40 protein-coding genes, 1 tRNA gene and 1 riboswitch are annotated in these 42,307 nt (G+C 31.9%); of the genes, 21 read left to right on the top strand and 20 right to left on the bottom strand.

Translation table 11 applies throughout. The annotated features are described in order from the left end of the window. Positions 1 to 132: 132 nt before the first annotated feature. Positions 133 to 1,281: an HD domain-containing phosphohydrolase gene (locus ABIN61_06600; GenBank protein MEO0293872.1), complete on the bottom strand. Its 1,149-nt coding sequence runs from the start codon at positions 1,279 to 1,281 to the stop codon at positions 133 to 135. 113 nt (positions 1,282 to 1,394) lie between these two features. On the opposite strand from ABIN61_06600, the gene ABIN61_06595 reads away from it, so the two are divergent. Further along, positions 1,395 to 2,348: a calcium/sodium antiporter gene (locus tag ABIN61_06595; GenBank protein MEO0293871.1), complete on the top strand. Its 954-nt coding sequence runs from the start codon at positions 1,395 to 1,397 to the stop codon at positions 2,346 to 2,348. A 2-nt stretch (positions 2,349 to 2,350) separates the two neighbouring features. Here the strand turns inward: ABIN61_06595 and ABIN61_06590 are convergent, their stop codons facing one another. The 5 genes from ABIN61_06590 to ABIN61_06570 all read right to left on the bottom strand — a co-directional run bounded on the left by ABIN61_06590 (position 2,351) and on the right by ABIN61_06570 (position 8,034). Next, positions 2,351 to 3,520 carry a hypothetical protein gene (locus tag ABIN61_06590; GenBank protein ID MEO0293870.1) on the bottom strand — a complete coding sequence of 390 codons (1,170 nt, stop codon included), beginning with the start codon at positions 3,518 to 3,520 and terminating at the stop codon, positions 2,351 to 2,353. After that, entirely contained in the window at positions 3,517 to 6,279 is a 2,763-nt protein-coding gene (locus ABIN61_06585) for a tetratricopeptide repeat protein (GenBank protein MEO0293869.1), read from the bottom strand. The genes ABIN61_06590 and ABIN61_06585 overlap by 4 nt, the downstream gene beginning before the upstream one ends. Further along, the gene (gene ispF, locus ABIN61_06580; protein ID MEO0293868.1) at positions 6,276 to 6,746 is read right to left on the bottom strand and encodes a 2-C-methyl-D-erythritol 2,4-cyclodiphosphate synthase; all 471 of its coding nucleotides are present in this window, start codon (positions 6,744 to 6,746) and stop codon (positions 6,276 to 6,278) included. Before ispF ends, ABIN61_06585 begins: the two co-directional genes overlap by 4 nt. A 419-nt stretch (positions 6,747 to 7,165) precedes the next feature. Then, positions 7,166 to 7,438, bottom strand: coding sequence for a hypothetical protein (locus tag ABIN61_06575; protein MEO0293867.1), 273 nt, complete (start codon positions 7,436 to 7,438; stop codon positions 7,166 to 7,168). A gap of 44 nt (positions 7,439 to 7,482) precedes the next feature. After that, positions 7,483 to 8,034, bottom strand: a complete 552-nt coding sequence (locus ABIN61_06570; GenBank protein ID MEO0293866.1) for a hypothetical protein — start codon at positions 8,032 to 8,034, stop codon at positions 7,483 to 7,485. Positions 8,035 to 8,140: 106 nt separating this feature from the next. Here ABIN61_06570 and uvrC point away from each other — a divergent pair, with 106 nt between their 5' ends. The 8 genes from uvrC (at position 8,141) to ABIN61_06530 (ending at position 18,803) form a co-directional block, all read left to right on the top strand. Beyond that, on the top strand, positions 8,141 to 9,895 hold the full coding sequence (uvrC, locus tag ABIN61_06565) for an excinuclease ABC subunit UvrC (protein MEO0293865.1): 1,755 nt from the start codon (positions 8,141 to 8,143) through the stop codon (positions 9,893 to 9,895). Positions 9,896 to 9,907: 12 nt separating this feature from the next. Continuing rightward, positions 9,908 to 12,706 (top strand): hypothetical protein, encoded by a 2,799-nt coding sequence (locus tag ABIN61_06560; GenBank protein MEO0293864.1) that lies wholly within the window; start codon positions 9,908 to 9,910, stop codon positions 12,704 to 12,706. A 37-nt stretch (positions 12,707 to 12,743) separates the two neighbouring features. Then, the gene (locus ABIN61_06555) at positions 12,744 to 13,910 is read left to right on the top strand and encodes a putative sugar nucleotidyl transferase (protein ID MEO0293863.1); all 1,167 of its coding nucleotides are present in this window, start codon (positions 12,744 to 12,746) and stop codon (positions 13,908 to 13,910) included. An 81-nt stretch (positions 13,911 to 13,991) separates the two neighbouring features. Next, positions 13,992 to 14,528, top strand: a complete 537-nt coding sequence (locus tag ABIN61_06550; protein MEO0293862.1) for a hypothetical protein — start codon at positions 13,992 to 13,994, stop codon at positions 14,526 to 14,528. Positions 14,529 to 14,643: 115 nt separating this feature from the next. Continuing rightward, the gene (locus tag ABIN61_06545) at positions 14,644 to 15,708 is read left to right on the top strand and encodes a 3-isopropylmalate dehydrogenase (GenBank protein MEO0293861.1); all 1,065 of its coding nucleotides are present in this window, start codon (positions 14,644 to 14,646) and stop codon (positions 15,706 to 15,708) included. A gap of 11 nt (positions 15,709 to 15,719) precedes the next feature. Then, positions 15,720 to 15,914: riboswitch (cobalamin riboswitch) on the top strand. Further along, a complete protein-coding gene (locus ABIN61_06540; protein MEO0293860.1) occupies positions 15,878 to 16,450 on the top strand; it encodes an ECF transporter S component in 573 nt (190 codons plus the stop codon). Its footprint overlaps the riboswitch before it by 37 nt. Further along, complete coding sequence (locus ABIN61_06535) at positions 16,441 to 18,177, top strand: TonB-dependent receptor (protein ID MEO0293859.1); 1,737 nt, start codon at positions 16,441 to 16,443, stop codon at positions 18,175 to 18,177. The genes ABIN61_06540 and ABIN61_06535 overlap by 10 nt, the downstream gene beginning before the upstream one ends. Positions 18,178 to 18,434: 257 nt before the next feature. After that, on the top strand, positions 18,435 to 18,803 hold the full coding sequence (locus ABIN61_06530) for a metallopeptidase family protein (GenBank protein ID MEO0293858.1): 369 nt from the start codon (positions 18,435 to 18,437) through the stop codon (positions 18,801 to 18,803). 1 nt (position 18,804) lies between these two features. Here the strand turns inward: ABIN61_06530 and ABIN61_06525 are convergent, their stop codons facing one another. The 7 genes from ABIN61_06525 to rocD are packed head-to-tail and all read right to left on the bottom strand — an operon-like array spanning position 18,805 to position 23,670. Next, positions 18,805 to 19,404 (bottom strand): rhomboid family intramembrane serine protease, encoded by a 600-nt coding sequence (locus tag ABIN61_06525; protein MEO0293857.1) that lies wholly within the window; start codon positions 19,402 to 19,404, stop codon positions 18,805 to 18,807. A gap of 19 nt (positions 19,405 to 19,423) precedes the next feature. Then, positions 19,424 to 19,693 (bottom strand): DUF4321 domain-containing protein, encoded by a 270-nt coding sequence (locus tag ABIN61_06520; GenBank protein ID MEO0293856.1) that lies wholly within the window; start codon positions 19,691 to 19,693, stop codon positions 19,424 to 19,426. Beyond that, a complete protein-coding gene (locus ABIN61_06515; protein ID MEO0293855.1) occupies positions 19,681 to 20,199 on the bottom strand; it encodes a Gx transporter family protein in 519 nt (172 codons plus the stop codon). The genes ABIN61_06520 and ABIN61_06515 overlap by 13 nt, the downstream gene beginning before the upstream one ends. After that, positions 20,180 to 20,542, bottom strand: a complete 363-nt coding sequence (locus tag ABIN61_06510; GenBank protein ID MEO0293854.1) for a NusG domain II-containing protein — start codon at positions 20,540 to 20,542, stop codon at positions 20,180 to 20,182. The genes ABIN61_06515 and ABIN61_06510 overlap by 20 nt, the downstream gene beginning before the upstream one ends. Beyond that, positions 20,512 to 21,495, bottom strand: coding sequence for an AmmeMemoRadiSam system radical SAM enzyme (gene amrS / locus ABIN61_06505; protein MEO0293853.1), 984 nt, complete (start codon positions 21,493 to 21,495; stop codon positions 20,512 to 20,514). The genes ABIN61_06510 and amrS overlap by 31 nt, the downstream gene beginning before the upstream one ends. Then, entirely contained in the window at positions 21,488 to 22,435 is a 948-nt protein-coding gene (locus ABIN61_06500; protein ID MEO0293852.1) for an FAD:protein FMN transferase, read from the bottom strand. Before ABIN61_06500 ends, amrS begins: the two co-directional genes overlap by 8 nt. 44 nt (positions 22,436 to 22,479) lie before the next feature. Continuing rightward, positions 22,480 to 23,670, bottom strand: a complete 1,191-nt coding sequence (gene rocD / locus ABIN61_06495; GenBank protein MEO0293851.1) for an ornithine--oxo-acid transaminase — start codon at positions 23,668 to 23,670, stop codon at positions 22,480 to 22,482. Between the two features lie 470 nt (positions 23,671 to 24,140). Here rocD and ilvB point away from each other — a divergent pair, with 470 nt between their 5' ends. Genes ilvB through cimA form a run of 4 tightly spaced genes read left to right on the top strand, consistent with a single transcriptional unit; the run spans position 24,141 to position 28,983 of the window. Further along, positions 24,141 to 25,892 carry a biosynthetic-type acetolactate synthase large subunit gene (gene ilvB, locus ABIN61_06490; GenBank protein ID MEO0293850.1) on the top strand — a complete coding sequence of 584 codons (1,752 nt, stop codon included), beginning with the start codon at positions 24,141 to 24,143 and terminating at the stop codon, positions 25,890 to 25,892. Next, entirely contained in the window at positions 25,892 to 26,389 is a 498-nt protein-coding gene (gene ilvN, locus ABIN61_06485) for an acetolactate synthase small subunit (protein MEO0293849.1), read from the top strand. Before ilvB ends, ilvN begins: the two co-directional genes overlap by 1 nt. Further along, positions 26,379 to 27,383, top strand: coding sequence for a ketol-acid reductoisomerase (ilvC, locus tag ABIN61_06480; GenBank protein MEO0293848.1), 1,005 nt, complete (start codon positions 26,379 to 26,381; stop codon positions 27,381 to 27,383). Before ilvN ends, ilvC begins: the two co-directional genes overlap by 11 nt. A 10-nt stretch (positions 27,384 to 27,393) precedes the next feature. Next, positions 27,394 to 28,983, top strand: coding sequence for a citramalate synthase (cimA, locus tag ABIN61_06475; protein MEO0293847.1), 1,590 nt, complete (start codon positions 27,394 to 27,396; stop codon positions 28,981 to 28,983). Positions 28,984 to 29,001: 18 nt separating this feature from the next. Here cimA and trmB read toward each other — a convergent pair whose 3' ends face one another. The 5 genes from trmB to ABIN61_06450 all read right to left on the bottom strand — a co-directional run bounded on the left by trmB (position 29,002) and on the right by ABIN61_06450 (position 33,297). Next, entirely contained in the window at positions 29,002 to 29,919 is a 918-nt protein-coding gene (gene trmB / locus ABIN61_06470; protein ID MEO0293846.1) for a tRNA (guanosine(46)-N7)-methyltransferase TrmB, read from the bottom strand. A gap of 40 nt (positions 29,920 to 29,959) precedes the next feature. Then, complete coding sequence (locus tag ABIN61_06465) at positions 29,960 to 30,226, bottom strand: GlsB/YeaQ/YmgE family stress response membrane protein (protein ID MEO0293845.1); 267 nt, start codon at positions 30,224 to 30,226, stop codon at positions 29,960 to 29,962. 21 nt (positions 30,227 to 30,247) lie between these two features. Then, entirely contained in the window at positions 30,248 to 31,249 is a 1,002-nt protein-coding gene (locus ABIN61_06460; GenBank protein ID MEO0293844.1) for an HD domain-containing phosphohydrolase, read from the bottom strand. A 20-nt stretch (positions 31,250 to 31,269) separates the two neighbouring features. Next, on the bottom strand, positions 31,270 to 32,100 hold the full coding sequence (locus ABIN61_06455; protein MEO0293843.1) for an MBL fold metallo-hydrolase: 831 nt from the start codon (positions 32,098 to 32,100) through the stop codon (positions 31,270 to 31,272). Between the two features lie 144 nt (positions 32,101 to 32,244). Continuing rightward, positions 32,245 to 33,297, bottom strand: coding sequence for a FlgD immunoglobulin-like domain containing protein (locus ABIN61_06450; protein ID MEO0293842.1), 1,053 nt, complete (start codon positions 33,295 to 33,297; stop codon positions 32,245 to 32,247). A gap of 614 nt (positions 33,298 to 33,911) precedes the next feature. On the opposite strand from ABIN61_06450, the gene ABIN61_06445 reads away from it, so the two are divergent. The 8 genes from ABIN61_06445 to ABIN61_06410 all read left to right on the top strand — a co-directional run bounded on the left by ABIN61_06445 (position 33,912) and on the right by ABIN61_06410 (position 41,140). Then, positions 33,912 to 33,985 (top strand) — tRNA-Met (locus tag ABIN61_06445). A 15-nt stretch (positions 33,986 to 34,000) separates the two neighbouring features. Further along, positions 34,001 to 34,759: a class I SAM-dependent methyltransferase gene (locus ABIN61_06440; protein ID MEO0293841.1), complete on the top strand. Its 759-nt coding sequence runs from the start codon at positions 34,001 to 34,003 to the stop codon at positions 34,757 to 34,759. A gap of 34 nt (positions 34,760 to 34,793) precedes the next feature. Beyond that, complete coding sequence (gene tyrS, locus ABIN61_06435; GenBank protein ID MEO0293840.1) at positions 34,794 to 35,999, top strand: tyrosine--tRNA ligase; 1,206 nt, start codon at positions 34,794 to 34,796, stop codon at positions 35,997 to 35,999. Between the two features lie 2 nt (positions 36,000 to 36,001). Then, a complete protein-coding gene (locus ABIN61_06430; GenBank protein ID MEO0293839.1) occupies positions 36,002 to 36,952 on the top strand; it encodes a glycosyltransferase family 2 protein in 951 nt (316 codons plus the stop codon). Further along, entirely contained in the window at positions 36,915 to 37,784 is an 870-nt protein-coding gene (ftsY, locus tag ABIN61_06425; protein MEO0293838.1) for a signal recognition particle-docking protein FtsY, read from the top strand. The genes ABIN61_06430 and ftsY overlap by 38 nt, the downstream gene beginning before the upstream one ends. Continuing rightward, entirely contained in the window at positions 37,781 to 38,890 is a 1,110-nt protein-coding gene (locus tag ABIN61_06420) for an MBL fold metallo-hydrolase (protein ID MEO0293837.1), read from the top strand. Before ftsY ends, ABIN61_06420 begins: the two co-directional genes overlap by 4 nt. Positions 38,891 to 38,903: 13 nt before the next feature. Beyond that, on the top strand, positions 38,904 to 39,455 hold the full coding sequence (locus ABIN61_06415) for a LemA family protein (protein MEO0293836.1): 552 nt from the start codon (positions 38,904 to 38,906) through the stop codon (positions 39,453 to 39,455). A 2-nt stretch (positions 39,456 to 39,457) separates the two neighbouring features. After that, entirely contained in the window at positions 39,458 to 41,140 is a 1,683-nt protein-coding gene (locus ABIN61_06410; GenBank protein MEO0293835.1) for a DUF2207 domain-containing protein, read from the top strand. A gap of 404 nt (positions 41,141 to 41,544) precedes the next feature. Here the strand turns inward: ABIN61_06410 and ABIN61_06405 are convergent, their stop codons facing one another. Then, a complete protein-coding gene (locus ABIN61_06405) occupies positions 41,545 to 41,868 on the bottom strand; it encodes a S8 family serine peptidase (protein MEO0293834.1) in 324 nt (107 codons plus the stop codon). A gap of 35 nt (positions 41,869 to 41,903) precedes the next feature. Continuing rightward, a partial coding sequence (locus ABIN61_06400) for a hypothetical protein (protein MEO0293833.1) occupies positions 41,904 to 42,307 on the bottom strand: 404 nt, incomplete at its 5' end.

The raw sequence follows: 42,307 nt of genomic DNA, 5'->3' as shown, positions 1-42,307 counted from the left end.
TGAACTATTGGTTCACTCAAATCCAGTTCAGACGAGGAGTACGGTTGGAATCCAACGAGAAGACGAAATTTATAAGCCTCTTTCCCGAAATGGAGGTGTCTTTATGAAAAAAATGGGGGGTTGTCAGCAAAATTATGAAATAAGAGAGTTCTTACTGATTTCTTTTATCTTTTTTATACCCTTAAAGAATGCCTCTGTTGTTTCAGGGCAGAAATGCTTTTCTCTTTCCTTCTTAATAATAGAAAGGGTCTCTTCAAAAGAAAATGGTTTTTTTCTATAAGATCGTTTAGAAGTTAAGGCATCAAAGAAATCAGATAAAGCAACAATTCTTCCTGAAATGGGTATCTCTTTACCCTTTAGCCCTCTAGGATACCCTTTTCCGTCCCATCTCTCGTGATGAGTATAAGCAATTTCTGCGGCAGTTTTAATTATGTTAGAAGTAGAGTTTTTAAGTAAATTAAAACCAAAAGTTGTGTGTTGTTTCATTATTTCCCATTCTTCTTTTTTTAATTTTCCGGGTTTTGTAAGTATTTTATCTGGGATTCCTATTTTTCCAATATCATGTAAAGGACTACCTTTGTATATAATCTCAACAACATCCTTATCTAAACCAAGATTTTCCGCAATTACTTTTGTGAAGCTTGCGACTCTCTTAATATGATCTCCAGTTTCTTTGTTTTTATATTCTGCAGCTTCACCCAGTAGATAGATAGTTTCAAGGTGAGCTGCTTTAAGTTCTTCTGTAAGTTGAGCACTTCTTATCGCAACAGCAGCTTGAGAAGATAGAGAATGGGCTATTTTCTCATCAGTTCTTGTAAAATATGTAATTTTATTTCCTTTTGTTTTATTTATTAATTGAAAAACACCTACTAAACTGTTTTCTCTATCAAGAATTGGAACTGTTAACATTGACTTACATTTATAACCAGTCTTTTCCTCAAATTCCGTATTATGAGAATATGGGACATTCTTAAGAGAAGATAAATCTTTTATATTTATTATTTCTTTTATTTCAGCACTCCATCCAGCAATAGATTTATTTGAGATAGGTAAGACGTGAGGAGAAACAAGTTCTAAAAGTTTCTTTCCCAATTTCTTTTCAAGTGTAAAATTGCGAGAAACTTTAAACTCTAAGAAGTTATCATTCTTAAGATAGAAAGTCCCAGCATCTGCTTTGCATATTCTACAAGCACTCTCAAGAATTAAATTAAGCAACCTTTCCAAATCTTTCTCTGCAGATAAATTAATTCCTATTTTTATTAGTGTTTCGTAAAGTTTCATTATAAATTAAGTTAATCAATCTAAGGTGATATGTCAATGATTTTAGATTGCAAAAATTTATTATATTTTATTGACTTTTATATTTTCTTTAATATATTTTAAAAGGTGTTAAAATGCTAACTCTATTCTTATTATTAGTTAGTTTTTTTCCTTTAATATATGGCGCCCATCTTCTTGTAGATAGCGCATCTTCTTTAGCTAAACGATTAAATGTTCCAACTATCGCTATTGGATTAACGGTTATTGCATTCGGCACTTCAACTCCAGAGCTGGTTGTTAATATATTTGCCTCTTTGGGAAAAGTTCCTAAAATCGCCCTTGGAAATATAGTTGGAAGTAATATATTTAATATTTTATGTGTTCTTGGATTCTCATCTATTGTTTATCCACTCACTGTAAAGACAAACACTACTTGGATAGAAATACCTCTTTGTCTTTTATCAGCAATCATCCTTTTATTTTTAGCTAATGACCAAATAATAGATAAAACGGCTTTTTCTTTAATAACAAGAAAAGATGGACTCATTTTATTATTGTTCTTTCTCATTTTTACGATTTATAATGTCCAATTGATGAAATCAGGCTCTTTTACTGAAGAAGTTCCTGTAAAAGATTATTCTTTACAAAAATCAATTTTATTTATTATCCTTGGATTCATTTTACTCATTGGCGGAGGGAAGTTGACTGTTCTATTTGCAAAAAGATTCGCTGAAGAAATAGGATTATCTGAAAGAATTATAGCAATAACAATTGTTTCTATAGGGACTTCTTTACCAGAGTTGGCTACTTCGGTAGTAGCGGCAATGAAAAAAAATGTTGATATTTCAATAGGAAATATTGTGGGGTCCAATATTTTTAACACATTCTTTATTTTAGGAACTTCAGCAATTATTAATCCAATATCATTTGAGAAGATTTCAAATTTAGATATGGTAGTAAATATATTTGCGAGTATTCTTTTATTTATATTTATTTTTACTGGAAAAGGAAGGAGGTTAGATCGTTGGGAAGGAATAATATTTATAATAATTTATATTTTTTATTTTATAGAACTATTTATATTGTGATCTTATATTCCAAAGCTTAAGTAAAAATAAGCTTTTATTCTAAAATTATCTTTTTTATCCCAACCATGGCTAAAGCTTGATTCTATTCCAGTCTTTAAGTTATATCTTAAATTATATCCAAATTGAACATCAAAAAAGTAATTTCCATAGCCTTCTATATAACTGAATAAACTTGTTTCTATTATTTTCAGGATTTTAGTATTTAATCCTTGAATGAAAAGAAAAGAACCAGAATTTAAGGGATATCCAATTTCAAAAGATAATGTCTTATGAGTTCCTTTTATACCCAGAAAGTTTGAAGAATTTTCTAAATAATGAGAGAATATTATAGATATAGGTATTTCAGTAAGTGTCTGACCAAGCTCAAACCTATAGTATGTCTTTTTAGAGGAATATTCAATTAAATATTCTGGAGATGGACAATATAAATAGGCAATTCCTGTTTTGTTGAATAAACCACTTTTTATGTAAAAACCATTTATTGGGAAAAAATAGGTTATTTCAGGATATAATTTTTTAGAAAACCAACAACCACCCACTTGAAATGGGTATTTCTCAAAAAGAGCTTTTATGTTATAATCTATATCCTCCTCAATTTGAATATTAAACCTAAAAGGATTTATGTTAAAATCAGCCTCAAAAACACCTATTAGAGAGTCAGAATACACTCCAAGAAAGCTTAAGTTAGCAATATTATATAAAGTTCCAATGCTAAACCTGTAGATTGAATTATAAAAGTCTCCGTCATAAAAATTAAAAGAAAGATAAAAATTTTTGAACAAAGCTCTTGAAAATAGTTCTGTTAAAGAAGTTTTTTTTATTAAATTCTTCTTCAAATTTATTCCTACTTCTAAGGGAAAGAATTTATCTCTTACATATCCAAGGAGATACCCTTCTAAATGCGTCCCAACCCCAAAAGAAGTATTAATGCCTAAATTTCCTTCTCTCTTTTCTCTTTCCTCTATAACATCGAATTTTGGCAAATCTCTTTTATTTCTTGTAAAGATAGGTTCAAGATATTCCTCTTCGAATGGGAGAAGTTCTTTGCTTATTGCTTTAATTTCTACTTTTCTTTCTCCAAATACTCTAATTTCGGGGATCTCTAAAATCTCAGAATAAAGTTCATTGCTAATAATCAATAAGAGTATTGAAAAAAAGAAATTTCTTTTCATTTATTCAAATCAGAGAGTTTCTCTTTAGCTTTTGTTAACCAGGGTTCTTCTTTTCTTTCAATAATTTCCTTTAAATAAAGAATTGCTTTTTCTTTATCTTTTTTACTAATCATTATTTCAGATATAAGATAAAGAGATGGAGCAATAAACTCACTTTCGGGATGAAGATATCTTAATTTAAGTAAAAATTTCAGTGCTTCTTCCTTCTTATTTGTCTCAAACAAGACTTTCCCGGTAAGATAATAAGCTTCAGCTTCCGTTTTTCGAAAACCAATTGCTTTCTCAAGATTTTTTAAAGCTTCTTCATAATTCTTTTGCTCTATTTGAATTTTCGCAATCTCAAGATAAGCAACCCCTTCAGTTTTATCTCTCAAGATTAGTAATTTTTGAATGGCTTCTTTTTCCTTACCTTCTTTCTTCAAACAAAGAGCATACATTATAGAAGCTTCTGCTAAGGAGGACATAGTAAAATACTCTTTTGCTTTATTTATATTTCCATTATCGAGTTCTATCTTTCCAAGCTCAAAATATGCTTTGTCTTTAAATTCAGGAGTTCTTGCTGATTTTTCTAAAAATTGAATTGCATAATCTTTCTTATTTATTTTGAGGAAAGCAAGTCCTATCTTATAGAAACTTTCTGGATTCTTTGAATGTTCAAGATAACTTATTGCTCTATTATATTCTCCAGAAGAGAATAGAATATCTCCTATAAGTTCATTAATTTTCTCTTCAATCCCTATTTTTCCTTTTAATAGTCTTATAAGCTCTTTTCCTTCTTCTTCCATTTCACGATAGCCTTTTAAATTATTTATTGAAAGTAAAATGCCTCTTGCTGCATATAATAGGGAAAAGGAGTCCTCATCTTTAAGTAATTCTCTTATTAAAGAAAGGCTTTTTGTATAGTATTTGTAAGAAGAATCAAATTTTGCTTGATCAAAGTAATTATCTCCAAGAAGTAAAAAGGACTGTGTTAAGATTTCTATATTTTGAGATTCAGAAATCAGATAGTAAAGTTCCCTGTTTGAAGCAAGAAAATCATTCTTTTTTCTAAGAGAAAGCGCTATATAATAAGAACTTATCTCACTATATTTTGAGAGAGAAAAATTTCTCTTTATATTTAGAAATTCTTCAATTGCTTTATTGTATTCTCTACTTTCAAAGAACATTTTTGCAAGATTAAATAAAGCCTCTGGTTTCTTTTCCCCTTTTACTTGACGATAAGCTCTTTCTGCAGACTTTAAGTCACCCATTGCATAAGCTGCATTCCCAAGTTGGAGATAAACTTCTGCTCTACTACAGAAATCTGGGAATCTTTCAGATAGTTCCTCCAGGGATTTAAATGCTTCCTCATATTTCTTAAGACCCATTAAAGCCCATGCTTTGCCTTCAAGGGCGTAAGGAGTTAGTTCCGGGGATCTTTTTAAATTAACTTTACCATACTCTTCTAAGGATCTTTTATAATCCTTTAAATTTTGATATAAATCACCTTTTAATAGGAGCGCTTCATCAATCTCTTCGCCTTCGGGAAATTGTCTCTCATACGTTTCTAATATACTTAAGGAACCTTCAAAATCATTCATTTTCTTTTTTGCTATTGCAGATTGGAATAAAGCAAGAGAAACATTTCCTTTCTTATTTTCTACTACCTCTTTGAATTTCAAATAAGCTTCATTATATTTCTCTTCTTTTAGTAAAATATTCCCTATTTCAATATTTGCTTCGTCTTCTAATTCACCTTTAACTTTTTCAAAGAATTCTTTTGCTTTGAAATATTCTTTTCTATTTTTATATATTTGAGCTATTTCAAAAAGAGCTTCATTTTTGAGACTTGGACTTTCTTTAACAATTAGAGAAAATAGAGAAATAGCTTCATCAATTTTATTTTGTTTTTGAAAAGTTAAACCTTTCCAATAAGCTCCATCCCAGAAATAAGGATCTCCTTCCTTAATAGAGTCAAAATATTCAAGAGCCGTATCATAATTTCCTCTTTCGTATTCAACTATACCAATTCTATAATAAGAAAACCCAGTAAGAGATGGATCCACACTCGGAATATTTTTAAGATAATTAATTGCTTCTTCAATTTTTCCCTTTGCTTCGCTAAGATCCGCAAGGTAAGAATATGCTCTCCCTTTGTATTTTCCTTTTGGAAAGTTTTCAATATAAGAAAGAAAAGCTTTTTCAGAATTCTTATCGTTTAGAAGAAATAAAGATTTCGCGTAAAGAAAAGAACCTTCTTCTTTATATTCTCCTTTAAGTTTTGAAAAAATCTCTGCTGCTTTTTTGTAGTCTTTTAATTCTAAATAAGTCCATCCAATACTTAATTCACTGTAAGGAAGGTTGGATTTAGAATAATGCTTTATAGCCTGTCTAAATTCTCCTTTTGCATAATAAACTTCTCCGAGATAAAGTTCTCTTTTATCTTTATCCATTATTTGATTTATTACCTTTATTGCAGAATCAAAATTGGAGAGTTTTATCTCTGCTTTACCCCATTCAATAAGGATCTCTTCTTTTTTAGAAGGATATTTAAAAATAAACTCCTTACATTTAACAACTGATTCTTTAAACTTTTCTTGCTTAAATAGAGATTTCAAAAGAAGTAGAGAAGCTTCAGGAGCAAAGACACTATTTGGATAATTATTTAGAAAATCAGTTAATTCTGTCTCTGCAATATCGTAAAATCCATCTTCAAAAAGACCCTTCGCGTATCTAAAATCTTCGGTGGGTGTAAGAGATAAGATTAAAAATAAAATCATTTTTTTATTTCCTCGCAAAGGCAAACACAATAACAAGCAATAGCTTCATTTCTTCCAACAGGACCAAGCCCCTCGTTGGTCTTGGCTTTAATGGAAACAGATGAAACATCAATGCCAAGAGTTTTTGCAATATTTTCCCTCATAGAAGGAATATAAGGGGCCATTTTTGGAGATTCTGCAATTATTGTTGCATCAATATTGAGAACTTTACCTGGAATTTTTTTGATTGTTTCTTTCAATAAATATAAACTAGAAATATTTTTGTAGGTATCGTCCGTATTGGGAAAATGTGTTCCAATATCGTTTAGAGCAAAAGCACCGAGTAGAGAATCAATAATTGAGTGTATGAGCACATCTCCGTCAGAATGTCCGAGAAGACCAAAAGGGCTTTTTATTTTGACTCCCCCAATTACGAGTTTCCGGTTTTTAGCCAATCGATGTAAGTCATATCCAAAACCAATTCGCATGTTTAATTAATATCAAAAATATAAGTTTTTGTCAAGAGAAGGATAAAAAATAACCCTAATATTTTAAAAAGAGAAATAGCTCCGAATAGACACAGATATTCCAAGATTCAAAAGAATTTAAGAAGAAAAAGTATTTTTGAGAATCTTTTAAAATCAGTAGTTAATATAAAAAGCTTTAGAAACAATAACTTAACCCTGTATTTATGTAAGTTTGTCCAATTGGACCATGAGAAAATAAGTGGCTATCCATTAAAGATAAATTAATTTTCAACGAATTGATTTTATAAAATAGACCAAATGTGATAAATAGCTGGTGATAGTTACCTAAACCGAATTCTTCTGAGTTAAATTGTAAGTTCTATAATCCAATTGTGTAAAAAATCCTGTTTTTAAAGTTAGAGCGTCGTTTAAATTATATTCTATTCCGAAATGGATATCTTTTCTATCCACAAGGTTCTCTTCTTCCGAATTTTTAGAATATTTAAAGTCGGAAAAAAAGATATTGAATCAGTTTTAGATTTCATCCCAATTCCTACTTTTAAAGGAAACACATTCGGCTCTAAGGTGTCTCCTTCAATCACAACAGATTTTCTTGCCTCCGGAAGATGAGTAAATCCAAAAGATAGACTTTCTTTAGAGTTTTCTGCCAGAAAACATATAATGCCGAATTTAGGCCTTATTTGATTAAGCATTCCTATAGGCCAATTAAGTTGCTTTAAGTAATGAATCTTCCGTTTCAAGATAAAATTTTAGAATAAAATTTTGTGTAACTTAAATCAATACCAATACTTAATATATTTTTGAAGGTAAAAACAAAAGGGATAGAAAAAGAACTAAATCTGAGATTTCTATAAAACCTTGCTGTGCCAATATCTATATATCCTTCTTCTAGTGTATCGTCTACTATTGTTCCTGTTATTTCTCCATAGTCTGCTTTGAGAGAATTTTCTGTCCGATATGTTATCCCGCTTTGAAAATAATCGTTGATAGGCAAGCTAAAACCCACGGAAAAATTAGGATTTAAGTTTTTGTATTTTATATCCACAATCCATTCTATATCGTCTTTGTAAACATATTCAAAATATAGTTGTTTATTTTCTAAAGATAGGGAAGCTTGATTTATGAAAGTGTTGGATAAATCACCAGTATTTGCTACTCCGCTATAACCCATACCACAGGCTTCTGAAGAAATACGATTATCTGTATAAAATTCCCAGAAAAAATCAAAAGGTTGATAACTTCCTTCCCGAATAAGAGCTTCAGAAAAAAGTAAAATTATTAAACACATAAAAAGCCTCTTTATAAAAAAATTTTTTTATTTGTCAAGAGGAATAAATCCTCAAGACCGAAATAAAAGACTTGAAATTATTTTGCATATTTTTAATTTATATTTAATGATAAATATTTCTTTAAACGAGATTCCTGAACTTCCAGGGGTATATCATTTCAAAGATGATAAAGAAATCCTTTATATTGGCAAGGCAAAAAATTTAAGAAAACGTCTGAAGTCTTATTTTAGCCCTACTGTATCTCTAAAAGAAAAAAGAATTCTTCAAAAGGCTACTTCTTTAGAATTTACTACAACATCAAATGAAATAGAAGCTTTAATATTAGAAGAAAATGAAATAAAAGAGCACCAACCTAAGTATAATATAAGATTAAAAGACGACAAAAGATATCCTTACGTTAAGATCACAATTAAGGATGAATATCCTACAATTTATTACACAAGAAAAATAGAAGAGGATGGTTCTCTTTATTTTGGTCCATATCCAGATGTAAAAGCCATAAAAAAAACTCTTAAGACAATTAGAGCGGTATTCCCTGTAAGATCTTGTAGGGGAAAGAACTTACCTGAAAAACCTTGTCTTCAATATCACATTTATAAATGCTCTGCTCCTTGTATAGGAAAAATCACAAAGGAGGATTATAAAGAGATAATAGAGGAGATTATAGACTTCCTTAGAGGAAAGACAAAAAAACTTGAGGAAATAATTTATGAGAAAATGAAAAAAGCTGCAGAAAATTTAAATTTTGAAATGGCGGCTATTTACCGAAATCAACTTATGAGTTTAAGAGAGATTACAAAGAAACAGAGAATGGTTCTTAAAGATAAAAAGTCTAGAGATATAATTGGTATTGAACAAAGACCTGGGATGGCATGTGTTTTTGCTTTTTATATAAGGGAAGGGAAAATGATCAATGGAGAAAGATATATACTTAATTCAAATGAAGATGTTTCTCTTCAAGAATATATTAGAAGATTCCTACTTTGGAAATATCTTAAAGTTTCGTATGTCCCAGATGAGATTTTGATTCCAGTAGAAATTGAAGATAAGGAATTGTTAGAGGAACTTCTTTCTTCCGAAATTAAAATTCCTAAAAAAGGGGATTTAAAAAAATTATTAGAAATGGCAACACGAAATGCTAAACTCGAATTAGAAAGAGAATTATCCCATCCTGTAAAAGGCTTAAGAGGTTCCCTCTTAGAATTGCAAGATGTCTTATCTCTTCCTAAAATTCCAAGCAGAATAGAGGGTTTTGATATCTCCAATATTGGAGGAAAAGATTCTGTGGGTTCCTGCGTTGTATTCATAAATGGAGTCCCTGCAAAGGAAGAATATAGAAAATTTAAAATAAAAGGCATTAAGGAGTTAAATGACGCTGGAATGATTGGAGAAATTGTTGGAAGAAGAATAAAAAGATTGATTTCTGAAAAGAAAGATCTACCAGATTTAATTTTGATTGATGGGGGAAAAGCTCAACTAAATGCAGCTATTAAAGCAATGGAAGAAAACATCTCTTTAAAAATTCCTATAATAGCTCTCGCTAAAAGATTTGAAGAAATCTATCTTCCTCAAGGAGAAGTTATTTCTCTTCCTTTACATTCAGAAGCGCTGAAACTTTTAATGAGAATACGTAACGAAGCTCATTCGTTTGCCTTAAGATATCATAAGAATCTTAGAGGGAGAAGACTTACTATTTCAGAGTTGGATAAGATTAAAGGAATAGGGTATAAGCGCAAAGTTGCTTTAATTCAACATTTCGGCTCAAAGGAAAGGTTACTCTCAGCTTCAAAAGAAGAAATCTCAGAAGTTCCTGGAATTGGTAAAGTCATGGCAGAAATTATTTATGAAGCTCTTCATTAAGAGGAAGGCATTTTGTTTTTATTAATTTTGGCTATCTCCTCTCAAACAATAATGATTGAAAATCCAGATACTATCCAGATAAATCTAGGTTATTCTTTCATCATTAAAGGTTCAGACAGTCTTTGGGTAAAAGATAAACTGCTTTTAAGAGAATCAGAGTACATAATAGATTATCAAAGAGGAATCCTTAAACTTCTAAGAGAATATTCATCCCCTTTAACATTAAGATTTTTAAATTTTGATGGGTTAAGAAGAAATTACTCAAAATGGAATGAGGAAGGAAAAATGATTTATTCCAAAGAATTCGAAGAAGCCTCAAGCTTACAAGAGGAGCTTCAAATAGAAGGAAATAAAGGTCTGTTTTTTGATTTTCGATCTGGAAGAGGAGATGTAACTCAAAGTCTATGGATGAAAATAGGAGGAAGAGCAGGAGACTTTGAGGTTTCTGGGATTCTTTCTGATGAAAACATTCCTGGAGGAAATGATGCTTCTCAGAATTTAAAAGAAATAGACGAAATATTTATCGAAGCAATCTCTCCTAAGATTTCTTTCAGACTTGGTGATATTACAAGCGAAGAAGAAGGAGTAGACAAAAGACTTCTTGGATTGTCATCTAAAGCAGGGAGTTTCTTTGGAACTGTTGGAATTACAAAGTCTAAATTTGGGAAGACCACATTTAAAGTAACAGAAAGTAAACAAGGTCCTTATAAGATAATTCCAGATGAAGACATAAGAGATATTGTGATTATTAGTGGCTCAGAAAAAGTATGGCTAAATGGGAAATTATTAGAAAGAGGAGAAGGAAAGGACTATATAATAGATTATTCAGAATCTTCTATTACTTTTAACCCATCTGTTTTTCTTGATAACGAATCTGTTGTTCTTATTCTCTTTCAGTATACAAGTTATGAAGAAAGCAATTATTTTTATAAAGTTGGTTTGAAAAAAGATGAGTATTTTGTCTCTTTTACACAGCAAAAAGACATTTCGGAGAAAGAATTAATAGAGTCCTATCCTGATTCCGGTTTTGGTTATAGATATACAGCAGTAGAAGTAGGGGAAGGGAATGGAGATTATGAACTTCAAGATTCAATCTTCGTCTATGTGGGGCCAAAGAAGGGATCCTACGAAGTTTATTTTAACTGGGTTGGGGAAGGAAGGGGAGAATATATTTTTGTTGATTCTTTACATTGTTTCCTCTGGACAGGTAATGGCCCTTACTCTCCCAAAAAAAAGGTTTCTCTTGGGGAAGAGGATAATCTCATTTCTCTTGAAATAGACAAAGATTTTGGTAGAATAAAGTTTTCAGGAAATCTAAAAGGAAGAAAAAGTTCTACTCTTTTAGGAAATAATGAAAAAGAAGGATTAAGCACAAAGGTTAACTTGGATTTTAATCCTTATGATTTTATAGGGTTTTCTTTAAATTACTCAAAGAGGTTTAACAACTACGTAATGAAAGAATGGGAAGGAGATAAAGATTTACTAAAAACATGGGAAGTTTCAGAATTTCCTTCAGAGTTTTTAGAAAGCAGTATAAAATTAAATCCTTATTCAAAAATTAATTTTGCATATATTTATGGGGAAGCTGACACTCTTAGAAAAGATAAAATAAACTTCTCTATTTTCCCTTACTATATTTATTATGAGAGAATTAAAGATTATAAAGAGGATATAACAACAGGTTTCAGATTCGACACTTACGACATTTCTTATAGAAATCTAAAAAGAGAGAAAGATTATAGGAAGGAATTTTCTTTAAATATTCCTTATATTTCCTTAGAATATGGTCTTGAAGGAAAAGGAGAAATGGATACTGCTAAAGTTTATACAATTAAAACGAATTTAATCCAAAAAATTTTTTCTCTTTCTGCTTCTCAGATTTATAGAAAAAATTTAATATCTGGAAGATTAGATAAAATAATAAATGGTTCTTTAAAAATAAATTTCTATAAAGATTATTTTTCTACAAGAACTCAATTTGATCTCTCTAGAAAAGGAATAAGTGTTTGGGAAAAATATTATCAGAAAGTTCTTCCTGGGGAAGGGAATTACTCTTTTGATTCTATTTCTAACACTTATTACGAGAATCCATTTGGAGATTATATCAAAAGAATTGTGTATACAGGTATAGAAAAAGAAACAAAAGAGTATTCAGCAAATATTAGCATAAATAATGAGAAGTTAATTCTCCTTAATGGATCTCTTGATCTTAGATATAGCCCAGGGTTAATTCTTATTAGCAATGTTTTACTAAATTTTAAGTTTCCTGAAGAAGGAATAAACAAAGCATTTTTTAGAGGTGATTTAAAATATAGTGGGGGAGATCCTTCTCTGATTACTACTTCTCAGGATTATAAAAAAATAGATGTAGGATTGGAAAGAAGCTCTAACGGAAGTAGAGAATTTGGAATTTCAAGAGAATGGAATTTAAAAGAAAATAAAATTGGAGGGTTTATAAGTTTCTGGAGCGGAAAAGGGGTCGAAACTAAAATAGAAGGAGTTTTTATAAAAGGTGAGGACACACTATTTTCTCCTATTATAAATATAGGTTATAGGCCATTCAAAAAGGGAATTACAGGATTAATTAAAATAGGAATCGGTTATAATTATTATTACTTAGATAGAAATTCAATTTCTGTGAGGATGAAAGAACTCTATCCACCTGGTCTTTTTTATGATTTGGGCTCTTCCACTACCTTTGATTTCTCTAATTCGCTTCACTTTCATCTCAATACAACTATTCATAGCTTGAGTAAAGGGAAAATTTACTATACTATTAGGGTTGGTGCTACTACAAATTTTAATCCCTGAATACTTGACTTATGAATTTGTATTGGTAATATTGAATATGAAAATCGTTTTATTTGAAGACGAGAAATTTACCAACTTTTACCCAATAACAAGACTTCACTCCTTAACTGAAATTAGGACAGGTAAATACACTCAAAAAGAAAAGGTTTTTTTTCAATTTAATATAAGACCCCTAATATTTTCTCCAAGAAAGTCTTACAGAGATGAATTCAAAGTTGATGATGATACTCTATTTTTGAACGCAAGGCTAAAAGATTTTAGATTTTTTAAAGAGTTAGAAAAGGGGGTGTGCATAATTAATAAAGAAGGAGAAATTCTTGGATATAGAGGGGAGAAATTTATTAGTAAGAAAAAGGATTTTAAAGGGTATAAGGTTATAGAAAAGGAACTTCCGACTTTTAACTTTATTTGGGATATTATACGAGATCTCACTGAGAGTTTATATTCAGATTTTAAAGACAGTGCTCGTTTTTTAGGAAAGTTAGAAAGTCCTATAGGAAAATTTGTGTTTTTAAGGAATAGAAGGAATATCTACGTAGGAAAGGATGTTAAGCTTAGAGAAGGAGTTGTTCTAGATGCAGAGGAAGGTCCTATTTGGATTGAAGAAAAAACAGAATTGGAAAGTTACACCTTCGTTAAAGGTCCCTCTTATATTGGAAGAAAAACAAAGACTAAACCGGGAACTATTTTAGATAAAGTTGCAGTGGGAGATGTGGTAAAATTAGGAGGGGAGATTGAAGAAAGCATCTTTCAAGGTTACTCTAATAAACAACATTCAGGATTTCTTGGGCATTCTTTTATCGGAGAATGGGTTAACTTGGGAGCAGGAACAACTAATTCAGACCTAAAAAATAATTATGGAGAAGTTACTGTAATTTTAAAAGAAAAAAAATATCAAACAGGAATGCAATTTCTTGGAGTAATGATAGGAGACCATTCAAAAACAGCTATTAATACTTCCTTTAATACAGGAACTATTATTGAACCCTTTTGCAATATATTTGGAAGAACTTTTCCTCCAAAATACCTTCCTCCTTTCAGTTGGTGGAGTGGAGAAATAGAAGAATATAAATTAGATAAGGCTATAGAAACCGCGAGTAAGGTTATGAATAGGAGAAACATAAAATTAGATGAAAAATATAGAAAAAGAATAAAAGAACTCTTTCTTGAAACAAGAAAAGAAAGAAAAACAAAAAAATATTAGGTTTTTCTCTAATTTGGATTTATCTATTGACATATCGGATTTTCCTCATATAATATACTTAACTTATTTGGGAGAAACAAAATGGAAAAATTTCATAAATTTGTTCTTATAGAGTTACTTTCTACAATTGACCATAAAGTTAGAGGTGTGCAGCAATTTATTGTGGCTTTGCGTGGTTTAATTGATGAGGAAATATTAAATGATTTGGAGGAAGAAACAAAGGAATTGCAAGAAGTTTATGAGAATTATTTAAAATATAGAGCATTAAATTTAGAAAAAATAGAAATCGGAAAATTTCTTGAAGATTTTTATAATATAAAAGTTAATAAAACTTGTTTCTTAGAGATTGATAAAGAGAGATTTAAATTTATCTTTGACTCCTTGATAGAAATGTGTGAAAATCAATTTGAGTTATCAATTGAGGTATTTGAAGAAAGCTGTCTTATTAATTTTATTTCTCCTTTCCTAAAAAAATTCTATCTTAAAGACTTCCGTGAACTTCCAGATAGAATAGAACTCCTTCCATTATTTGCTGTTAATAAAACAATAACTAGAATGGGAGGAGAGATTAAACTCAAAGATGATAAAGTTTCTATAGAACTTCCTAGATCCGAGTGAAAGGTATTTTAACAAAATTTGTCCAAGATCTTATAGGGTTAGAGGGTTGACAAGAGAGTTTATTCATCATATTTTCTTCTCCTAAATATTAAGAATTTTAATAAAGGGGGATAAAATGAAAACTTATAAAATAGCAGTAATACCTGGAGATGGAACAGGTCCTGAGGTTATAAGGGAAGGAATAAAAGTCCTAAAATCTGCTCAGGATAAATTTAACTTCAACTCTGAAATCATTGAATATGATATAGGTGCAGAAAGATATTTAAAAACAGGAGAAACTCTCCCAGATTCTGTATTGGAAGAACTAAAGACTTTTGATTCCATTTATTTGGGAGCCATAGGAGATCCAAGAGTAAAACCGGGAATTCTTGAAAAGGGTATTTTACTCAGGTTAAGATTTGAGCTTGACCAATATATAAACTTAAGGCCTGTAATTCTTTATGATAAAAGATTTTGTCCTTTAAAAGAAAAAGAAGAAAAAGATATAGACTTTGTGGTTATAAGAGAGAATACTGAGGGACTATATTGTGGTGCTGGAGGTTTTCTAAAGAAAGAAACTGAAGATGAAGTAGCCATTCAAGAAAGTATTAACACATATAAAGGTGTTGAACGGTGTATAAGATTTGCCTTTGATTATGCCAGAAAAAGAAATAAAAAAAAGCAAGTCACTCTTTGTGGGAAAACCAATGTTCTCACTTTTGCTTTTGATTTATGGGAAAGAACCTTTTATAAAGTTGCCAAAGAGTATCCTGATATAAAGACAGATTATGCTCATGTTGATGCAACTTGTATGTGGATGGTCAAAAATCCTGAATGGTTTGATGTGATTGTAACTGACAATATGTTTGGAGATATCATAACTGACCTGGGAGCAATAATTCAAGGAGGAATGGGCATCGCTGCTGGAGGAAATCTAAATCCAGAAGGAGTTTCTATGTTTGAACCAATTGGAGGAAGTGCTCCAAAATATACTGGTAAAAATGTTATTAATCCTTTAGCAGCTATATCTGCTTTATCTCTTATGCTTGAAACTTTAGGAGAAGAGAAAGCAAGTAAAGCAATTGAGGAATCCGTAAAAAAAGTTGTTAAAGAAAAACTTCAAAGCCTTTCTGCAGGGAAAATGGGTTATTCTACTTCTGAAGTAGGAGATTTAGTTGTTGAGAATTTACTTGAAATATAAAGATAACCCTCTTGACTTTTTGGATAAATAATTTATTTTTTCCTTGGAATAGTTAAGGGAAAGCGGTGAGAATCCGCTACAGCCCCGCTACTGTATTTGGCAACGAAAGCTGCAATATACCACTGGGTGTTTCTACACCTGGGAAGGTGCAGTAAGTAGGTAGGAGGCCATAAGTCAGGAGACCTGCTATTCCGAAAAGTACTCCGAGGGGAGGAAAAATATTAATAGGATTAAAGAGATATCTTATATAACAATATTTACGTCTTTAGCGTTAGGATTTGGTTTTTTACTTTCCTATATACCAAATCTTGAGTTAACTACTTCTACAGTTTTCCTATCTGGAGTTTTATTTGGACCAAAGGTAGGCATTTTAGTTGGAAGTCTTACCTTCTTGATCTTTGGTTTACTAAACCCTCTTGGGTTGTCTCCTATCCCTCTTCTTTTATCTCAAATTGTTGGTGGAATCTTAATAGGTTTTGTAGGAGGTTTTTGTAATGAAAAAGGATGGAATAAAAGTTATATTTTTGGACTTCTAGGATTTATTCTTACAATTCTATATGACTTATTGACAACATTTGGAGGAGCCATTTTATTCTTCCCGAAAAAGAAAACTCTTTCTGCCTATCTTCTTGCAGGTCTTCCTTTTAATCTATGGCACATTTTCACTCAAGTTTTTATTTACGGAGTGATTCTATCTCAAATAGCAAAGAAAATTAAAAGAAAGGAGGCTTTATGTTGTTAATTTTAATAGGGACAATGTATTTTGAATTAGAAGGGATAACTGTAATAGGAAAGAGGCTTGAAGCTTTACCCTATCAAGTTGAAGTGATTGAAGTGGAAGATTTAATTACTATTGAAGATCTTGGAGAAATTCTTGAGAAAAAAGCAGGAATTTATATTTATAGTTATGGGGAGCCAAATTCTTTAACAGAAACGAAGCTTCATGGCTGTACTTCAAAGCACACTTTAATAATGTTAAATGGGCATAGGATAAATGATCCAAAAAATGGAGGTTTTGATCTTTCTGTAATACCTTTAAGAGCTGTAAAAAAAATTGAAATAATAAAAGGTTCTTCTTCCGTATTTCAAGGGTCTAATGCAATTGGAGGCATTGTAAATATCATTACTGGAGAAGAAGTAAATCAATTAAAAGTCCAAGCTAATTCAAATTCTTCATTAATGGGAGGGATTGAGTTTTATAAATATGGTGTAAATGGGAACTTATTGCTTGAAAAAGGAAAGGGAGATAGGAGTAATACGGACTATGAAAGATACTCTTTTAGTTCTAATTGGGAAGGTTTGAATTTGGTTTTATCTCATAGAAAGTTAGGGGTCCCCGGTCCCCTTCCTCAAGAAGGAGTAATTCCAACTTTTGGCGATGCTACTGCAACTTCATTGTTTGATCATCAAAAAGTAGATTTCCTAGATCTATCTTATAATAAGGTTTTTCCAAAAGGAGAACTTGGAATAGTTATCCAACCTGTGCTTAGTTGCGAATTATTCAAATATAACTGGAAATATTCAGATTATATAACTGGAGAACCTGTAGAGGCATCCGCTAAATACAATACAATAGTGGGACAATTTAATACAAAATTTTTATACAAAATAGCTTCCTTAGAAATTAATTTAGAGAAAGATAAGGTTTGGGGGACTCAATATTTACCAGAGACAACCTCTTTTTATCCAGAAGAGGAAAAAGCAGGAATTTCTCTCTCTTTGTTTAAAGAAAATGGACTTTTCAATAATTTTCTTTCCTTAAGAGAAGACTGGTATAGAAGTTTTGGGTTTCATCCTTCTTTTACAGTGGGAAGTAGAGTTTTCATTAATCCTTTAGAGGTTTTTATTTCTATTGGCTCTGCATTTCAGGCTCCCACTCTAAACGATCTTTATTATCCAAATTTTTCTAATAGTGAACTTAAGCCAGAGTCTTCTATGGGATTAAATGGAGGAATTAAGATAAAAGGATTTTCTATCTCTGGGCATATAGAAAACATAAAAGACAGAATTGGATATAATGAGTTCTGGATTCCTCAGAATATCTCTAAGAGCAGAGTTTTTGGAATTGATGTGAGTGCTAAAGGAGAATTAAACCACATTTCCTATTCTTTAGGATATTCGTATCTTGATGGTTATGATGAAGAAGATGATCTGAAAAGAGAACTTCAATATCATCCAAAACATTCTCTTTATGGTGTTGTTTTTCATAAGGGTCCTATAAACACTGAAATTTCAACAAAATGGATGGGAGAACGGAAAAAATTATTTTATGAAGGATGGAAAAAAATAGAAAGTGATTTTATAGTAGATTTGGGAGTTAGTAAAGAGATAAATAACATTTCCTTTGGTTTTAATGTAGACAATCTTTTAGATGCTAAATACATAACAGCATTTGGTAATAGTCTCTATGACAGGGATTATCCTGGGCTAAGAAGGTGTTTTAACTTATGGGCTAAGCTTTTATTCTAAGGTTAGGTAATTTAAACAAAATCCGAAAATAGCTATGAATAAATCAAAAAGGGACATATGTTTTGAGCTTAAATGGATATTGCTAATCCAATAAAGAATTAATTCCTTTTGGGAAAAGAAGACCTCTTAATTTGATAAGGAATTTTGTAAATTTATGAAAAATTTGTGGAATTTAGTAGTCCATATTCGGTATAAAAAAACAAAAATCAATTATTCCTATCTCTATATTTCTTAATATACTTATAGATTGAGAGTCAATGGAGTTTGAAATTTTTGAACAGGTTGTGAAGGAAATTTTAAAAACTATTCCTGAAAAATACCTAAGAATCCTTAAAGAAGAAGCAATAGAAATCATTTGTAGAGAAAAGGTTCCAGATGTATTACAAGAAAACTATCCTTGTAAAATCATTTTTGGTATATTTGCTGGTACCTCAAAGAAAGATAAAAATAGCTTTGGAATTCATTTCCAACCAACGAGGATAGAAATTTATAAAGAAAGTTTTGAGAAGGTCTTTGGAAAAGAGATAAATCCTCTAATGAAGGATCAAATTCTTAAGACATTAATTCATGAAATGGCTCATCATTTCGGTTTTAATGAAGAAAAAATAAGAGAAATTGGATATTAACTTAATAAAGTTTTCTTCTTTTCCATCTAAGGTATAAGTAACCTACTACAAGTCCTCCTAAATGTGCAAGATGAGCTATGTTTCCTTTTCTCTCAAACAAATAAACAAATTCAAGTATTCCAAATATCCAAACCGCGTATTTTGCATCCAAGGGAATGAGAAAAGGAAATATTATCAATTTTGTTCTCGGAAAGGTAACTCCAAAAGCAATTAAGATCCCGAAAACCGCTCCCGAGGCTCCTATTACCGGAATAACAGATTTTGAATTAAATAAGGAATATATTAAAGCAGCGCCAATCCCACAGATAAAGTAATATTTACAGAATTCTCTTGTTCCCCATAAATATTCAAGCTCCTTACCAAACATCCATAAGATATACATATTTATTAAAAGATGGAAGATTCCTCCATGCAAAAACATATATGTTATTCCCTGCCAAATATGACCTTTCATGAAATCTCTTGGTATTAAAGCAAAAAGTCTTATAAAAGGAGAAGCCATCGAAGGAAAAAGCATCTCCATAAAAAATTGGACTGTGAAAACTATAAGATTTAGAAGTATAATATTCTTAAGCCCATTTTGGGTGTGTTTTAATCTCATATAAAGACGCTCCTTTATTTTAATAAATCCATTTTAAGAGGTAACCTAATACAAGAATCCCTATAAAACCAAATAAATTTACTTTTAACATAAAGCCTATAATAACTGTAAAAATATGTAAGTCAAGAGTGAAAGGATGAAAACCCACTTCTAAAGGAGAAGTCATAACTTTCTTTACAGCACTATCTGGAAGAATTTTTCCTAAAAGTTCTCCTAAAAAACTTCCAAATATTAAACCAATGATTAAAATTAATATTGTGAGTCCTAATTTTTCTTTTAATTTGCGCAAATTTTAATCCTCCTTTTTAATTTTGTATAAACTTGAAAGCTAAAAATACCCGTGATAGAACCAGTGATTAAAGAAACCAAGATATAGATGGGGGAGAGGTAAAAGAAAGAAACCTGAGGTAGGAAAAAACTCGTAGCAATCAAAAGTTGAGTAATTATATGCACTTCAGCTCCTATTATACTTATTCCAATAAGGCTGATAGGAAGTTTGCTCTTTAAAATCGTCCACATAGCGAGTGTGCTTATTAAAGTTCCACTCATAGAAAATAAGAATGTAGGAGAAAAGAGCTTCGCTAATACTAAACTTCCTATTAGGGATTTTAATATACCTATTAGAAGAGACTCTTTTAGACCAAAGAAAATTAAGGCAAGAAGAATAAATATATTTGCAAAACCAATGCGGATTCCAGGTAAAGGGGTTGGGAAAAAACTTTCTATCACAAATATAGAGATAGAAGCAGCTGAAAATACTGTTATATATCCTATTCTATTCAGTGATTGCATCATATTCCTTTCCAGTTATTTTTATTACGACTCTATTAGGAATGCAAATTATACTCTCTCCTTTCTTCGAAATCCATCCTTTCTTTTCACAGATCTTTAAAGGACAAGGTGCATCCAAAATTCTCGCTTTTCCATCTTTTATTATAACTTTTGCATAGCCAATTTTCCCTTTTATAATAAGTTCTCTATCTTGAGTTAAAGGATAAACAAAATTATCTCTGTTGTCAACACTTATTATTACTTTTTCCCCTTTACTTCTTGGAATAAAGAAAATAAACAACAGAAAAAATATTATAACAAATAAGTCGCCTATTTTTAAAGGATGAAATCTACTTTCCTGCCACAATTAGAACACTTCCCCTCTGTAATCCCAACAATTTCAGTATAATATCCAACTCTTTTTACAAGAGTACCTGAACACTTAGGGCAATAAGTGTCTTCAGTACCTTTTATTTGAGCATTTCCAATGTAAACATAATAAAGATATTTTTTTGCAATCTCGTAAGCTTTTTTTAGAGTGCTAAGAGGTGTGGGTGGTTTTTTATATAAATAATTTGGAAAATACCTCGAGATGTGTAATGGAATTGTTTTCTTAATAGAAGATAAATATTCAGCTAATTCTTCAGTTTCTTCATCATTATCTCCCGGAACTAATAGATTTGTAACTTCTATATGGATAAGTTCAGATGATCTCTCAATAGTCTTTTTTACAGTAGAAAGGCTACCTTTAAGAACTCCTTTGTAATACTCAGAACTCATAGATTTAAGATCAATATTCATAGCTTTTATTATCTTGAGCAAATCATTAAGAGGTTCTTCTAAGATCTGCCCATTAGTGACCATTACAAGGTCTATTCCTTCTTTTTGGGCGTATTCTGCAGTGTCTTTTATAAATTCGAACCAGATGATCGGTTCACTATAAGTAAAAGCTATGGAAGAAACATGATATTCCCTTGCAAGAGCAATAAGTTCTTGAGGGGTAATTTCTCTTGTAGAGGTCCTTTGAGCAGATATTGTATAATTCTGGCAGTAAGGACACCTCATATTACACCCGTTAGGAGAAAGAGATAAAATTCCTGTTCCCGGACGAAAGTGAAAAAGAGGCTTTTTCTCAATTGGATCTACAGCAATAGAAGTTGTCAAACCATAATTTTGAGCATATAAAATTCCGTTTTCGTTTTTTCTTGCCCAACAAAGGCCCTCTTTTCCAGGAAGTATTATACATTCATGGGGACAAAGTTTACATTTTACTTTTGAATTTTCTAACACTTCATAATATTCCGCTTCTCTTTTATTCATATTTTTTTATATCTATAAATTTATGAATATTCATAGCTGTGTCAACAAGTATGGCTTCTATTTTGTTCTTCTTCACAAATTCTATAGCTTTCTCTATTTCCATAGCCATTAAAGCAGTGGCAATACAATCTCCTTTAATACCTTCCTTTGCAATAACTGTGGCTCCTATTATTCCTAATGAAGGATATCCGCTATAGGGATTCACTATATGATGATATCTCTTCCCTTCTTTCATAAAATATCTTTCATAGTCTCCGGAAGTAAATACAAAACAATCGCTAACTTTTAAAACCCCTATTATTCCATTATAATCTCTCGGGTGCCTAATTCCAATTCTCCAATCTTTTTTTCCTCTCTTTTTCCCCACCACTAAGATGTCTCCTCCCGCATTTACTAATCCAGAAGAGATGCCATACTTATTAAATAGGCTTTTGGCTCTATTTAGAGCATAGCCTTTTGCTGCTCCTCCAATATTTATACTAAACTCCTCAGGCATAAAAAGAGTGTCTTTTTTAAATTTTATTTTTTTATAGTCTACAAAAGAAAGAAGTGCTTTTATCTCTTCCTTATAGGGAATTCTAGGCTCTTTAAAATAATTCCATTTTTTTAGTATTGGATCTACTGAAGGATCAAAATATCCATTTGTATTCTTAGAAACAAAGAGAGCTTCTTTCAATATGGTAACGATGGTTGTATCTACAACACCATTTTTTATTCCCATTATTTCAAGAGAGTTTATTCTCTCGAATTCTCTTTTTATATCTTTTATAAAATTCTTCGCAATTATTGGATTTTTTACATAAATTTTGCCACTTACATAAGTATCGAAATAGAAACCTTCAAATGTAAATTCCTTCAGTGTTATAAAGAATAAAATAAAAAGCAAAGGGAAAAGGAAAGAAAAACATAGAAAAATAAAAAGAAATTTTCTTTCTCTCATTTAAAAAATACCCATAAAAGTGCCAAATATAATATAGAACAAGATTAGAGGACTTCCTTTACTCTTTCAAAAGCCCAATCTATTTCTTCTTTTGTAATAATAAGAGGTGGAGCAAATCTGATAACGAACTCATGCGTTTCTTTACACAAAAGCCCTTTCTCCTTTAATTTTTCCGCATAAGCTCGAGCAGGTTCTTTCAACTCAACTCCTATCAAAAGTCCTTTACCTCTAACTTCTTTAATCACAGGATTTTTTAAAGAACGGAGTTTCTCCATAAAATACTCCCCAAGAGAAAGAGCTCTTTTTGGTAGATCTTCTTCTATAATATAATCAATAGCTGCAATTCCAACAGCAGCAGCTAAAGGATTTCCTCCAAAGGTTGAACCATGATCTCCAGGATTAAAAACACCAAGAACCTCTCTTGAGGAAGCAAAAATAGAAATTGGATAAACTCCACCTCCTAAGGCTTTTCCGAGAACTATTCCGTCTGGTTTTGCATCATCCCACTCCCAGGCAAACAACTTTCCTGTTCTTCCTAACCCCGTTTGAATTTCATCAAGGATAAAAAGAACATTATTCTCTTTGCAAATTTCCTTCACTTTTTTTAAGTATCCAGAGGGAGGAACAACAACTCCTCCTTCGCCTTGAATTGGTTCCAGTAAAACAGCAACAGTATTTTTATTTATTTTTTCTTTTATTGCTTCTGCGTCCCCATAAGGAACCACTTTAAAACCAGGAGTTAAGGGACCAAAGCCATCTTTATATTGCTCTTCTGTAGAAAAAGAAATTATGGTGATAGTTCTACCGTGAAAATTATTTTTAGCAGTTATAATTTCTGCTTTATCTTTTGGAACCTTCTTCACTTTATATCCCCATTTTCGGGCAGCTTTAAGAGCTGTCTCCACCCCTTCCGCTCCTGTATTCATAGGAAGAGCCATTTCCATACCTGTTATCTCACAAACCTTTTTCAGAAATAGGGGCAATTGGTCATTCCTAAAAGCGCGGGAAGTCAAAGTTAGTTTATCTAATTGCTCTTTCATCTTCTTTATTATTATAGGATTTCTATGCCCATGATTTAAAGCAGAATAGGATGAAAGCATATCCATATACTTGTTACCTTCAAGATCCCACACCCAAACTCCTTCACCCTTACATAACACCACATCAAGAGGTTTGTAATTATGAGCTCCATAAAGATCATCCATTTTTATTAATTCTTTACTTGAATAATTCATCTTTTTTCTCCTTTTTGAATATTTATTCACTTATTTTACATTTTAAACAATTTAAAATAATTTTTGTAAAAATCAAGTTTTTTAATAAAGATTTTTAAAGAGTTTTTGAGAAGAAATATTTACTAAAAACTCTTTTTATCTTAATAATTAAGTATTAGAGAATTACATTTTAGAAAAACTTAAAGGCGGAGGGGGTTGACTTTTTTCAAACTTTTGTTATAGTTAATTTACTTAAGAAAGGAGTATTTTTTAAATGGGAGTAGAGTTGGGGATTTTAAACTAATATATTCTAAAAGAAAAACATCTTTCATAGATGTTATCTTTTTGATTTGTTTATACATCCTCAAAAGTTCAGTTATTTCTAAGGATAAAGAATTAATTATTAAATCTAAGAAATATTTACCTTTAGACTTAAGACAAATTTTATTTCTTCTCAAAAAGGAAATCAAAATGGAGGTATTACTTTTAAAATGAATAAAGAGAAAATGATAGATAAAAAGAAATTAAGTGGAGCAGAAATTCTAATTAAAGCTTTAAAGGGAAAGGATATAAAAGTAATATTTGGTTATCCTGGGGGAGCTGTTATAGATATATTTAACCTTCTTTACGATACTGACATAGATTTTTACCTAACTAGACATGAACAAGGTGCAGTGCATGCTGCAGACGGGTATGCAAGAGCTTCTGGGAAACCTGGAGTTTGCATAGCCACATCTGGTCCTGGGGCAACTAATCTTGTCACAGGGATAGCGACTGCGTATATGGATTCAATTCCAATTGTTGCTATTACTGGCCAGGTACCTACGAGTTTAATAGGAAACGATGCTTTTCAAGAGGTAGATACAACAGGGATAACAAGAGCTATTACAAAGCATAACTATCTAGTAAAGGACATTGATGAATTTGCTCAAATTATAGAAGAAGCATTTTATATTGCCACAACAGGTCGCCCCGGACCCGTATTAATTGATATCCCTAAGGACATTCAGCAAGGAAAGACCTCCAAAATAGAGAGTGGGCCAATTAATATACCAGGTTATAAACCAACTCTTGTAGGGAATATGAAACAAATAAAAAAGGCAGCCGAATTTATTGAGAAAGCCAAGAAACCAGTTATTTATGCTGGAGGAGGAATTATTACCTCTGGAGCTTCAGAGCTTTTAATAAAATTTGCAGAAAAGATTAATACTCCTGTCACTACAACTTTGTTAGGATTAGGAGGCTTTCCAGGAACACACGAACTTTTCCTTGGAATGCTTGGGATGCACGGGACTCAATATGCAAATTACGCCATTATGGAATCGGACCTCATTATAGCTATAGGAGCACGTTTTGATGATAGAGTCACAGGGAAAATTTCTGAATTTGCTCCCCATGCAAAGATTATTCATATTGATATAGATCCTGCTTCTGTTGGTAAGAATGTCAGAGTTGATATACCAATTGTTGGAGATGCAAAATTGGTTCTCAAAGATCTTTTAAAAGTCGTAAAACCCAAAAAAAACGAGGATTGGCTAAAAGTTGTAAACGCTTGGAAAGAGAAATATCCTCTCCGATATGAAAAAAAACCAAATGTGGTTTCTCCTCAATATGTGGTGGAGTGTATAAGAGATATTACGAAAGGAAATGCTATTATAGCTACGGAAGTGGGACAAAATCAGATGTGGGTTGCTCAATATTACAAGTTTGATAAACCAAGAACCCTTCTTACCTCTGGGGGGCTTGGAACAATGGGTTACGGTTTTCCTGCAGCTATAGGAGCAAAAATTGCAAGACCTGAATTACCAGTCTTTGATATTGCAGGAGATGGAAGTATTCAAATGAATATTCAGGAACTCGCAACAGCGGTTACAAAAAATATTGGAGTTAAAATTGTTATCTTAAATAACGGTTACTTAGGCATGGTTAGACAATGGCAAGAATTATTCTATAATAAAAGATATGCAGCTACGTGCCTCAAAACAGGAGCCTTGAATCCTAATAAATGCAAGAAAGTAGAAATGCCTCTTGAATATTCTCCTGATTTTGTTAAGCTTGCAGAAGCTTACGGGGCTACGGGGATAAGAATCTATAAGAATGAAGAAGTAAAAGGAGCTATTAAAAAAGCTTTAGAGATAGAAGGTCCTGTTATAATAGACTGCATAATTGATAGTGAAGAAAATGTTTTCCCGATGGTTCCTGCTGGAGCTTCTCTAAGACAAATGATAGGAGGAATGGCATAATGAAAAGAATCATTTCTGTTTTGGTTGAGAATAAATTTGGTGTTCTTGCGAGAGTTTCAGAGATATTCAGTAGCAGAGGCTTCAACATTGAAAGTCTTTCTGTAGGAGAAACCTTAGATTCAAAACTATCTAGGATAACTATCGTTGTTGAAGGAGATAATGTAGTTTTTGAAGAAATAAAGAAGCAATTAAATAAACTGATTAACGTTATAAAAGTTAGAGATTTTACTGGTGTAGACCATGTAGAAAGAGAAATGGTATTAATTAAGGTGAATCTTTCAAGGAAAACAAGAGCTGAGCTTATGGAGATAGTAAATATCTTTAGGGCAAAAATTGTAGATGTTGGAAAAGATGCTATGACTGTAGAAATCACAGGTAGAGATAATAAGATTCAAGCTTTCATTGAATTAGTTAAACCATTTGGTATTGTTGAAATTGTGAGGACTGGAAAAATAGCAATTTCAAGAAATAAAAAAAAGGAGGAAAATAATGGCTGAAATTTTCTATGATAAGGATGTAAACTTTGAAATCTTAAAAGAAAAAACAATTGGAATTGTAGGTTACGGAAGTCAAGGTCATGCACAAGCTCAAAACCTTCGAGATTCAGGCTTAAAGGTTATTGTTGCAGAGCTTGAAGGAACACCTAATTATAAACTAGCAAAAGAACACGGTTTTGATCCAATAAATGCAAAAGAACTTTCTAAAGAAGCAGATATAATTTCAATGTTAGTTCCAGATGAGATTCAGGCTCAAGTTTATAAAGATTCAATTGAACCCAATTTGAAAGAAGGAAAAGCCTTGCTTTTCTCTCACGGATTTAATATAAGATTCAAACAAATATTGCCACCCCTTTATGTTGACGTGATAATGGTAGCTCCAAAAGGTCCAGGCCATCTTGTGAGGAGTGAATATGTAAGAGGTGGGGGAGTCCCTAATCTTGTAGCTGTGGAAAATGATGCGAGTGGCAATGCTTTTGACTTAGCTCTTGCTTATTCGAAAGGAATTGGAGGAACAAGGGCAGGGGCTATAAAGACTACATTCGCCGAAGAAACAGAAACAGATTTATTCGGAGAACAAGTAGTTCTTTGTGGAGGAGTATCTGCTTTGGTGAAGAAAGCTTTTGAAGTTTTAATTGAAGAAGGTTATCAACCAGAAGTTGCATATTTTGAATGTATGCATGAGTTAAAGCTAATTGTGGATCTTTTCTATCAGGGTGGTCTGAGTTATATGAGATATTCTGTGAGTAATACTGCAGAATATGGAGATTTCACAAGAGGAGAAAGAATTATTACAGAAGAAACAAAAAAGGAGATGAAAAGGATCCTTAGGGAAATAAAGGATGGATCATTTGCAAAGGAATGGATTGAGGAAGCGAGAAAGGGGAAACCAAATTTAAAAAAGTTTGAAGAAAGAGATAAAAATCATCCTATTGAGGTTGTTGGTAGAAAGCTTCGTAGGATGATGGACTGGATAGATAGTAAAGAGGTGTAAAAGGATTAAAATGGGTGAAAAATTAATAAAAATATACGATGCTACTCTTCGTGAAGGAGCACAAGCAGAAGGCGTTTCTTTTTCTGTTACTGATAAGCTAAAAATAACAAAGCTGTTAGATGAACTTGGTATAGATTATGTTGAAGGAGGTTGGCCTGGATCTAATCCAAAAGATGAAGAATATTTCAAAGAAGTTAAGAAATTAAAACTGGATAAAGTTCGCATTGTAGCATTTGGAAGCACTTGTCACAAAAACACAAAACCTGAGGAAGATGAAAAAATTAATGCTTTACTTAAATCTGAAACTCCTGTGATTACAATATTTGGAAAAAGTTGGCCTCTCCATGTGAAAGACGCTTTAAGAACAACCTTAGATGAAAATCTAAGGATGATAAGAGAAAGTATTCGATATCTAAAATCAAAGAATAAAGAGGTTATCTACGACGCTGAACATTTTTTTGATGGGTATAAAGCGGATAGTAAATATGCTTTAAAAACCCTTGAAGCTGCTCTTGAAGGAGGAACGGATGCTTTAGTGTTATGCGATACTAACGGAGGCTGTCTCCCTGATGAAATTAAAGAAATCACAAAGGAAGTAAAGACTAAATTTCCAGACGTAATAATAGGGATTCATGCTCATAACGATTCAGGAACTGCTATGGGAAATACTCTTGCTGCTGTTTCAGCAGGAGCAGAGCTTGTTCAAGGAACTATAAATGGATACGGAGAAAGATGTGGAAATGTGGATCTTAGTGCTTTAATCCCTAATCTTCAACTAAAAATGGGATTTAATGTTTTGCCTCTAGTAAAGTTAGCTCAACTCACCCGAGTCGCAAATGCTGTAGCTTATATAGCTAACCAACCTCCACCTCACCGATCTCCTTATATCGGAAGAAGCGCTTTTGCTCATAAAGCAGGGGTCCATGTATCGGCTATGCGGCGAAATCCCCTTTCTTATCAACATATTAATCCAAAACTTGTAGGGAACGAATCAAGAATTTTGATTTCAGAGTTAGCAGGAAAATCTAATCTGATGAGTAAAATTGAAAAGATGAAGATTTTTGATAAAATTGATAATATAAACGAGGTTCTAAAAAGAATACTTAAAAAAATAAAAGAATTAGAACATGAAGGATTTAGTTTTGAAGGAGCTGAAGCTTCAGTAGAGTTACTATTACTTCGTTCGCTTAAAGATTATGCTCCACCTTTTAAAATGTTAGACTTTATGGTAGTGGTTGAACATAGAGAAAAGAGAGGTATTTTTGCAGAGGCAACAGTAAAAGTTCTTGTAGGCGATCAAGTTCTACACGTTGCTTCTGAAGGGAATGGTCCTGTTGACGCTTTGTACCTCGCTTTAAGTAAAGCTTTAAGACAAGTCCATCCTTATATAGAAAAATTTCACCTTGTTGACTATAAAGTTCATATTATAAATAGTGAAAAAGGAACTGGAGCAATTACAAGAGTAATGATTGATATGCAGCTTAACAATAAATACTGGACTACAGTGGGTGCCTCTACAAACATAATTGAAGCAAGTTGGATTGCTCTTTCTGATGCAATGGAATATGGAATAAATTTAAAAAAAGGATTAAGTGGTTAAATTTTTATAAAAAGAAAGTCATTTAGTGAGTGCCTTCATCTTATCTATAAACAATTTTAAAGAGAGAGTGCAGAATAGATTTTCTGGCATCTTAAGAATCCATTTATCCTTATTTTTTCCAATTATTATTGATTCTTTTCTAATTAAAGTATCATCTTTTAAGAAAATATTTAATAAAAATTTATCTTCTTTTTCTTCATATTTAAGCAATTTGGCAACAGAATCTTTTTTACAAATTGCTTCTTCTAACAATCCCTCTAAGAGTTTAGAAATATTTTGATGAGGAAGAGAAATTTCTTTAGGAATCTTATACTCTTTCATTCTAAATTTTTTCTTAGGATGAACTTTCTTTTGAAAAATCATATAAAAAATTTCTTTGCCTTCTTTCTTCCACTTCCTCTCATACTTGGTAGAGAAATGACCTGATAATTCGTTTGTCCAACCTTTTTTAAATAAAGAATTCCATAAATAAGTAGAAGCAATTTCTTCAAGAATAAAATCACGATAGAAAGGGTCATCCGTAGCGATTATCAATTTACCTTTATCATCAGAACAAGCTGCTGCAATTGTAAGAAACTCTCTATCAAGGAGTCTATTCTTTAGATGTCTTTTCTTTGGCCAAGGATCGGGAAAGTTAACATATATGTGAGAGAATGATTTTTCTGGAATTAAAACAACAAAAGCGGCTTTTGCTTCTAAACAAATTAATTTAACACTGGATATACCTTCTTTCTCAATTGCTTTTTTAGCTTTACGAAAAGATTCCTCTGAATAATCAATGCCCAAAAAATTTCTTTCAGGATGTGCTTTTGCCTTTTTTATTAAAAATTCTCCATTTCCAAATCCTATTTCACAGTCTATAGGATTATTGTTCCCAAAAAGTCTTTCCCATTTTAAGGGTCTATCTAACTCTTTCCAGTTGAGCCCTACATTCATAAGTAAAAATTAAACAAGAAATTATTTCTGTCAAGCTATATTATTTCTTCAACCAGTTAATTATAAATAAAAGCAATATAGCTCCTATAAAAGATGTTAACAAAGAACCAATAATACTACCCACGGATACTCCTAAAATTGATGAAATTCCAAAGAGATTAAATAAAAATCCTCCAATTAAAGATCCGATACAACCTATTATAATATTCCCTAAGATTCCATAACTTTCTTTCTTCTTCACAACCTTACTTGCAAGTGAACCCGCTATCGCTCCTATAATCAAAAACAAAAGTAGATTCATCTTCATATAATCCTCCTTTTATAGGTCTCAACTTATCTTACCTTCTCTAATCAACTTTAAAGCAATTTCAACTAATTTAGGATCAAATTGAGTTCCCGAATTTTCTTTAAGTTCCTTTATAATTCTTTCTTTTTCAAGACCTTCTCTATAAGGTCTTTCTGAAAGCATCGCACTAATTGCATCAGCAATAGCGAGAATCCTCGCAGATAAAGGTATTTCCTCTCCCTTTAATCCCTTAGGAAAACCATTTCCATTAAACCTCTCGTGGTGATATAAAACAGAATTCAAGATTTTTTTATTTTGAACTGAGGGAGAAATTATAAATTTCCCTATTTCAGGATGTTTCTTCATTATTTCATATTCTTTTTTTGATAAATTACGCGGTTTTAATAAGATAGAATCCGGAATGCCAACTTTTCCTATATCGTGTACTAAAGCTGCATAGCCAAGAATTTCCTTTTCTTTTTCAGAAAAACCAAGTTCTTCAGCTATTTTAATAGAAATATCCTTCACTTGCTTTGAATGTCCTTCCTGATAAGGGTCTTTCGCCTCAAGAGCATTAACTAAAGAAGTTATAGTATCAAGCATTCTCCTTTCTAACTTTTGTCTCTGTTCTTCTACTTTCCTTTCTAATTCTAATTGATAATTTTTCTTTATTTTTAAAAGAAAGTTTCTTTCTTTAACCTTCTCAAGGACTCTTATAAGTTCTTCGGGAAAGACAGGTTTTACAAGATAATCAAAAACCCCTAATCGCATTGTGCTTCTTATCACATCAATATCTTTAAACGCTGTAACCATTACTATTGAAACATCAGGATTTATGTTGATAAGTCTTTTTGCAGTTTCTATACCATTCATAGTAGGCATTTCAATGTCAAGGAGAATGCAATCATAATCAGTTTTCTTCTTAAATTCTTTAACCGCTTCTTGTCCATTTAATACTGCTTTGCACTGGTGACCTTGGATAGAAAGAAGATTAGAAAGAGACTTTAAAATTTTTTCATCATCATCTGCCAATAAAATTTCCATGGGAATTTTTTGGCCCTTTTTTACAATTCAATAACATCACCTTCTCGAGCTCCGAACACCTTTAATTCATTTCCTGTAATTCTATTTGCCAATTTTACGATCCTATCTATTTCTTTATCTTTTCTTGTAGGATCATAATGAGTAAGATAAAGTTTTTTCACATTACCCTCTTTTGCAAATTCTACAGCTTCTTCCCATGAGGAATGCCCCCACCCCTTATGTTTCTCAATTTCACTTCTTTCATACTGAGAGTCGTGAATAAGAATATCTGCATTTCTTATAAAATTTAGATGTCTCTCATAAGGAGTAATGGCAATATCCTGATGATCAAGTTCATTATCACTCATAAATACAAAAACTTTTCCATCTTCCTCAAACTTGAAAGCGTGAGTCTCAAGAGGATGATTTGTTAGGATAGAACAAATTTTCACTCCATCAATTGAAATGCCTGATTTTCTAATCTTTTCAAACTCAATCTTAGCTCCAACTTGTTTAAATGGAACAGGATAGTAAAGAGATTTCATTTGTCCTTTTAGAATATCCAATAATCTTTCATAAGTAGGGGAGGCAGCAAATATCTTTATTGAGAAATTCGGATTATAAATAGGAACAAAGAAAGGGAATCCTTGAATATGATCCCAATGAGAATGAGTAAGAAATAAATTAATCTGATTTATATTTTCTGATATGATATGATTTGAAAGAACTCTTATTCCAGAACCTGCATCTATTATAATTTTCTTCCCGCTTTTTATAGTTATCTCTACACAAGTTGTGTTACCTCCATATTTAACTGTATCTCGTCCGGGTGTTGGTATAGAACCCCTTGTTCCTAAAAGTCTAATTTTCATATACTGAATTTAATAAAAAATTTTAATTTTGTCAACCTTTCATTTTTAGTAAACTTCTCTAAGTTTAAGATAATCCCATTTATTTTTCACCATACTAATTTCATACATCTTGAAAATCCATAAAATGAAAAGCATTCTATACAATTATCGCATTAATACGATTTTACCTGTGTGAATCTTATTATTATCTACCTTCAACTTATAAAAGTAGATACCACAAGGAAGTAAATTGCCTATAGAATCTTCTCCATACCATTTATATGTATACTCACCTTTTTCTTGAGGTGTATTAACTAGCGTTTTTACTATTCTTCCCGAAATATCGTGTAAAGTCAACTCAACATAACCTTTTTCTGAAAGAGAATACCGAATTGTTACATAATCTGAGAATAGCTGCGGAAAGGAGAGACATTTGATCCTATTTAGATTCTCAGTCTCCTCTGCTTTACCTGTAAAGGAGGTAAGTCTATCAAGGGTTAAAGCATTAGTGAAATTCGGGTCTGTTTCTTCTGGAAAGCTCCATACACTCACAACTGTTCCATAATCTTCAGCTAAAAATTGATAGGAGATAGAAGTCACAGTGTCAGAGTAAGAAAATCCAGGTATAGTTATTTTCATAACAATAGTGTCGTAAGAGCACACGCGAAGACATTCATAGCTTCCATAAGGTATATTAACAGTTCCAAAGGCGTTAATATTTTTAGTTCCAAAATAAAAATATTCTATTGTACCCGTTTCTTCTTTCATTTGGAATCCCCAAGAGTATCTCCAAGAGTCTCCGTATTTTAAAGGTAGTGGTTGTAAAAAAGGAGGTTCGTATTTATGTAGGAAAGTATCACCTTCAACTATTCCAACCATTCCGAGAGTTTTAATAAAGTTATTATCAAGAACATGATATAGATAAACTTCTCCCGTGTCAGATGGTGAATAATCAACAAGATTTGTTCCTGGAAATGAATCTATAAATGGAGCGGAAGAAGATTCTATTATTATTGCTGTTCCCTCTTCACTACCCATGGGTTGTAAGAAATTCCACTCCTGGGGGCCACCTGTAGTTCCAAGATTAACAGTTACGTTCCCTGCGCTATTCTGAGTAATTTGAGTCCCTATTTCGTGAGGTATTTCATCCCAATCAATTTGAATTTGGGCAAATACACAAAAAGTAAAAAATAACATAATAAAATATAACTTTTTCATATAAACTTCCTTTTTATAAGAAAATTTTATAAATATTTTTTAAATTTGTCAAGATGTTTTTGTGACTCCATATAAACTCAGGAAGTTTTTTCTAAACAAACTTAACTTTTTATCTTCCTTCTTATAATAAAATTTTATTAAGGAGAAAAATTAAAAATATTTCTGAGAATTTTAATTTTGTTCTTCATTAACACCTGTTTAAAGAAGCCTCTTAGCAAAGAAAGCCCTTACGAAAATACGAAGTTACTTAGCTACTCCTTATAGTAATTCTTCTCTCTTTCCCAAAACGAGATATGAAGACAGCGCCAAGGTGAAAATCGAAGTGGATAGCTTTGGTATTCATATCTTTCATAGAAACGCATTATTAAATTGTTGTCTCGATTCTATTATGGGAGAAAATGCCTATAGTAGAAGATAATATAAGGCTTTATGAAGATCATTTTAGTCCACAATGCTATTGTCTCTGTCTCTATGAAATTATAGAAGTTAAAAGAAGTAGGCTCTTACTTTATTTAGATTTTTGTAACAAAGAGTTTTGTGTTTCGAAAAAGAATTGAGGTTGCTCTTAAATAAAAGCTTGACTTTCTTATTTATTTCAATATAATTTAAGTTAAGGCGGCGTAGCTCAGCTGGTTAGAGCAGTGGAATCATAATCCACGTGTCCGGGGTTCGAGTCCCTGCGCCGCTATTTTTTATATATTTTATGGAGTATAGAAAGTTTTACGAACTCATTGGGAAGTATTACCCTGAAGAAAAAATAAATTATTCTAAACCTAACAGTCGCATTAGAGAAAAACTAATTAAAGAATATTTAAAAAGAGAAAAAGGGCTTATAATTGACATTGGGTGTGGAGAAGGAAGATATTTAAAAGAAAATATAATAGGTGCGGATATCTCAATAGAAAAGCTTAAAAAAGCTAAAAAGAAAAGAAATCTCTCACTCCTTATTAATTTAGATATAGAAGGAGAACTTTGTTTTAGAGATAATTCTTTTGACTTTGTTTTATTTTCTGAAGTTCTTGAACATCTGAGATTTCCTGAAAAAGCCCTAAAAAACATATTTAATATCTTAAAACCTTCTGGAAAGCTACTTCTTACTGTCCCCCACAGATTAAGAAGGGCTATTGAATATGAGGATATCAAACCTTTACGTGAATATGGAATAAAAGAAGGAACTTATGGGAATAAATATATACACAGGAATTTCTCAAAAGAAGAAATTGCAAGTTTATTAAAAAAAACTGGTTTTGAAATCGTAGAACTTTATTCGATTGAAAATGAACTTAGGGGGTGGGGTAAGTTTGTTCTCCCTTTTATCAAATTCCCAAGATTTTATAAAATTATAGAACCTATATATCTAAATTTTGTATACAATTTTCTTTTTGAGACAGGACTTATAAAATTACAAAAGAAAATTTTCAAAGAAGGGATGAGATTATTTACTCTTTCTATAAAACCTTGACAAATAAAGGGAATATAATACTTTTTATAAACTTATATTCCTGGAGGTAAAAATAAACCCTGAAATAGAGAAAATATTAGCAAGAGTTGATACTGTAATAACAGAAGAAGAATTAAGGGAAAAACTTAAAAAAAATCGTCCCTTAAGAGTAAAACTTGGAATAGACCCCACTGCTCCTGATATTCATCTTGGTTTTGCTGTTGTGCTTCATAAGCTAAAAGACTTTCAAGATCTTGGGCATAAAGCAGTTCTCATTGTGGGAGATTTCACCGCAAGGATTGGAGATCCTTCGGGAAGATCAAAAACTCGTCCTCCTTTAAGTGAAGAAGAGGTTAAGAGAAATATGGAAAGTTATGAGGAGCAAATTTTCAAAATCTTAGATAAAGAAAAAACTGAAGTCCGATATAACTCTGAATGGCTTACAAAATTGACACCCTCAGAGATTGTAAAACTCGCTTCTCGAATAACTGTGGCAAGGATGTTGGAAAGAGATGATTTTGCAACAAGGTATAAAAACGAACAACCTATAGCTCTGCATGAGTTTCTCTATCCAATATTCCAGGCCTATGATTCTGTGGCTGTTAAAGCAGATGTAGAGCTTGGCGGAACTGATCAACATTGGAATCACCTCCTTGGAAGAGAAATGCAAAAGAGTTTTGGACAAGAACCTCAAGTAATTATCTTAATGCCAATCCTTGAAGGCTTAGACGGTAAGAGAAAAATGAGTAAATCCTATGGAAATTATGTAGGCATTGCTGAATCTCCTAAAGAACAGTTTGGAAAAATAATGTCTATTCCAGATGAGTTAATTTTAAGGTATTTTGAATTATGTCTTTCTTCCAGTAAGGAAAATTTAGAAGCTTTGAAAGAAAGATTGGAAAAAGGGGAAAACCCACGAGATCTTAAGTTAGAACTCGCCGAAAAAATTGTCTCTTATTATCACAATAAAGAAGAAGCAAAAAGGGCAAGAGAAGAATTCATAAAAGTTTTCTCAAAAAGAGAAGTTCCTGAGAATATTGAAGAAATAAAAGTTAAAAAAGGAGAGAAAATTTGGATTGTAGAACTTCTTAGTAAAGCAGGTTTAGTAAAATCCCGAGGAGAAGCAAGAAGACTTATAGAAGGTGGGGCTCTTAAGATAGACAGTAAAAAAATGGTAGATTCTACTTTGAATTTGTCTTTTGAAAAGGATACTGTTATAAAATTAGGAAAAAGAAAATTTCTTAAAATTAAAGTCGAATAAAAATGGGAAATAAAATTTCAATTATAGTCCCAGCTTACAACGAAAGAGAGAATTTATCTCCCTTAATGAAAGAAATAGATTCTATGGTAAAGAGAGATAAAAGGAATTATGAGGTTATAATTGTGGATGATGGTAGTGAAGATGGAACATTTGAGGAAGGCAATAGACTAAAGAAAGAATATAAATATCTAAGAATTCTTAGACACAAAACAAATCTTGGGAAAACAGAAGCAATATTAACTGGTTTTAGAAATTCAGAGGCGCCAATTTTAGTAATTATGGATGCAGATCTCCAATTCGATCCCAACGACATTCCTAAGCTCTTAGATGAACTTGAAAAAGGTTACGATATAGTCACAGGATGGAAACAAGGAGCTTATGAAAAAAGATTTGTTTCTTCTATCTATAACTTAATTTCAAGATGGATTTTTCATCTACCAATACACGACCAAAATGCAATTAAGGCTTTGAGAAGCAACATATTAGAAGAAATAAACTTAAGAAAGGATTGGCATCGTTATATAGTCGCCTTAGCTGTAAATAAAGGGTTTAAGGTTTCAGAAGTAAAAGTTACTTTAAGAGAACGTTTGTTTGGAAAATCTAAATATACTGGGAAAAAAAGAGTAGTAATAGGAATTATGGATCTTTTAGCAGTAAAGATTCAAATCTCTCTATTAAGGAAACCTTTTTTGTTTTTTGGAACTTCTGGAAGTGTTATGATTCTCTTGGGAGGGATAGTAGGAATTTATGGAATTATTAAAAGATTTGTTTATCACCATGGCTATAGGCCTCTCTTATATTTGGTTATTCTTCTTGTTATCTCAGGATTAGTTCTTTTCACAATAGGATTTATATCTGAAGCACTAACTGCTTTATCTGAAGATATAAAAAGGCTTGAAAGGGAAATTATCTCTCGTGAGCCTAAGAGAAAAACTTCAAAAAACAAGAGATAGTTTTAGCAAAAAATTACGAACAATTTTTGGAAGAAGGGATCCAAAGGCTCTATTTGATATTGAGAATCTTTTGTTAGAGGCAGACTTTGGTGTTGATACAACAAGATCTCTGATTGATTTATTAGAAAAAACCACTCCAGATAGATACTTGTCTTTATTGAAAGAAGAACTTTTAAAGATTCTCAAAAAACCTATTTGTGAAACTAAATCTTATAATAAACCAATTGTAGAACTATATGTTGGAGTCAATGGGGTAGGGAAGACCACAACGATAGGGAAAAGGGGTTGGCTCCTTAAACAAGAAGGGAAAAAAGTCCTTTTAGCTGTAGGGGATACTTATAGAACTGGAGCAAAAGAACAGCTTTCTATATGGGCTAGTAGAATTGAAGCAGATATTGTCAAATCAGAATATGGGGCAGATCCTGCTGCTGTTTGTTTTGACGCTGTAGATGCTGCAATAGCAAGAAAAGTAGATTACCTTCTAATAGATACTGCAGGTAGGCTCCACACAAGGAATGACCTTATGACAGAGATGAAAAAAATAAAAAAGGTTCTAAAAAAGAAAAGAGAAGATCTACCACAGGAGACTATTCTAGTAATTGACGCAACAACAGGACAAAATGCTCTTCAGCAAGCAAAACAATTTAACGAAGAAATAGGAATAACAGGAATTGTTTTGACTAAACTAGATGGGACTGCTAAAGGAGGAATAATCTTTGCTATTGTGAACGAAATAGGAGTTCCTGTGAAATATATAGGTTTAGGGGAAAAAAAAGAAGACTTAATGCCATTCTCTCCAGAAGATTTTATAGAAGCAATTTTAGAAGAATGACACCAGAAGAATATTTCAAAAAAGATCTTAATAAATCTATAGAGATAGAAAACCTTAAAGTCACACCAGTTTGGTTTGATTCAATGGGAGCAAAATCTATGTGCACATTCATTGAATCTCCAGAAGTCAAAATAATTATAGATCCGGGATTTGCAATAATGCAACCCTCCTATCCTTTAAAAGAGAACGAAAAACTCCTTTTTCTTGAAGCAGCGGAAAAAAGAGTAAAAGAATTTACAAAAAGGGCTGAAATAGTAATAATTACTCATTACCACTACGACCACCACAAAAGACCAATAGAGTTCCCAGAAAGCTATATAAATAAAACACTTTATATAAAAAATCCTAATGAATGGATAAATTACTCTCAATGGGAAAGAACAAGAATAATGTACGAGGACCTGATAAATATATTAGGTAAGTTTTTGAATACAAAAGACTTATATGAAGAACCAAAGGAGAAAGAATATAAAGATCCTTATGAGGATTTAAAATTGGTGCAAAAGAAAGATTTTGGAGATTATAGTAAAAGACGAGAACAACTTTTAAAAATTTGGAGAAACAATATGTTTAGCAATGCAACTTTTTGGAAAAAAGAGCTCTGGTTAAGAGAATTTGAAGTAGAAAAAACCAAAATAAATTTCATTAAAAAAGGAATTATAAGTTTCGGGTTAACAAATATTTATTTTCCAGGTCCTTTTTTCCACGGAATAGAATATGCTAAAACTGGTTGGGTAGAGCCTCTTTTAATAGAAAGAAAAGGAGTAAAAATTTTATTCTCATCAGACATTATGGGTCCAAACATTGAAGATTACGCATGGTGGATAATAGATGAAAATCCAAACGTGATAATTCTTGATGGTCCTTCTACGTATCTTTTAGGTTATATGTTCAATCAAGTTAATTTAGATAGATGTATAGAAAACGTTTCAAGAATAATAAAAGAGACAAATTTTGACATTATGATTTATGATCACCATTTACTAAGAGAAAAAACTTACAAAGAACATATGGGAGATTTTTACATTCTCGTAGAAAAGATAGGGAAAAGAGTTATTACAGCTGCAGAATGGTTTGGATTAAATCCTCTTGTAGAGTTACTGTAAAAGGAGGCAACTTATGATTATTTTTATAGGAATTACACTCATCGCAATTATTGGTGCCATCTTTGTGATTGTCACTTATAATTCTCTTATTCGCTTAAGGAATCTTTGTGATAATGCTTGGAGTGACATTGACGTTCAACTTAAAAGAAGATATGACCTTATTCATAACTTAGTTAATACAGTTAAAGGATATGCAAAACACGAAAAAGAGGTTTTTGAAAATATTACAAAAGCAAGGGCAGAAACTACCATAGCAAAGACACCCATAGAACAATCTAAAGCCGAAACCATGTTAACCAGAGCTCTCCGCCAGCTATTCGCAGTTGCAGAAAATTATCCTGAATTAAAAGCAAACACAAACTTCCTTGAACTCCAACAAAATCTATTTCAAATTGAAAACGATATTCAAAACGCAAGAAGGTATTATAACGCTTTAGTTCGTGACAATAATATAAAAGTTGATTCCTTTCCTTCAAATATAGTCGCCTCAATTTTCAAATTTAAAAAACGAGAATTTTTTGAAGCTGAGATGGGGGAGAGAACTACTCCAAAAGTTGATTTTTAGATATGTTATTGTTATTCATAGGCTTATATATACAGTTATTTGATAATGAAATAAGATTAAATAAGGATGGTTCTTTGAATATAACGGAAAAAATATTAGTAAATTTTGAAGGTGGTTATCACCATGGAATTTATAGAATTATCCCTATTGAACTTAGAGGTATGACAAATAATTATTCGTTAGGTTTCGATGTGAATCAAATTTTAATGGATGGAGAAGAAGTTTCTGTAAAACAAACTAAAAATCGGTATAGAGGAGGAACAGACTTAAGCCTTCGAATTGGAGATCCAAATAAGCTAATTACTGGAATTCACTTATACACAATTAAATATTCTGTTGCTCTTGGAGTAAGATACTTCAAAGATTGGGATGAATTATATTGGAATGTAACAGGGAATAGATGGGAATTCAGAATTGATTCTTCTATCTGCACTGTAATATTTCCTTCTCCAATAAAACTATCAGAAAAGGATATAAGAATATTCGTGGGTTCATACGGTTCTAAAGAAACAATAAAAAGTTACATTCTTACTTTCGATTCCCTTTCTTTTGTAACAGGTTCATTATACCCGGGATATGGGACTACTCTTGCTATAAGATTCCCAAAAGGCTACTTAACTAGCCCTCCTTTTCTCACCAATTTTTTCCTAAACCTGAAAAACTACTTAGGCCTTACATTTGCTATTTTATTACCATTAACATCCTTCATCTTTCTATTTAAGAAATGGCTCAAAGAGGGAAAAGACCTCCCTACAGGAACCATTTCAGTTAAGTATAAGCCCCCCGAAAACTTAACTGCGGCGGAAGCAGGCACAATATTAGACCAAAAAGTGGATATGGCAGACATCACATCTATCTTATTTGATCTTGCAAGGATGGGATATCTATCAATAGAAGAAATCCAAACAGAAAAATTTCTATTTCTTAAAAATAAAGATTATAAAATTAAGATTTTGAAAGACATAGACTTAAACGAGAAAAAGCATTTAAGGACGTTCTTAAAAGGGCTAAAAGAAAAAGGCGGAGAAGAGTTTTTATTATCTAAATTAAAAGGTGAATTTTATATATATGTTGATTCTATAAGGGAAGAATTATATAAATTAGCAAAAGAAGAAAACTATTTTTATGGAAATCCTATAGAAGTGCGAATGAGATATCTCGGTATAGGTTCTTCTTCTGTAATCATAGGTTTTATGGGGATGATATTTTCTTCAATTTTATCAATCCCAGTTATCCCTGGAATTATGGGTGGGATTGTAATCAGCGGTTTAATAACTATATGTTTTGCACCAATAATGCCAAAACGAACATCCAAAGGGAGAGAATTATTAATAGATATCCTTGGGTTCAGAGAATTTCTAATAAGAGTCGAGAAAGAAAGATTAAAGAAAATGCTTGACCAGAATCCTACAATTTTCTTTGATTTTCTCTCATACGCAATAGCTTTAGGTGTTGTAGATGAATGGGCAGAAAAATTTAGAGAATTTGAACTTATGCCTCCAACTTGGTATAAGACATACGGCGTTTACGGACCCATTAAGATAACTCATATCTCACACTCAATCGGCGATTCTATAAGTGCCTTTTCAGCTGCCTCAAGCTCACCAAGAGGAAGCTCAAGCGGATTCGGAGGAGGCGGATTTTCTGGAGGCGGAAGCGGAGGAGGCGGCGGAGGCGGATGGTAAGTCGAACTCAAAAGCCATAAGCCATTAAAAGAAAAGAACTTAAACCAAAATAAAACCCACAAAAATGCTTAAAAAGCAATGTCTGATAAGATATATTATGTAAACTTATATCAAAACTTATATTAAGAATTAGTTTTTAGCGATGCTGGTGCGATTATCTTGCTTGCCAATTTAGTATTGGCGAACTGGTATTTATGTGTGCAAATAACAAAATTATTGTGCTTTAGCTCTTCCCTATTTTTAAGTTTTTGGTGGCTGTATTAAATTCGTGGAAGCCAAAAAGAGAATAATCTTCGGCAAACTTATTGGTATCTCCTAAAATAAGTTTAATGTTTCTAAAGCTAACTCCAGAAAGAAGTTCCTCAATTTATGCCCTTGAATAGTATTATCTTACACTCTCAATACTAATCTATTACTTGATTTGGAGCAAGATTTGGTTCTCGGGATAAAAGAAGTCCTACCATACCTGAGACAAAGGCACAGGATGCAGAAGTCCCACTCATAAGTCCGTATTCTCCATCTAACATCGTGGTATAAATGCCCACTCCAGGAGCAGAACAATGAACATAAGTGCCAAAATTGGAAAAGCTTGCTTTTCTGTCATCTTTATCCGTTGCTGAAACCCCTATTACTTTGGAATAAGAAGCAGGATATAAAGATTGAGAGGTATTGTCATTACCTGCAGCTGCAACAAGGATACATCCTTTAGATACGGATTCAAATTTCAATTAATATTTAATTTAAAACATCCTACCCCAGATGTTTAGTTTTTTTTAGTGTCAACCTCTTTTAGTTTTATGTCGCTTCTTATTATACAAAGGTCTCCGTAACCAAGGCTATCTAATTCTCCTCGATACTCTAATTTCCACAACTCAAGTGTCTGCTTTTTCTTATTGAACCGTAACTCTCCTTTTAACTCTCCTATGTCTAAACCCTCAGGTAAATAATATTCCTTATTATCTAATTTAACTTTATATTTATTACCTTCTTTCTTAAAAGTATAATACTCACCAAAAATCCTAATAGGTTTTTCGCTCCAGATTATCTTCTCCCTTCCATCAGGCATCCTTATCCTTTCTTCAACTATTCCCTCAGGCTCTTTAACTTCTCCAAGATAATTCCCATTGTAATCGTAGTGCAAAAATATTTCTTTGCCATACTTAAGGA

This window comes from candidate division WOR-3 bacterium, assembly GCA_039804165.1.
Taxonomy (GTDB): Bacteria; Hydrothermota; UBA3072; order UBA3072; family UBA3072; genus JAFGHJ01.
This window is presented reverse-complemented; position numbering and strand designations above follow the sequence as displayed.

What these genes read in the sequence shown, in the direction of transcription:
- ABIN61_06600 (MEO0293872.1), bottom strand. Translation starts at nt 1,281, where the DNA reads ATGAAACTTTACGAAACACTAATAAAAATAGGAATTAATTTATCTGCA.
- ABIN61_06595 (MEO0293871.1), top strand. Translation starts at nt 1,395, where the DNA reads ATGCTAACTCTATTCTTATTATTAGTTAGTTTTTTTCCTTTAATATAT.
- ABIN61_06590 (MEO0293870.1), bottom strand. Translation starts at nt 3,520, where the DNA reads ATGAAAAGAAATTTCTTTTTTTCAATACTCTTATTGATTATTAGCAAT.
- ABIN61_06585 (MEO0293869.1), bottom strand. Translation starts at nt 6,279, where the DNA reads ATGATTTTATTTTTAATCTTATCTCTTACACCCACCGAAGATTTTAGA.
- ispF (MEO0293868.1), bottom strand. Translation starts at nt 6,746, where the DNA reads ATGCGAATTGGTTTTGGATATGACTTACATCGATTGGCTAAAAACCGG.
- ABIN61_06575 (MEO0293867.1), bottom strand. Translation starts at nt 7,438, where the DNA reads ATGCTTAATCAAATAAGGCCTAAATTCGGCATTATATGTTTTCTGGCA.
- ABIN61_06570 (MEO0293866.1), bottom strand. Translation starts at nt 8,034, where the DNA reads ATGTGTTTAATAATTTTACTTTTTTCTGAAGCTCTTATTCGGGAAGGA.
- uvrC (MEO0293865.1), top strand. Translation starts at nt 8,141, where the DNA reads ATGATAAATATTTCTTTAAACGAGATTCCTGAACTTCCAGGGGTATAT.
- ABIN61_06555 (MEO0293863.1), top strand. Translation starts at nt 12,744, where the DNA reads ATGAAAATCGTTTTATTTGAAGACGAGAAATTTACCAACTTTTACCCA.
- ABIN61_06550 (MEO0293862.1), top strand. Translation starts at nt 13,992, where the DNA reads ATGGAAAAATTTCATAAATTTGTTCTTATAGAGTTACTTTCTACAATT.
- ABIN61_06545 (MEO0293861.1), top strand. Translation starts at nt 14,644, where the DNA reads ATGAAAACTTATAAAATAGCAGTAATACCTGGAGATGGAACAGGTCCT.
- ABIN61_06535 (MEO0293859.1), top strand. Translation starts at nt 16,441, where the DNA reads ATGTTGTTAATTTTAATAGGGACAATGTATTTTGAATTAGAAGGGATA.
- ABIN61_06530 (MEO0293858.1), top strand. Translation starts at nt 18,435, where the DNA reads ATGGAGTTTGAAATTTTTGAACAGGTTGTGAAGGAAATTTTAAAAACT.
- ABIN61_06525 (MEO0293857.1), bottom strand. Translation starts at nt 19,404, where the DNA reads ATGAGATTAAAACACACCCAAAATGGGCTTAAGAATATTATACTTCTA.
- ABIN61_06515 (MEO0293855.1), bottom strand. Translation starts at nt 20,199, where the DNA reads ATGATGCAATCACTGAATAGAATAGGATATATAACAGTATTTTCAGCT.
- amrS (MEO0293853.1), bottom strand. Translation starts at nt 21,495, where the DNA reads ATGAATAAAAGAGAAGCGGAATATTATGAAGTGTTAGAAAATTCAAAA.
- ABIN61_06500 (MEO0293852.1), bottom strand. Translation starts at nt 22,435, where the DNA reads ATGAGAGAAAGAAAATTTCTTTTTATTTTTCTATGTTTTTCTTTCCTT.
- rocD (MEO0293851.1), bottom strand. Translation starts at nt 23,670, where the DNA reads ATGAATTATTCAAGTAAAGAATTAATAAAAATGGATGATCTTTATGGA.
- ilvB (MEO0293850.1), top strand. Translation starts at nt 24,141, where the DNA reads ATGAATAAAGAGAAAATGATAGATAAAAAGAAATTAAGTGGAGCAGAA.
- ilvN (MEO0293849.1), top strand. Translation starts at nt 25,892, where the DNA reads ATGAAAAGAATCATTTCTGTTTTGGTTGAGAATAAATTTGGTGTTCTT.
- cimA (MEO0293847.1), top strand. Translation starts at nt 27,394, where the DNA reads ATGGGTGAAAAATTAATAAAAATATACGATGCTACTCTTCGTGAAGGA.
- trmB (MEO0293846.1), bottom strand. Translation starts at nt 29,919, where the DNA reads ATGAATGTAGGGCTCAACTGGAAAGAGTTAGATAGACCCTTAAAATGG.
- ABIN61_06465 (MEO0293845.1), bottom strand. Translation starts at nt 30,226, where the DNA reads ATGAAGATGAATCTACTTTTGTTTTTGATTATAGGAGCGATAGCGGGT.
- ABIN61_06460 (MEO0293844.1), bottom strand. Translation starts at nt 31,249, where the DNA reads ATGGAAATTTTATTGGCAGATGATGATGAAAAAATTTTAAAGTCTCTT.
- ABIN61_06455 (MEO0293843.1), bottom strand. Translation starts at nt 32,100, where the DNA reads ATGAAAATTAGACTTTTAGGAACAAGGGGTTCTATACCAACACCCGGA.
- ABIN61_06450 (MEO0293842.1), bottom strand. Translation starts at nt 33,297, where the DNA reads ATGAAAAAGTTATATTTTATTATGTTATTTTTTACTTTTTGTGTATTT.
- ABIN61_06440 (MEO0293841.1), top strand. Translation starts at nt 34,001, where the DNA reads ATGGAGTATAGAAAGTTTTACGAACTCATTGGGAAGTATTACCCTGAA.
- ABIN61_06430 (MEO0293839.1), top strand. Translation starts at nt 36,002, where the DNA reads ATGGGAAATAAAATTTCAATTATAGTCCCAGCTTACAACGAAAGAGAG.
- ABIN61_06420 (MEO0293837.1), top strand. Translation starts at nt 37,781, where the DNA reads ATGACACCAGAAGAATATTTCAAAAAAGATCTTAATAAATCTATAGAG.
- ABIN61_06415 (MEO0293836.1), top strand. Translation starts at nt 38,904, where the DNA reads ATGATTATTTTTATAGGAATTACACTCATCGCAATTATTGGTGCCATC.
- ABIN61_06410 (MEO0293835.1), top strand. Translation starts at nt 39,458, where the DNA reads ATGTTATTGTTATTCATAGGCTTATATATACAGTTATTTGATAATGAA.